Origin of the sequence: Nitrosopumilus sp. b2 (assembly GCF_014078535.1) — an archaeon.
GTDB classification, from domain to species: Archaea; Thermoproteota; Nitrososphaeria; order Nitrososphaerales; family Nitrosopumilaceae; genus Nitrosopumilus; species Nitrosopumilus piranensis.
Genome location: NZ_MU078705.1, coordinates 168,483 through 224,058, shown reverse-complemented (window position 1 = coordinate 224,058; position 55,576 = coordinate 168,483). Strand labels below are relative to the sequence as shown.

Annotated in this window: 73 protein-coding genes (2 of these 73 only partly in view); 32 read left to right on the top strand and 41 right to left on the bottom strand. The window is 33.7% G+C overall.

Annotated features, from left to right (window positions below):
• Together C6989_RS09115 and C6989_RS09110 are read right to left on the bottom strand one after the other, a co-directional pair.
• A protein-coding gene (locus tag C6989_RS09115; RefSeq protein WP_182126955.1) for a PD-(D/E)XK nuclease family protein crosses the window boundary here: on the bottom strand, positions 1-434 show its 5' portion. It extends 238 nt beyond the left edge of the window; only the first 434 of its 672 coding nucleotides appear in the window; the start codon lies at positions 432-434; its stop codon lies off the left edge, out of view.
• A 35-nt stretch (positions 435-469) separates the two neighbouring features.
• Positions 470-871: a hypothetical protein gene (locus C6989_RS09110; RefSeq protein WP_182126954.1), complete on the bottom strand. Its 402-nt coding sequence runs from the start codon at positions 869-871 to the stop codon at positions 470-472.
• A 53-nt stretch (positions 872-924) separates the two neighbouring features.
• Here C6989_RS09110 and C6989_RS09105 point away from each other — a divergent pair, with 53 nt between their 5' ends.
• The 3 genes from C6989_RS09105 to C6989_RS09095 all read left to right on the top strand — a co-directional run bounded on the left by C6989_RS09105 (position 925) and on the right by C6989_RS09095 (position 1,947).
• On the top strand, positions 925-1,122 hold the full coding sequence (locus tag C6989_RS09105; RefSeq protein WP_182126953.1) for a hypothetical protein: 198 nt from the start codon (positions 925-927) through the stop codon (positions 1,120-1,122).
• 218 nt (positions 1,123-1,340) lie between these two features.
• The gene (locus C6989_RS09100) at positions 1,341-1,550 is read left to right on the top strand and encodes a hypothetical protein (RefSeq protein ID WP_182126952.1); all 210 of its coding nucleotides are present in this window, start codon (positions 1,341-1,343) and stop codon (positions 1,548-1,550) included.
• A 64-nt stretch (positions 1,551-1,614) separates the two neighbouring features.
• Positions 1,615-1,947: a hypothetical protein gene (locus C6989_RS09095; protein ID WP_182126951.1), complete on the top strand. Its 333-nt coding sequence runs from the start codon at positions 1,615-1,617 to the stop codon at positions 1,945-1,947.
• A gap of 37 nt (positions 1,948-1,984) precedes the next feature.
• Here C6989_RS09095 and C6989_RS09090 read toward each other — a convergent pair whose 3' ends face one another.
• Positions 1,985-2,173, bottom strand: a complete 189-nt coding sequence (locus C6989_RS09090) for a hypothetical protein (protein WP_182126950.1) — start codon at positions 2,171-2,173, stop codon at positions 1,985-1,987.
• A 151-nt stretch (positions 2,174-2,324) separates the two neighbouring features.
• Here C6989_RS09090 and C6989_RS09085 point away from each other — a divergent pair, with 151 nt between their 5' ends.
• From C6989_RS09085 to trpA, 6 genes are read left to right on the top strand one after another with little or no spacing between them, the layout of a single operon-like run.
• On the top strand, positions 2,325-3,674 hold the full coding sequence (locus tag C6989_RS09085) for an anthranilate synthase component I family protein (RefSeq protein WP_182127050.1): 1,350 nt from the start codon (positions 2,325-2,327) through the stop codon (positions 3,672-3,674).
• Complete coding sequence (locus tag C6989_RS09080) at positions 3,671-4,267, top strand: anthranilate synthase component II (protein WP_182126949.1); 597 nt, start codon at positions 3,671-3,673, stop codon at positions 4,265-4,267. The genes C6989_RS09085 and C6989_RS09080 overlap by 4 nt, the downstream gene beginning before the upstream one ends.
• Positions 4,264-5,310, top strand: a complete 1,047-nt coding sequence (gene trpD, locus C6989_RS09075) for an anthranilate phosphoribosyltransferase (protein ID WP_182126948.1) — start codon at positions 4,264-4,266, stop codon at positions 5,308-5,310. Before C6989_RS09080 ends, trpD begins: the two co-directional genes overlap by 4 nt.
• On the top strand, positions 5,303-6,079 hold the full coding sequence (locus tag C6989_RS09070) for an indole-3-glycerol phosphate synthase TrpC (RefSeq protein WP_148703312.1): 777 nt from the start codon (positions 5,303-5,305) through the stop codon (positions 6,077-6,079). Before trpD ends, C6989_RS09070 begins: the two co-directional genes overlap by 8 nt.
• A complete protein-coding gene (trpB, locus tag C6989_RS09065; RefSeq protein ID WP_148703311.1) occupies positions 6,076-7,263 on the top strand; it encodes a tryptophan synthase subunit beta in 1,188 nt (395 codons plus the stop codon). Before C6989_RS09070 ends, trpB begins: the two co-directional genes overlap by 4 nt.
• On the top strand, positions 7,250-8,056 hold the full coding sequence (trpA, locus tag C6989_RS09060) for a tryptophan synthase subunit alpha (protein ID WP_182126947.1): 807 nt from the start codon (positions 7,250-7,252) through the stop codon (positions 8,054-8,056). Before trpB ends, trpA begins: the two co-directional genes overlap by 14 nt.
• A 191-nt stretch (positions 8,057-8,247) precedes the next feature.
• Here trpA and C6989_RS10285 read toward each other — a convergent pair whose 3' ends face one another.
• From C6989_RS10285 to C6989_RS09045, 4 genes are read right to left on the bottom strand one after another with little or no spacing between them, the layout of a single operon-like run.
• Complete coding sequence (locus tag C6989_RS10285) at positions 8,248-8,370, bottom strand: hypothetical protein (protein WP_255464688.1); 123 nt, start codon at positions 8,368-8,370, stop codon at positions 8,248-8,250.
• Between the two features lie 34 nt (positions 8,371-8,404).
• Complete coding sequence (locus tag C6989_RS09055) at positions 8,405-9,091, bottom strand: hypothetical protein (protein WP_182126946.1); 687 nt, start codon at positions 9,089-9,091, stop codon at positions 8,405-8,407.
• A 37-nt stretch (positions 9,092-9,128) separates the two neighbouring features.
• A complete protein-coding gene (locus C6989_RS09050) occupies positions 9,129-9,293 on the bottom strand; it encodes a hypothetical protein (RefSeq protein WP_237087620.1) in 165 nt (54 codons plus the stop codon).
• A gap of 53 nt (positions 9,294-9,346) precedes the next feature.
• Positions 9,347-10,189 (bottom strand): cupredoxin domain-containing protein, encoded by an 843-nt coding sequence (locus C6989_RS09045; protein WP_148703307.1) that lies wholly within the window; start codon positions 10,187-10,189, stop codon positions 9,347-9,349.
• A gap of 118 nt (positions 10,190-10,307) precedes the next feature.
• Here C6989_RS09045 and pyrG point away from each other — a divergent pair, with 118 nt between their 5' ends.
• Positions 10,308-11,870 carry a glutamine hydrolyzing CTP synthase gene (pyrG, locus tag C6989_RS09040; protein WP_342751997.1) on the top strand — a complete coding sequence of 521 codons (1,563 nt, stop codon included), beginning with the start codon at positions 10,308-10,310 and terminating at the stop codon, positions 11,868-11,870.
• Between the two features lie 4 nt (positions 11,871-11,874).
• Here the strand turns inward: pyrG and C6989_RS09035 are convergent, their stop codons facing one another.
• From C6989_RS09035 to C6989_RS09025, 3 genes are all read right to left on the bottom strand, one after another.
• Entirely contained in the window at positions 11,875-12,873 is a 999-nt protein-coding gene (locus tag C6989_RS09035; RefSeq protein ID WP_148703305.1) for an NAD(+)/NADH kinase, read from the bottom strand.
• A 39-nt stretch (positions 12,874-12,912) separates the two neighbouring features.
• Positions 12,913-13,782: a PfkB family carbohydrate kinase gene (locus C6989_RS09030; RefSeq protein WP_148703304.1), complete on the bottom strand. Its 870-nt coding sequence runs from the start codon at positions 13,780-13,782 to the stop codon at positions 12,913-12,915.
• A gap of 229 nt (positions 13,783-14,011) precedes the next feature.
• On the bottom strand, positions 14,012-14,158 hold the full coding sequence (locus tag C6989_RS09025) for a hypothetical protein (protein ID WP_160272882.1): 147 nt from the start codon (positions 14,156-14,158) through the stop codon (positions 14,012-14,014).
• A gap of 33 nt (positions 14,159-14,191) precedes the next feature.
• On the opposite strand from C6989_RS09025, the gene C6989_RS09020 reads away from it, so the two are divergent.
• On the top strand, positions 14,192-14,479 hold the full coding sequence (locus tag C6989_RS09020) for a 30S ribosomal protein S26e (RefSeq protein WP_012215306.1): 288 nt from the start codon (positions 14,192-14,194) through the stop codon (positions 14,477-14,479).
• A 2-nt stretch (positions 14,480-14,481) separates the two neighbouring features.
• On the opposite strand, the gene C6989_RS09015 is transcribed toward C6989_RS09020, so the two are convergent.
• The 4 genes from C6989_RS09015 to C6989_RS09000 all read right to left on the bottom strand — a co-directional run bounded on the left by C6989_RS09015 (position 14,482) and on the right by C6989_RS09000 (position 18,270).
• The gene (locus tag C6989_RS09015) at positions 14,482-15,054 is read right to left on the bottom strand and encodes a CDP-alcohol phosphatidyltransferase family protein (RefSeq protein ID WP_148703303.1); all 573 of its coding nucleotides are present in this window, start codon (positions 15,052-15,054) and stop codon (positions 14,482-14,484) included.
• Between the two features lie 78 nt (positions 15,055-15,132).
• Entirely contained in the window at positions 15,133-16,008 is an 876-nt protein-coding gene (gene speB / locus C6989_RS09010; protein WP_148703302.1) for an agmatinase, read from the bottom strand.
• A gap of 3 nt (positions 16,009-16,011) precedes the next feature.
• Complete coding sequence (locus C6989_RS09005) at positions 16,012-17,877, bottom strand: threonine--tRNA ligase (protein WP_182126945.1); 1,866 nt, start codon at positions 17,875-17,877, stop codon at positions 16,012-16,014.
• A gap of 57 nt (positions 17,878-17,934) precedes the next feature.
• Positions 17,935-18,270, bottom strand: coding sequence for a hypothetical protein (locus tag C6989_RS09000; protein WP_148703300.1), 336 nt, complete (start codon positions 18,268-18,270; stop codon positions 17,935-17,937).
• A gap of 87 nt (positions 18,271-18,357) precedes the next feature.
• Between C6989_RS09000 and speY the strand changes: the two genes are divergently transcribed.
• Entirely contained in the window at positions 18,358-19,449 is a 1,092-nt protein-coding gene (gene speY / locus C6989_RS08995) for a homospermidine biosynthesis protein (RefSeq protein WP_148703299.1), read from the top strand.
• Here the strand turns inward: speY and C6989_RS08990 are convergent.
• On the bottom strand, positions 19,446-19,658 hold the full coding sequence (locus C6989_RS08990; protein ID WP_148703298.1) for a hypothetical protein: 213 nt from the start codon (positions 19,656-19,658) through the stop codon (positions 19,446-19,448). The two genes, speY and C6989_RS08990, sit on opposite strands and share 4 nt — an antisense overlap.
• 101 nt (positions 19,659-19,759) lie before the next feature.
• Here C6989_RS08990 and C6989_RS08985 point away from each other — a divergent pair, with 101 nt between their 5' ends.
• Positions 19,760-20,071, top strand: coding sequence for a MarR family transcriptional regulator (locus C6989_RS08985; protein WP_148703297.1), 312 nt, complete (start codon positions 19,760-19,762; stop codon positions 20,069-20,071).
• Here the strand turns inward: C6989_RS08985 and C6989_RS08980 are convergent.
• The gene (locus C6989_RS08980; protein WP_148704156.1) at positions 20,053-20,403 is read right to left on the bottom strand and encodes a cyclophilin-like fold protein; all 351 of its coding nucleotides are present in this window, start codon (positions 20,401-20,403) and stop codon (positions 20,053-20,055) included. The two genes, C6989_RS08985 and C6989_RS08980, sit on opposite strands and share 19 nt — an antisense overlap.
• A gap of 88 nt (positions 20,404-20,491) precedes the next feature.
• Between C6989_RS08980 and C6989_RS08975 the strand changes: the two genes are divergently transcribed.
• Together C6989_RS08975 and C6989_RS08970 are read left to right on the top strand one after the other, a co-directional pair.
• Positions 20,492-21,001, top strand: a complete 510-nt coding sequence (locus C6989_RS08975) for a DNA-directed RNA polymerase subunit K (protein WP_148703296.1) — start codon at positions 20,492-20,494, stop codon at positions 20,999-21,001.
• A gap of 51 nt (positions 21,002-21,052) precedes the next feature.
• Complete coding sequence (locus C6989_RS08970; RefSeq protein WP_148703295.1) at positions 21,053-21,367, top strand: AlbA family DNA/RNA-binding protein; 315 nt, start codon at positions 21,053-21,055, stop codon at positions 21,365-21,367.
• Here the strand turns inward: C6989_RS08970 and C6989_RS08965 are convergent.
• Positions 21,364-21,780: a transcriptional regulator gene (locus C6989_RS08965; protein ID WP_148703294.1), complete on the bottom strand. Its 417-nt coding sequence runs from the start codon at positions 21,778-21,780 to the stop codon at positions 21,364-21,366. The genes C6989_RS08970 and C6989_RS08965 overlap by 4 nt on opposite strands.
• A 109-nt stretch (positions 21,781-21,889) precedes the next feature.
• Between C6989_RS08965 and C6989_RS08960 the strand changes: the two genes are divergently transcribed.
• Positions 21,890-22,834: an asparagine synthase C-terminal domain-containing protein gene (locus C6989_RS08960; RefSeq protein WP_182126944.1), complete on the top strand. Its 945-nt coding sequence runs from the start codon at positions 21,890-21,892 to the stop codon at positions 22,832-22,834.
• Positions 22,835-22,836: 2 nt separating this feature from the next.
• Here the strand turns inward: C6989_RS08960 and C6989_RS08955 are convergent, their stop codons facing one another.
• The 4 genes from C6989_RS08955 to C6989_RS08940 form a co-directional block, all read right to left on the bottom strand.
• Positions 22,837-22,974, bottom strand: a complete 138-nt coding sequence (locus C6989_RS08955) for a YHS domain-containing protein (RefSeq protein WP_014963322.1) — start codon at positions 22,972-22,974, stop codon at positions 22,837-22,839.
• A gap of 46 nt (positions 22,975-23,020) precedes the next feature.
• Positions 23,021-23,386 (bottom strand): DUF6659 family protein, encoded by a 366-nt coding sequence (locus C6989_RS08950; RefSeq protein ID WP_148703292.1) that lies wholly within the window; start codon positions 23,384-23,386, stop codon positions 23,021-23,023.
• A gap of 71 nt (positions 23,387-23,457) precedes the next feature.
• On the bottom strand, positions 23,458-24,558 hold the full coding sequence (locus C6989_RS08945; protein WP_182126943.1) for an aldo/keto reductase: 1,101 nt from the start codon (positions 24,556-24,558) through the stop codon (positions 23,458-23,460).
• Between the two features lie 30 nt (positions 24,559-24,588).
• Positions 24,589-25,479, bottom strand: a complete 891-nt coding sequence (locus C6989_RS08940) for a prenyltransferase (protein ID WP_148703290.1) — start codon at positions 25,477-25,479, stop codon at positions 24,589-24,591.
• An 86-nt stretch (positions 25,480-25,565) separates the two neighbouring features.
• On the opposite strand from C6989_RS08940, the gene C6989_RS08935 reads away from it, so the two are divergent.
• Positions 25,566-25,769, top strand: coding sequence for a hypothetical protein (locus tag C6989_RS08935; RefSeq protein WP_148703289.1), 204 nt, complete (start codon positions 25,566-25,568; stop codon positions 25,767-25,769).
• On the opposite strand, the gene C6989_RS08930 is transcribed toward C6989_RS08935, so the two are convergent.
• Positions 25,766-26,059 (bottom strand): hypothetical protein, encoded by a 294-nt coding sequence (locus C6989_RS08930; RefSeq protein ID WP_255464687.1) that lies wholly within the window; start codon positions 26,057-26,059, stop codon positions 25,766-25,768. The genes C6989_RS08935 and C6989_RS08930 overlap by 4 nt on opposite strands.
• Positions 26,060-26,125: 66 nt before the next feature.
• Positions 26,126-26,527: a DUF2203 domain-containing protein gene (locus C6989_RS08925; RefSeq protein WP_148703288.1), complete on the bottom strand. Its 402-nt coding sequence runs from the start codon at positions 26,525-26,527 to the stop codon at positions 26,126-26,128.
• A gap of 72 nt (positions 26,528-26,599) precedes the next feature.
• On the opposite strand from C6989_RS08925, the gene C6989_RS08920 reads away from it, so the two are divergent.
• Together C6989_RS08920 and C6989_RS08915 are read left to right on the top strand one after the other, a co-directional pair.
• Positions 26,600-26,878 (top strand): hypothetical protein, encoded by a 279-nt coding sequence (locus tag C6989_RS08920; protein ID WP_182126942.1) that lies wholly within the window; start codon positions 26,600-26,602, stop codon positions 26,876-26,878.
• On the top strand, positions 26,875-27,279 hold the full coding sequence (locus C6989_RS08915; protein ID WP_148703286.1) for a pyridoxamine 5'-phosphate oxidase family protein: 405 nt from the start codon (positions 26,875-26,877) through the stop codon (positions 27,277-27,279). The genes C6989_RS08920 and C6989_RS08915 overlap by 4 nt, the downstream gene beginning before the upstream one ends.
• A gap of 341 nt (positions 27,280-27,620) precedes the next feature.
• On the opposite strand, the gene C6989_RS08910 is transcribed toward C6989_RS08915, so the two are convergent.
• Together C6989_RS08910 and C6989_RS08905 are read right to left on the bottom strand one after the other, a co-directional pair.
• Complete coding sequence (locus tag C6989_RS08910; protein WP_148703285.1) at positions 27,621-27,818, bottom strand: hypothetical protein; 198 nt, start codon at positions 27,816-27,818, stop codon at positions 27,621-27,623.
• Positions 27,819-27,968: 150 nt separating this feature from the next.
• On the bottom strand, positions 27,969-29,258 hold the full coding sequence (locus tag C6989_RS08905) for a coiled-coil domain-containing protein (protein WP_255464686.1): 1,290 nt from the start codon (positions 29,256-29,258) through the stop codon (positions 27,969-27,971).
• A 107-nt stretch (positions 29,259-29,365) separates the two neighbouring features.
• On the opposite strand from C6989_RS08905, the gene C6989_RS08900 reads away from it, so the two are divergent.
• The gene (locus C6989_RS08900) at positions 29,366-29,644 is read left to right on the top strand and encodes a peptidylprolyl isomerase (RefSeq protein WP_182126941.1); all 279 of its coding nucleotides are present in this window, start codon (positions 29,366-29,368) and stop codon (positions 29,642-29,644) included.
• 120 nt (positions 29,645-29,764) lie between these two features.
• Positions 29,765-30,040 carry a hypothetical protein gene (locus C6989_RS08895; RefSeq protein WP_148703283.1) on the top strand — a complete coding sequence of 92 codons (276 nt, stop codon included), beginning with the start codon at positions 29,765-29,767 and terminating at the stop codon, positions 30,038-30,040.
• Here C6989_RS08895 and C6989_RS08890 read toward each other — a convergent pair.
• The gene (locus C6989_RS08890; protein ID WP_182126940.1) at positions 30,037-31,545 is read right to left on the bottom strand and encodes a DEAD/DEAH box helicase; all 1,509 of its coding nucleotides are present in this window, start codon (positions 31,543-31,545) and stop codon (positions 30,037-30,039) included. The genes C6989_RS08895 and C6989_RS08890 overlap by 4 nt on opposite strands.
• A gap of 172 nt (positions 31,546-31,717) precedes the next feature.
• On the opposite strand from C6989_RS08890, the gene C6989_RS08885 reads away from it, so the two are divergent.
• Positions 31,718-31,963: a hypothetical protein gene (locus C6989_RS08885; RefSeq protein ID WP_148704154.1), complete on the top strand. Its 246-nt coding sequence runs from the start codon at positions 31,718-31,720 to the stop codon at positions 31,961-31,963.
• 50 nt (positions 31,964-32,013) lie between these two features.
• Here the strand turns inward: C6989_RS08885 and C6989_RS08880 are convergent, their stop codons facing one another.
• Entirely contained in the window at positions 32,014-32,202 is a 189-nt protein-coding gene (locus C6989_RS08880) for a hypothetical protein (RefSeq protein WP_182126939.1), read from the bottom strand.
• Between the two features lie 120 nt (positions 32,203-32,322).
• Here C6989_RS08880 and C6989_RS08875 point away from each other — a divergent pair, with 120 nt between their 5' ends.
• From C6989_RS08875 to C6989_RS08850, 6 genes are read left to right on the top strand one after another with little or no spacing between them, the layout of a single operon-like run.
• Positions 32,323-32,844 carry a deoxycytidylate deaminase gene (locus C6989_RS08875; RefSeq protein WP_148703280.1) on the top strand — a complete coding sequence of 174 codons (522 nt, stop codon included), beginning with the start codon at positions 32,323-32,325 and terminating at the stop codon, positions 32,842-32,844.
• Positions 32,845-32,848: 4 nt separating this feature from the next.
• On the top strand, positions 32,849-35,407 hold the full coding sequence (locus C6989_RS08870; RefSeq protein ID WP_182126938.1) for a DNA-directed DNA polymerase I: 2,559 nt from the start codon (positions 32,849-32,851) through the stop codon (positions 35,405-35,407).
• Positions 35,408-35,417: 10 nt separating this feature from the next.
• On the top strand, positions 35,418-35,699 hold the full coding sequence (locus tag C6989_RS08865) for a SemiSWEET family sugar transporter (protein ID WP_182126937.1): 282 nt from the start codon (positions 35,418-35,420) through the stop codon (positions 35,697-35,699).
• A gap of 38 nt (positions 35,700-35,737) precedes the next feature.
• Positions 35,738-36,394 carry a triose-phosphate isomerase gene (gene tpiA, locus C6989_RS08860; RefSeq protein WP_148703272.1) on the top strand — a complete coding sequence of 219 codons (657 nt, stop codon included), beginning with the start codon at positions 35,738-35,740 and terminating at the stop codon, positions 36,392-36,394.
• Positions 36,395-36,421: 27 nt separating this feature from the next.
• Positions 36,422-39,085, top strand: a complete 2,664-nt coding sequence (gene ppdK, locus C6989_RS08855) for a pyruvate, phosphate dikinase (RefSeq protein WP_148703271.1) — start codon at positions 36,422-36,424, stop codon at positions 39,083-39,085.
• A gap of 42 nt (positions 39,086-39,127) precedes the next feature.
• Complete coding sequence (locus C6989_RS08850; protein ID WP_148703270.1) at positions 39,128-39,685, top strand: CBS domain-containing protein; 558 nt, start codon at positions 39,128-39,130, stop codon at positions 39,683-39,685.
• Positions 39,686-39,703: 18 nt separating this feature from the next.
• On the opposite strand, the gene mce is transcribed toward C6989_RS08850, so the two are convergent.
• The 7 genes from mce to C6989_RS08815 all read right to left on the bottom strand — a co-directional run bounded on the left by mce (position 39,704) and on the right by C6989_RS08815 (position 46,594).
• Complete coding sequence (mce, locus tag C6989_RS08845) at positions 39,704-40,099, bottom strand: methylmalonyl-CoA epimerase (RefSeq protein WP_148703269.1); 396 nt, start codon at positions 40,097-40,099, stop codon at positions 39,704-39,706.
• Positions 40,100-41,698, bottom strand: coding sequence for an acyl-CoA mutase large subunit family protein (locus C6989_RS08840; protein ID WP_148703268.1), 1,599 nt, complete (start codon positions 41,696-41,698; stop codon positions 40,100-40,102).
• Positions 41,699-41,702: 4 nt separating this feature from the next.
• A complete protein-coding gene (meaB, locus tag C6989_RS08835) occupies positions 41,703-42,620 on the bottom strand; it encodes a methylmalonyl Co-A mutase-associated GTPase MeaB (protein ID WP_148703267.1) in 918 nt (305 codons plus the stop codon).
• A gap of 43 nt (positions 42,621-42,663) precedes the next feature.
• Positions 42,664-43,071: a hypothetical protein gene (locus tag C6989_RS08830; protein WP_182126936.1), complete on the bottom strand. Its 408-nt coding sequence runs from the start codon at positions 43,069-43,071 to the stop codon at positions 42,664-42,666.
• Position 43,072: 1 nt separating this feature from the next.
• A complete protein-coding gene (locus C6989_RS08825; RefSeq protein WP_182126935.1) occupies positions 43,073-45,565 on the bottom strand; it encodes a M1 family metallopeptidase in 2,493 nt (830 codons plus the stop codon).
• A gap of 150 nt (positions 45,566-45,715) precedes the next feature.
• Entirely contained in the window at positions 45,716-46,135 is a 420-nt protein-coding gene (locus C6989_RS08820) for a hypothetical protein (RefSeq protein ID WP_182126934.1), read from the bottom strand.
• Positions 46,136-46,594 (bottom strand): hypothetical protein, encoded by a 459-nt coding sequence (locus C6989_RS08815; protein ID WP_182126933.1) that lies wholly within the window; start codon positions 46,592-46,594, stop codon positions 46,136-46,138. It lies immediately after the preceding gene.
• A 120-nt stretch (positions 46,595-46,714) separates the two neighbouring features.
• On the opposite strand from C6989_RS08815, the gene C6989_RS08810 reads away from it, so the two are divergent.
• Positions 46,715-47,284 (top strand): hypothetical protein, encoded by a 570-nt coding sequence (locus C6989_RS08810; protein WP_182126932.1) that lies wholly within the window; start codon positions 46,715-46,717, stop codon positions 47,282-47,284.
• Between the two features lie 121 nt (positions 47,285-47,405).
• Here the strand turns inward: C6989_RS08810 and C6989_RS08805 are convergent, their stop codons facing one another.
• Positions 47,406-47,615, bottom strand: a complete 210-nt coding sequence (locus C6989_RS08805) for a hypothetical protein (RefSeq protein WP_182126931.1) — start codon at positions 47,613-47,615, stop codon at positions 47,406-47,408.
• 246 nt (positions 47,616-47,861) lie between these two features.
• On the opposite strand from C6989_RS08805, the gene C6989_RS08800 reads away from it, so the two are divergent.
• Positions 47,862-48,284: a cobalamin B12-binding domain-containing protein gene (locus tag C6989_RS08800; RefSeq protein ID WP_148703264.1), complete on the top strand. Its 423-nt coding sequence runs from the start codon at positions 47,862-47,864 to the stop codon at positions 48,282-48,284.
• A gap of 10 nt (positions 48,285-48,294) precedes the next feature.
• Here C6989_RS08800 and ilvC read toward each other — a convergent pair whose 3' ends face one another.
• From ilvC to C6989_RS08770, 6 genes are all read right to left on the bottom strand, one after another.
• Entirely contained in the window at positions 48,295-49,293 is a 999-nt protein-coding gene (ilvC, locus tag C6989_RS08795) for a ketol-acid reductoisomerase (RefSeq protein WP_182126930.1), read from the bottom strand.
• 158 nt (positions 49,294-49,451) lie between these two features.
• Positions 49,452-49,982 carry a nicotinamide-nucleotide adenylyltransferase gene (locus C6989_RS08790; RefSeq protein ID WP_148703262.1) on the bottom strand — a complete coding sequence of 177 codons (531 nt, stop codon included), beginning with the start codon at positions 49,980-49,982 and terminating at the stop codon, positions 49,452-49,454.
• Between the two features lie 34 nt (positions 49,983-50,016).
• Entirely contained in the window at positions 50,017-50,937 is a 921-nt protein-coding gene (locus tag C6989_RS08785; RefSeq protein ID WP_182126929.1) for an EF-Tu/IF-2/RF-3 family GTPase, read from the bottom strand.
• A 40-nt stretch (positions 50,938-50,977) separates the two neighbouring features.
• Complete coding sequence (locus C6989_RS08780; protein WP_182126928.1) at positions 50,978-51,730, bottom strand: DUF726 domain-containing protein; 753 nt, start codon at positions 51,728-51,730, stop codon at positions 50,978-50,980.
• Between the two features lies 1 nt (position 51,731).
• The gene (metG, locus tag C6989_RS08775) at positions 51,732-53,387 is read right to left on the bottom strand and encodes a methionine--tRNA ligase (protein WP_182126927.1); all 1,656 of its coding nucleotides are present in this window, start codon (positions 53,385-53,387) and stop codon (positions 51,732-51,734) included.
• 37 nt (positions 53,388-53,424) lie between these two features.
• Positions 53,425-54,666, bottom strand: coding sequence for an adenosylhomocysteinase (locus tag C6989_RS08770; protein WP_182126926.1), 1,242 nt, complete (start codon positions 54,664-54,666; stop codon positions 53,425-53,427).
• A 75-nt stretch (positions 54,667-54,741) separates the two neighbouring features.
• Here C6989_RS08770 and C6989_RS08765 point away from each other — a divergent pair, with 75 nt between their 5' ends.
• On the top strand, positions 54,742-55,044 hold the full coding sequence (locus C6989_RS08765) for a Rieske (2Fe-2S) protein (protein WP_148703257.1): 303 nt from the start codon (positions 54,742-54,744) through the stop codon (positions 55,042-55,044).
• Positions 55,045-55,090: 46 nt separating this feature from the next.
• Positions 55,091-55,576, top strand: the 5' portion of a protein-coding gene (locus C6989_RS08760; RefSeq protein ID WP_148703256.1) for an NAD+ synthase. Its footprint extends 306 nt past the window's final position; 486 of the gene's 792 nt are visible here — the first part of the coding sequence; it begins with the start codon at positions 55,091-55,093; its stop codon lies beyond the right edge, outside the window.

Sequence of the window (55,576 nt, the reverse complement as noted above, 5' to 3'; positions counted from 1 at the left end):
TCAATAATAGATAATTTTCCATTGTATCTTGCTATTAGATCACTTGTTCCTGCAACCTTTAGCTTGTCAGAATACATTCGTTGTTCAATACATATTACATCTGAAATATTTTCTAAGAAGGGCTTCAAATTATTAAAATGAGCAATTGGAAGTAAATCAAATTCTTCTAAATTCAAATTTCTGCTCAAATAATCTTCAATAATTTTATGAGATTGAGTTCCAATGTGTTGAGACTGTGCGGTGATGTATTCATGAGCAGGTTCATTTTCCCTCCAGGCAGACAAGCCATTTTTCTTTTCGTCAGATGCAGTTGAAGATAAAATTGTACTTATCGAAGGATAGATTTTATCAAATTTTGTTTGATACCAGTGTCCATCTTCTCTATCAAGCAATGTAGGCTCTCGCATTTTTAGCATCTGAGCAAAATTGGGCATGAATAAATTTAGAATACTAGTAATTTAATGCTAAGTCATTTAATCATTTTTTGAAATTTGTCAAATTCAGATTTTGTCTTTACGAATTGATCTGTATTAATTTTCAGAGCAAATAAAAGATCCATTTTTTTATTAATTATGAAAATTTGTTCATCAAGGATTAGCGTTTCAATAAATTCCTCATTAGGATATACTGTGAATTGAAGGAATTGCTCAGCAGTTTTAATTTTTAATTGAAATCCCATAAAAAGACCTAATTCGTCATCTTTGTTTAAAAATCCCACAAGACTAGATCTAAGGGAAGGATCATTTTTGATCACATCATAATTATTTTGAGTATCAATTAGGCATGCAACCGGTTTTCCTTTAACATGTAAAATGACCGATTTGTGGGTTGGTACAAAATCTTCAGTGTTGGTCATTTTGTCTAAGGGCATATTTTTACAAAGGGTTTTAGTATTGTTAAGTATCACGATTTATCATTCAAATTATGAGCGACCTAGATGAGTCAATTGGAAAAATATTACTGGAGTTACAAAAAGATGATCCAGAGACATTTGCAAAATTAATGAAAAAAGCACAACAAGATAATCCAGAGTTGTTTGAAGATGGAGATTCAGAAAACAAGGAGATTGAAGAATATAACAAAAAAGTAGATGAATATAACAAAAAAATTGACAATGAATAGATTTTCATAATAACCGTGGGTTTTAAACAAAAATTACCATAGGTTATCTTCTTGGGATACAGATGTCTTATTTGCAACGTGATTTTAGGAACTCCTAGAAAATTAGAGGATCATCTTCAAATCGAATACAAATGGGGTCAAAAACGGAAATTATAGGCTCAAACTTTGATTGTTTTGAAATATCTAATTTTTTATTGAATGAGTAAGAACTATTCTTGTTGAATTTTCTTTCAAAAAAAGTGGTAGACTTTCAAAAAAAGAAACTAGACTCGGCTGAAGGGACATTGAAAAAGTACATTCAAGAAATGAAAGAGTTTGAAAATACAGGTGATTCAAAAGGAGTTGAAAACCATAAAAAAATGATAAAAATTTGGACAGAAAATATTGAAAAAATTAAAAAAGAGATCAAAAAGATAGAGTCAAGATAATGGATGTTAAAATTTATCACATATTTGATTGCTGTAGTAAATTAGCAAATGGAATCAAAAGGTTATGAAGTTTAAGAGAGATTCAAAATCATTAGAAAATACCTCAGAGTTGAGAATACTTGCAGAGTATAACAGAAGATTCAAACAAATGAAAATTACTCAGAAAAAAGCAAACAGGCTACGTGATCAAGAGATGCACAAAGAATCAAAAAAATTTCAAGAGTTGGTAGAACTATTACTAAAAGAGATTGAAGTATATTATAGGAAATACCGAACAGTTTTGATAAGATATGGTGTTTTGCCAGAGTCCCCTTTAATTATTGATGATATTACAAAAGAGGAAAAAGAAATCGCCAATACATGGCAAACTAATCATCAAAGGAAATACGGAGTATAAGAAATAATTTTAAAATAAAAAGAAGAAATTTAGGAGTTTACTGTAATGAATAATGAACATCACAAAACAGAACAGTTCCGTTTGGCAATGTTTTTGCAATAATAGAATGACCATCTTCTAATCCCTTACCACAAACATAGCACTCAACTTTACTTACCGAAGTCTGAACATTTTGTTTTTTGAGAATTTGCATGTCGTGCATAATTGCTCGATTTACCCCCTGCATGGTAACTATACTACGATCAACTAGCCTATAAAGGTACCGTACTATACGGTAATTTGGTTGAGCCTGGGAGATGAGTCAATTTAGACAAAAATTGTTTCATCAAAGCCTACTTTACAATTTAAATAATAAACCACTAGAATTTTGTCTATGGGTGGATACCTTTGGAAAGACTCAGGCAAAAGTAGTACCCCTAGATTTATCTGAAAACCAATTTCAAATTTACAATAAAATTTCAAGAAATTATTCTCATTCATTTCTCTTTGAATCACTAACGGGTCCAGAGGTTTTGGCTGAAACTTCGGTAATGGGTTTTGATCCTAAAATAATTCTAAAAGGCTATTCAGATAAAGTTGAAGTCATACAAAATGATAAAACCAGCACAATTCAAACTAGAAATCCATTTGAAGAGTTGAAAAAACTTCTTGGAAAATCAGAGGATCAGAGCTATAGATATCTTGGAGGAGCAGTAGGAGTTGTAAATTATGATGCAATTAGAATGGTCGAAGACATTCCAGATAGTCACAATTCACCACAACCGTTAATGGAGTTTGGAGTATATGATGATGGGTTATTATATGATAATGTACACAAAAAACTATTTTATTTTTATCACGATGAAAATCGATTTGATAAATTAGTAATGAGTGATGATAAGTTTGGTGAATTTCATTCAAGTGATGTTAAACCAAACATGGGCGAATCAAAATTTTCTGAAATTGTAAACAAAGCAAAAAAATACATTCATGATGGAGATATTTTTCAAGTAGTATTATCACGTAAATTCGCATTTGATACAGACGGAGATAATCTTACACTTTACAAAACATTAAGAAAACTAAATCCATCACCATACATGTACCATCTAAAGCAAGATAAAAAAACAATAATCGGAGCTTCACCTGAAATGTTAGTTAGAATTACAGAGGACAAAGTAGAAACATTTCCAATTGCAGGAACTAGAAAAATTACATCTGATGAAGAGAAGAATAAACAGTTAGCTGATGAATTAATTCATGATGAAAAAGAGTTGGCAGAACACACCATGCTTGTGGATTTGGGAAGAAATGATATTGGAAGAGTATGCAAATACGGAACAGTTCATCCAGAGTCATTAATGGAGATAAAACGGTTCAGTCATGTTCAGCATATTGTTAGCCATGTGGTAGGCAATTTAGCACCTGAAAATGACATGTTTGATGCTTTTCAGGCAGTGTTTCCAGCAGGAACAGTATCAGGTGCGCCCAAAGTCAGGGCTATGGAGATCATAGACGAGCTTGAGACTGAAGCTAGAGGACCTTATGCAGGGGCAGTAGGATATTTCTCATATAATGGATGCTGTGATTTCGCAATTGCCATTAGAAGCATATTCATCGAAGACGGAAAAGGATTTGTCCAGTCAGGGGCAGGAATTGTTTCAGATTCGATTCCAGAAAATGAGTTCAAAGAAACAGAACACAAAGCTGGAGCGATGCTGCAAGCACTAAAGGAGGCATCATCATGAAATTTTTAATCATAGATAATTATGATTCATTTGTATACAATATTGCACAATATCTAGGAGAATTAGGAGTAGACTGTGATGTAATTAGAAATGATAAGATTACTCTAAATGAGATTCAAGAAAAAAGATATGATGCAATAATTATTTCACCAGGTCCAGGAACACCTGAAGACAAAAAATATTTTGGAGTGTGCAGTGATGTGATCAAAGAAATGGGTTCAAGTACACCCATACTCGGAGTGTGTCTTGGACACCAAGGAATAATTGATGCATTTGGAGGAAAGGTAACTAATGCAGGATGTATAAGACATGGAAAAACAAGTCCCGTCAAACATATAGATTCAAAATTATTCAGAGATGTAAAAAATCCATTTAAAGCAACAAGATATCATAGTTTAGTTGGAGACAAGACAGTTATTCCAGATATTCTAAAAGTTACTGCAACTGCATCAGATGACGGCGAAGTTATGGCAATAGAACACAAAAACTATCTGATTCAAGGAGTACAATTTCATCCAGAATCAATAATGACAGAAGATGGAAAGAAGATTCTTTTGAATTTCATTAATCAAGTAAAGGAGAAAAAGAAATGATTTCAAGACTAATTTCAAAAATACAAGAAAAAACAGATCTAACATACGAGGAAATGAATCAAGTTATGACAGACATTCTTTCTGGCAAGACAACTGATATGGAGAATGCAGATTTTCTCTCAAATCTGGCAGATAAGGGTGAGACAGATGATGAGTTGCTAGGAATGCTTGATAAAATGCAAGAGTTTTCACTCAAAATTGAGCCTAAAAACACTGGAACCATTATTGACATGTGTGGGACAGGTGGAGACAAACTTCAGACATTTAACATATCAACTACAGCGTCATTTGTTGTGGCAGCAGCTGGAGGAATTGTTGCCAAACATGGAAATCGCTCAAGTTCAGGGATTTCAGGAAGTGCAGATATTTTTGAATACTTTGGTTACGACCTAAACTTAGAGCCAATACAGATTGCAGAAATTTTAGAAAAACACAATATCTGCTTTATGTTTGCACAGAAATTTCACCCTGCAATGAAACATGTTTCTGCAGCAAGAAAACAATTGGGAAAAAGAACAGCATTTAATTTACTTGGACCACTCTCAAATCCTGCAGGGGTAAAAAACCAACTAGTTGGTGTGTTTTCAGCAGAATATTTGGACAGATTGCCACTGATACTAAAGAGAAAAGGTGCTCAAAACGTTATGACGGTTCGCTCAGATGATGGAATGGATGAGTTTTCCACAAGTTCAATAAACAGAGTATGTGTTTTAAGAGATGACAAAGTTTTGATGAATGCAATTGATCCTGAAGTTGTAGGATTACACAAATCATCATTAAAAGACATTCAAATTAAGACAAAAGAAGATGCAGTAAAATCATTTGTTCATGTTTTAGACAATACTGCAAACCAAGCAATGATTGAAACGACAGTTCTTAATGCAGCTGGTGGATTAATTGTTGCAAACATCTCAAATAATTTTGAAGAGGCAGTAGAGTTAGCATCAAACACAATTAAAGATGGCAAAGCTATGTCATTATTAGAGAAATTTATTCAAGACACAGGAGACATTTCAAGGTTAAAGGAGATAACAGATGGCTGAAAACATTCTTCGAAAACTAGTCAATAATTCACAAATGGCAATTGATGATGGTGTGTACGAAATTGAAGCTAACTTAGAAAAATCAACCAAAGATTTCATTCAAATTATTAAGACAAGTGGTCATGCACCACTACTCACAGAAATAAAATTTGCATCCCCATCGTTGGGCAAAATACGTACACTAACTGACCCAGCAAGTGTTGCATCCCAGATGATAGCAGGAGGCTCAAAAGCACTATCAGTCCTAACACAGCCACATCTGTTTCATGGCTCACCAGAATATTTTATGAAGGTAAGGCATGCAGTAGACGTCCCAATGCTGATGAAAGATATCATGATAGACAAAGTACAGATAGATGCAGCAAAAAGAATTGGTGCAGATTTTATGTTAGTAATTCAATCATTGTTTGATAAAAATTACCTAAAAGATATTGATGATTTTATTGCATATGGACACAAGCAAGGATTGCAGATTCTCCTAGAAGTACATACAAAAGAGGAGTTTGAAAATGCACTAAAGACTGAAGCTGATTTGATTGGAATCAATAACAGAAATCTTGACACGTTAGAAATCAATCTTAAAACGACTGAAACAATTTTGTCAGGAACAGAAAAGACAAGACTGATACTTTCTGAAAGTGGTATTGAAACACCTGAAGACATTCAATATCTAAAAAAGTGCGGCGCAGATGCATTTCTAATAGGTTCAAGTATAATGAAAAGTGACAACATTGAAGAGCAGGTAAGAAATTTGGTGAATGCATATTGAAATATCCAAAAAATGGTAAATTTGGCGAATTTGGTGGAAAGTACATTCCAGAAACACTAGTTCCAGCAATAGAAGAATTAGAAGAAAACTATCTGAAATTCAAAAATGATAAAAATTTCAAAAAAGAATTAGACTATTATCTCAAAGTCTATGCAGGGCGTCCAACACCACTATACTATGCAAAAAACTTATCAGAAAAATTAGGAGGGGCAAAAATCTATCTAAAAAGAGAAGACCTGCTGCATGGCGGAGCTCATAAAATAAACAACACACTTGGGCAAGCACTTCTTGCAAAAAAAATGAAGAAGAAGAGAATCATTGCAGAAACAGGTGCAGGACAACACGGGGTTGCAACTGCCATGGCATGTGCAGCACTGGGAATGAAAGCCGAAGTGTACATGGGATACAAAGACACCATTAGGCAAAAGCTAAATGTATTTAGAATGAATTTACTTGGTTCAAAGGTTCATCCAGTCAAATCAGGCTCAAAAACACTCAAAGATGCAATTAATGAAGCAATTAGGGATTGGATCACAAATGTTGAGACTACATATTATTTACTTGGGTCAGCAGTAGGGCCTCATCCATATCCTGTAATGGTCAGAGACTTTCAAAGTGTGATTGGTAATGAGATAAAATCACAGATGAAAAAACTAAACAAAACACCAGATAGTGTAATTGCATGTGTTGGCGGAGGATCAAATGCCATTGGTACATTTTATCCGCTAGTAGACTCTAATGCAGAAATCATTGGAGTAGAAGCTGCAGGTCACGGTTTAAAATCAAAAAAACATTCTGCCACACTATCAGCTGGAAGCAAAGGTGTTCTTCATGGAATGATGACATATTTACTTCAAGATAAAGAAGGACAAATTACAGAGACACACAGTATTTCAGCTGGTCTTGACTATCCAGGAGTAGGGCCTGAGCATTCTTATTTCAAAGACAATAAACGTGTAAAATACCACTCAGCTACAGACACAGAAGTAATTGAAGCATTTTTGATGCTAACTAGAACAGAGGGAATCATTCCAGCTTTAGAATCAGCTCATGCAATTGCCGAAGCAATCAAAGTTGCAAAAAAGAGTAAAAAGTCTGAATCAATTGTAGTGACACTTTCTGGAAGAGGTGACAAAGACGTAGAAGAAGTACAAAACTATTTGAGTAAAAATGTCAAAGATTAGTGAAAAATTTGCAGAGTTGCAAGAAAAAAATCAAAAAGCTCTGATTTCATACATTATGGCAGGATTTCCAAATGAGAAATCAACCATATCAGTTGTAAGAGGTTTAGTAAAAGGAGGGGTAGACATTATAGAACTAGGATTTCCTTTCTCAGATCCTCTGGCAGATGGTCCTGTTATTCAAAATGCGAGCACAATTTCACTTAAAAAAGGCATAAAAATAGACAAATTTTTTGCGCTAGTAAAAAAAATCAGAAAAGAGACAGATATTCCACTAGTACTGATGACATATACCAATATTCTATATCATAAGGGATATCAAAAATTCATCAAAGATGCAAAAAATGCAGGAATTGATGGATTCATTCTTCCAGACATGTCAGTTGAAGAATCAAAAGAATATCTCCAAGCTGCAAAAAATATTGCGGACACTATTTTTCTAATATCTCCTAACACCAGTAAAACTAGAATTCAAAAAATCGCAAAAGCATCATCAGGCTTCTTGTATCTTGTTGCAATTTATGGAATCACCGGAGTTAAAACAGGAATTAAAAATTATACCATAAAGGCAATCAAGAATGTAAAGAAACAAACCGATGGAAAGATTCCAATTGGAGTAGGATTTGGAGTGTCAACCCCAGATGACGTAAAAAAATACATCAAGGCAGGAGCAGATGGAGTAATTGTAGGAAGTGCTTTTTTGAAATTAATTGAGAAAACTCCTCAAAGTAAATTAGAATCAAAAATAGAATCGTTTACTAAATCTCTCAAAAAACAGACATTGCAGAAAAAATAAGAACCGTCTAAGTTAGGTGGCCAAGTTTACAAACTGGCATAGAGGGGAAACTCAATTTCAGTTATGACCACCTACTAGATGTTCTCAGTGTATAATAGTAAAAGAAAAATAAAAAATTCACCTTATCAAAAACTAATACATGTTCAAAAATCAAGATTTTTTTTTACAATTGTATGATTTTGAAGATTAAGTTATTTTTCATCAGATTCGTCTGGCTCATTTGCCTTGTCTCTTACTTTTTTCATAACACAGAATTTTGCAAGAGTTTTCATAAATCCCATAACACCAAATGAGCATTCAAGTAACTTAAGCATATTGATAGAATATAGTCAAAAACTTAATCAAAAACTAGTGTGAGATTTGACCTAGTTTTTTATCCAAAGAATCAACCTGGCTAACCAATTTTTTTACAATATCACTAATTTCCTCTGCTTTAGGCTCTTTTGGCTTATCTGTGGTATCTGCCCAATCAAGCATTGCACAAAATATGGTTCGTACCTGCAAGGAATTATCATATAGTTCATCTAGTGTAATCTGTTTTTTCTTTGTTTCATCATTTGGATAGATTATCAAATATCCATCATTTTGAATCAGATATTGTTGGTATGCAACAGCATCTGCAAAATCAACTAAAAACAAACCTCTAATTGCATTTTTTAATTTTGGGTTGTATTGCATCTTGTTGCAAGTTTTTTTAAGAATTTGATTTAATGTAGTGTTTTCATCAAACCCACCTTTGAGTTTGGTAGGATCAATTATTATTTTTAGAAATTTTTCAAATACTTTTAGATGTGAATTAATATATGACATCATCGAATAAATTGCAAAAAGTATTACATCATCACGCTTTTCAAAATTATCTAATTTTTTAATAATCTCAGAAAATGAATGAGAAAATCCTTTTTCAAAACCAATAAAATTTAGAAAAAACTTTTCGTCATGGTATTGACGATTAAAATGGTATAATCCATTTTTTTCAATGTCATTTAGAATTACTATAATTGCCTTGTAGTTTGAATCAACATTATTTGTCATAAAATGTTTGGATTTTGTACAAACTTAAGTTTTTGAACTACATCAAGTGCTCATTTTTTAATTTCTGCTTGTTTCGATAAACGATCAGATGATAGTTAATAATTTGTTTTAATTTCTCTTCAACTGTCAAGTTATCCTCAGTTGCAACACTTAGAAATCCAAAATAGTCTTGGTCATTTAGTTTAAGGTGAATCTCTCTCACCAGATAATTTAGAGGAATTGAGCCTAAAAGAGGAGGTTATTGTAAAAATCAGTTTATTTTAGAGCAATCAAACTGGTTCTTTTTGAAAAGATTACAATTGTAATGATTGAAATTGTAAGAATTAGGAAAGATAGTCCTCCAAATTCAGGAATTACATAAGACCCCATAATTTTGATTTCTCGGGAATTAGATTCAAGTGGAATGATTAATTGAATAACATCTCCATCGCTTAAGCTTGAATCAGATTGAAACTCAGTCATTTTTCCATCAACCCATACAGATGTGGGATTTTCAATAAGGTCATTAGGCAGAGTCAACACAATTTGTTCATTATTTGTGTTGCCAGAAATTGTAAATGTGATGGCTTTTTCATCAGGATCAACATGTACAGCATCTGCCAAATAGACATCTAAAAAGTATTTTACTTCAAAACCTAATCCATCTTCACTAAAACCGGAGGCAACCCGATCAATTGATTTGACACTTCCAGGATTATTAATCACATGAACCACACCGTTCATCCAAGGATGAATGGTACAATAATAGTAAAAATCACCAAGTTCATTAAATTCTTGGGTAAATGACTTTCCAGGGGAGAAAAATCCACTATCAAACAAACCGTCTTCTTCAAAATCACCAACTTCAATACTTGAGGCAGAGACAGAAGTTACAGTATGAAATGCAGTATCAGCGTTTGACCAAGTTACAGAGTCTCCTGGAAAAACAGTGATTTCACCAGTGGTTATGCCTGTGTTTTGTTGAGACCAAAAGTAAGGGAAATTCTCATCAGATGCGCCTGAAGGGATTTTTATTTCGTAATTTTCAGCAAAAGCAATCCCCGTAAATCCCATCACCAATATTGCAAGCAAGGGTAAAACAGTTAGTGCAGATTTCATGAATGTATAATGTAATTAACAGTATTTCAACCACACCATTGATCGACAAAACATACAAAAACCAGATATTCGTTTCATTAATGTGCAGACGAAGTTTATTTTTGTCACAGGTGGTGTGATGTCTGGCCTTGGAAAAGGCGTAACAACTTCCTCAATTGCAAAATTATTACAGCTAGCAGATCAAAAGGTCTCTTGCATTAAGATAGATCCATACCTGAATTATGATGCAGGGACTATGAATCCAGTAGCGCATGGAGAGGTGTTTGTGACAGATGATGGAGGGGAGTGTGATATGGATATTGGAAACTATGAGAGATTCCTAAACCAGAATATTCCAAAAAGTCACAACATTACGACTGCCCAAGTCTATTCCTCAGTAATAGAGGCAGAAAGAAAAGGAGAATATTTAGGAGCATGTGTTCAGATCATTCCCCACATAACAGATGAAATCAAAAATAGAATTAAGAGAATTGCCGAAGATGAAAAACTAGATTTCTTAATTGTAGAGTGTGGCGGGACAGTAGGAGATATTGAATCATTGCCATTTCTAGAAGCATTAAGACAAATGAGAGTGGAGGAAGGTCCTCAAGGAGTAATCTTTGTTCATGTAACATTAGCACCATCACTTGATGTAGTAGGAGAACAAAAAACAAAACCAACACAACATAGTGCACAGGAGTTAAGAAGAATTGGTATTCAACCAGACTTTTTGGCAGTAAGATGTACTTTGCCATTAGAGGAAAAAACAAAAAAGAAAATTGCAATGTTTACTAATGTAACTGCAAAAGATGTTCTATCATGTCATGATGCAAAATCAATCTTTGAAGTACCACAAATGCTCTATGATCAAGGAATTATGGATGCAATATTTACAAAATTTGGAATTGTTGGAATGGTCAATGCGTCAGCTAATTGGGACAAGTGGAATAAAATTGCACAAAATATGGTAAATCATGAAGACCAAAAAGTAAAGATTGCAATGGTGGGAAAATACGTTACACTACCAGATAGTTATGTAAGCGTAAATCATGCACTAAAGCATGCAGGAGCACAACTAGGAAAATCAGTGGATATAGATTGGATTGACTCAGAATCAATTACGGATTATTCTATATTATCAAACTATGATGGAATTTTAGTGCCAGGAGGGTTTGGAACTAGAGGTTCTGAAGGAATTATAGAAACTGCAAATTATGCACGTGAAAAAAATATACCATATCTTGGAATTTGTTTTGGATTTCAATTGGCTGCAATAGCATTTGGAAGAAGTGTTCTAAAATTAGAAGATGCAAACTCTACAGAAATTAAATCTGACACAAAAAATCCAATTGTCGATTTACTTCCAGAGCAAAAAGAGATTTCAGACATGGGAGGATCACTGAGATTAGGAGCTAATGATGTAATAATCAAAGAAAAAACAAATGCTCAGAAAATATACGGTAAAGCAACAATTAGTAAACGTCATAGACATAGATATGAAATCAACAAGGATTACATTTCAGAATTTGAGAAAAACGGATTGATATTTTCAGCAGATAGCGACAATGGTAAAAGAATGGAGATATTAGAGATTCCCAATCACAAATTCTACTTTGGAGTGCAATTTCACCCAGAGTTTAACAGCAGACCAGGATTTCCAGAAGAAGCATTTGCAGCTTTTATCAAAGCAGCATCTGAATAATCAATTACTCTATCTTAGAGATCTCATAGATTTTCTGTCTTGCATCACGAATTGATACCTTCTTTTTGACATATCCTTTTTTGAGTAAATGACTCAATGCTAACCTTACAGTCCTATCTGGAAGTAATGTCTTGTTGGCCAAGTCTTTTTGAGTCAATGCCCCCTCATACTCTAAAGTTTTCAATAATAATTTTGAGCTAGGAGGCATGCTAAGTAGTTCTTCTGCCAAGTGAACCTTTTTTGCAAGAGCCGAAATTGCAGTAGAGTCTTTTTTGAGACGGATTATTTTCGCAGGAGGAAAGAATTGAGTACACTCCACAGTTTTGTTAACTTTGTATCTGTCTAAACCATCAAGTACGACTTCACAGTGGAGTCTTGCAGAAATATCATCAATTTCTATCGAACTGTCATTAGATACTATGATAGGTCGTCTTGTGACATCAAGGGAATTTACTGAAATAATTTCAAACACTGAAGAATCTTGAAACAGAACCGGCCCTCCAGCAGACATGGAGTAAGCTGAAGAACCGATAGGAGTTGATACTATTATTCCATCACTGTTATCGTGCCAAACTTCTTCCCCATTAACACGCAAAGTATGTTCCATCAACATTGCGCTTCTAGAGGAAAATACTGCAACATCATTGAGAACTGGATAAACATTTTTTCCATCAATTTTAACTCCAAGTCGTGGAACTTCTTCTACAGTATACTTTTGTTTTTTTAAGACATTAACATAAGATGAAAATTCCTTAAGATCAATTTGTGCTAAAAATCCACTTGTTTCACCCTCGCTGATTCCTAAAATAGGCAATGTTGAATCAAATGTTCTATGAAAGTAATTTCTAACACCCTTGTCACCACCTAAAACAATAACACAGTCAGCTTGTTTGTTCTTGGATTTTGATATTGTAAATGATTTGATTCCAGCATCATCTAGTATTTTCTTTACAGTTTTGGCAGAATTACTAGTAGTACCAGAGCCATAGATTCCTATTTGCACAGACTAAAGATTTGATTGACTTTAATAAAAGAATAATGCCTACAAGTCACGAAATTTTACTAAATTGTAAAAATAAGAAGCATTATTTTGAATTGTTCCTTTACGAGGGATTTTTTGTAATCCAATATTTTTAGAATCAAGTGCAGCCTGTGCGGCTCCACCAGCAAAGCATAATGCCCACAAAAAGTCCTTTTCTTTTAACATAGTACAACAAAACGCAGAACAAAAAATATCCCCTATTCCAGTAGTGTCATGAATTTCTTTGTTAGGTAAAGTAATAGAATATACTTTGTCTTTGACCAACATTGATACTTGTGTTTTATTTGTAAGTATGATATACTCTGCACCTTTTTTCTGTAGTGCAACCATCATCTCATCATGAGTCCCGTTAACGAGTTGTTGTGCCTCTTCAGGATTGACTTTGATTGCATCAACTCCTGTTAAATCAATATTATTTTTCTGTAAGAAAATATTGTTTTGAGAATCCTTTTCTCTAAGAAACCCTTGAGGATCAACAAATAAGAAATTTGAATCATCTTTAATTTTTTTTAATGTATCATCAGAGATTTCATGAAAAATAGGACTAACAAGATGACCATCCGCATCAATACTAGAATATTCAATCGGATCACATTCATTTTCAAGTTTTAAAGTTCTATCAGCACCAGTAATTGAAATTGCAAATTTTGTGGTTTTGTTTGCAGAATCAGGATTTACAAAATTAATTTTTTGTTCAGAAAGATATTGTTTTGGAAAGTCATTACCAAATTTTGTAAACAAATCTACATCAAATTTAAATTCTCTTGCAGTAAGCCCACAATAACATGCAGAACCACCAATTTGTTCATAATTTGAGTCATCAATCGTAATTGTGTCAATTGCACAGTGAGCAAATATAGCTAATTTCATTTCTCTTTGTCAAATAATAAGAGATTTAGTTTTTTGCATTATTTTTATCAAAACACTCTTTACACAAAATATTGCCTTTTAGCAGAAAAAGCTCAACACCAGATGTAAAACAACCATGACACAAACCCCGCATAATTTATCAATAAAAATTACTAGTTATCACATTAAAACATGAACCATATTTTGCAAAATTTTAGGGAAAATATTCCATTTTTTGATAGGATGTTGGCTAATGTTGCAGAACTGTTTTCATATGGAATTGGCCATCATGCCATTCTACAATATTTTTACTAATTCCAAACCCTAAACCAGGATCACATCCAAGAAATAATCGTGATTCTTGTAAGCCATACTCAAAAAATGATCGTATCTCCATCAAGAATATAAAGAGGCAAATCAGCTTACGTGCATGCCACTTAAACGTGCAAGTAGAGGCCGTACAAAAGGAGGAAAAGGATCTTCAGGTGTTGTACAATGTACAAACTGTGGACAAACAGTTCCAAAAGACAAGGCAAAGAAAGTTACATCCAGATTAAATTTGGTCGAACATACATTAGCTAAAGAACTACGTGCGCAAGGAGCATACATTGCATCACCTACAGTTCTAAAATGGTATTGTATTTCATGTGCAATTCACTTTAAAATTCTAAAAATTAGATCTGCAGACAATAGAAGAAAACGCGGAAAATTACGATAGTATTATTCTTTAATGTTTTTTGCAGTAACAACCATTCTTTGAATTAGTGTAATTGCAGCAATTATTACTACAATGATTAATGCAATCTCCATATATCCAATAATCCCAATTATTGCAATTACAAGTAATCTTTCTGCACGCTCACCAATTCCAACACCTTGGAGTTTGACATTTATTGCATCTGACTTTGCTCTAGCATAGCTTACCAACAGAGACAGAGTAATTGCAAGTAATACCAAATATGGTTCAGCATATCCTCCAATTAAGATTCCCAAAAATATTGCAGTCTCTGCAATTTTATCAAACATCGAATCAAGATACGAGCCCTTTTGTGAAGTTTTTCCAGTAACTCTTGCTACTTGGCCATCCACCATATCAAAGAATCCAGATACAAGTAACAAAAATCCACCAATAATTAATCCAAATTCCATTCCAAGTCCATAAACTATTGCAGAAAGTAACGCAATACCCAATCCTACAGCAGTCCAAAAGTTTGGAGACAATCCTGTTGCAGCAAATCCTTTACCAATTTTCTCAAGTGTAGGCTTGAGGGAATCTCTTAGATTATTTAACACGTGATAATCCCAACAGTACTATCTAATAAAGTGAACAGAAATAAAATCAAGGCAAATCAGAGTCAATTTTTTTAAAATCTATGAATTCTGAGATAGATTAATTGCAATAAGTGTAGACATTATCTTTGCTGCAAGAGAAGCTGTAGCACCATTATCATGATAGGGATTTAATTCAACAATATCAACACCAGTTACTTTGGTATTCTGGAAGGAGTAAATCATATCAAACAATTCTCGAGTAGTTATTCCAACTGCTTCTGGATTACCAACACCAGGTGCAAATGCAGGATCAAGTACATCAAGATCAAAACTAGAATAAACATCATCAAAAGTTGAGACAAATTCCTTTAGTAGTTGAGGGCCTTTTCCATCACGAATTTCTTTATCAGAGATAGTCTTGATTTTATGTTCAGTTAGAAATTCTAATTCTTCTCTGACAAATGCACGTGCCCCAACATGCAAAATGTTTTCACCACCTCTTTCTTCAACAATTCGTCTAAGATATGATGCATGGCTCAGTTTAATGTCTGCAAACTCATCTCTCAAGTCATAATGTGCATCAAATACAACATAACCAGTTTCTTTAGGAAAACTAGTGTAAGTACCATAAGTAATAGAATGTTCTCCACCCAAAATAAACAACTGTCTTTTTTTTGCAACAAGTTCAGAGGTAATTTTCTTTACCATCTCAATCATTTCAGAGGCTACAACTGTATGACGTGCATTACCCAAATCCTCAATGTTTACAGTCTCTAAATCTACAGAAAGTTCAGGATGAAAAATTTCAATATTGTTAAATGAATCCCTTATTGCATCAGGTCCAAATCTGCAACCAGGTTTGTAAGAATGTGTAGAATCAAATGGGATTCCAAATACAGTTGCTACTGGTTCAGAGTCATCATCTGAAGCAGTTATCATAGGATTTTTGTTCATGTATAAATCAAGAAAACTCATAATCTACACCATTAGTTGAGGTCTCTTTGAAAGATGCATGGCCTGATTTAGCCCAGTAAAGGGCTTTCCTGAAGTTTGTTCATTAATTTCATTCATAAAATCACCAAAAGATACCTCTCGGACATTTCCTGTTTGTCGGTCACGAATACTAAGATTTTCAGAACCTGCCTCCTTTTCCCCTATTACCAAAATATATTGAATCCATTCTTTTTCTGCTTCACGAATTCTTTTTCCTATACTTTCATTTCTATCATCAATATCAACACGTACATTTTGAGCAGATATTTTTTCACATAAATTTTCACAAAACTCATAAAATTCTTCTTTAAGAGGTATGATCCTCACTTGAGTAGGTGCAAGCCACAATGGAAATTGAGGCTTCTTACCTTTTTTTGAATCAGCAGCAGCTTTTTCCAATAATGCATAAATTATTCTTTCAATTGCACCGCTTGGAGAGTTATGTAAAATAATTGGATGTTGTGCAGTGTTGTTCTCATCAACAAATTCTATGCCATATCTGCTACCATTTTCAACATCTATTTGATCAGTAGATAGAGCAGAAGCTTTGCCTAAATTATCTATAAAGTTAAATTCCCATTTTAAAACAAAATAGAAAAATTTCTCTTTCCACATCTCAACTAAAACAGGCCTACCATGTTTTTTGACTAATTCTTCAATGGCAGATTTATTTTCATTGTAAAAGTCTTCGGTAAATCTTATTGCCATATCATAATCGGATTCATCAATTCCTAATTCCTTTAGAACATTTTGTGATAAATCAAATCTTACTTTGATCTCATCTATTGCCTGAGGAATATCTTTGCAGAATGCATGACAATCAGGCATTGTAAATGCACGTAATCTCCTTAATCCGACCAATTCGCCTGATTGTTCGCGTCTAAAGCTATATCTGGTAAGTTCATAGAGTTTGTAAGGTAAATTTTTGTAAGACATTTGGAATTGGTTAGCCATCAAAAACTGTCCAAAACATGCTGCAAATCTCAAAAAGAGTTTTTTACCTTCTGAATCAATATTGTATTGTCGCGCAGGGAATCGATTAAAGTAACTAACCATACTTGGATGCTCTGAATCATACATAATTGGAGTTTCAACCTCATAACCTCCATACTCTTTTACTCTGTCAGTAACATGTCTCTCAATTAGGGATTTAATCAAACGTCCATTTGGAAAAAACCGCATATTTCCCGAATCAGAAGCAGGTTCATAATCTGCAATCGCTAGTTTTTTCATCAATGCAACATGTGGAGGAGGTTCGTCAACTTGGCGTTGTTTAGCAGACTCGTATTTTGCCAAGACCTCTAATTTTTTATGATTTGAAAAATCAAAATCTCCAATGTTTACCATTGTTCCATCAGGAGACATTATTTTCCAAAAAGACCGAATAGTAGATTCGCCTTTTAGAGCATCAGAAGTAATCTCTTCATCCTTAGAATCTGCAGAATCCTTTGTAACAACTTTGGAACTCTCAGCTAAAGGATGTCCCTTTACTTGTATCTTGTATGATTTTGTCCAGCCAAATGGAGAATGAGAAACCTCAAGTTCAGATGCACCTTCTTCCATTTCTTTTAACAAAGATATTGCAACAGAAGGTTTTGCAAGATTTGAGCTAAGATGAGCATATGGATACAATAATAATTTCTTGCAACCAATTTTCTCCATAGAATTTTTTATCTGAGATATGGCATCTTTTGCAACAGATGAGTCATCACCATCTTCAATTGCAACAAATGCAACTACAATTTCATCTAATTTTTGAGTTTGAGGATTTTCAATGTCTTCAGCTGATTTGATCTCCTTTTTTGTAGGAGTGTATTCTATACTATCACAATGTAATTGCAATATTCGCATAATTTCAAACAGAAAAGACAATTGAAATAAGTGTTTGCTGAGAAGTTTACAATTTTTTTAGGAGGTTTTGCCACGTAATGAAATTACTGAGCGTAAAATTAGCCCAGAAATACCCAGATTTGATGTAAGAAATTCTGATGCCCTTGTTAAAGAATCATCTCCTCTATACCCTTCATCATAAATCATCTCCACACTACCTTTGTCAGTTTCTACAAAAGAGGTTATCAGAGAATAATCTCCTAAATTTTCATCAGTTTTTTCAAGATATAGACGCAGTTCTACTTTTAAAATTTTAAACTCATCTTGCACAAAATTCCCTAATGAAAATAAAACCTTAGTTTTATCAGGAATTCTATTTACTCTTTGAGGATCATGTAAATCAACAATATCCATCAAGACTAATTTTAGTTCATTCCTAATTAAGTAATATTTTGATTATGTTACGTAAGTATTATTTAGAGTGGAGATAGTTTTTTGGTTGTGGATCCACACAAATTTCATGGCAAAGATATTCCTCACATTAAACTAGATCCAAAAATGACCATTGAAGACTTGGTCAATGTTTTTGCAAGTTCTGGATTTAATGGAAGACAACTTGGCGAAGCAGCAAAACTTTATGCAAAAATGATCAAAGAAAATGCAACAATATGTCTCACTGTTTCAGGAGCAATGACACCAGTTGGATTTGGTGGAATTATTAAAACACTAATTGAAAGAGGGTTCATAGATTGGATAGTTACTACAGGTGCAAATGTATATCATGAAGATCATTTTGCATGGGGCTTACCAGTAAAACAAGGCAGTTTTGATGTAGATGATATGAAATTGTATGAAAATGAAATTGTTAGGATTAGAGATGTTTACATCAAGTTCTATGAGACATTAGAAACAGAAGATCAAATTATTCAAAAAATGTTTGAAGACAAATTTATTGACAAGCCATTTACCACAGCTGAATTTTGTAACTTAATGGGTAAAATAAGCAAAGAAAAATCAAAGTATCCTGAAAAAAGTTTCATTACAACAGCATATGATTATGATGTCCCAGTATACATTTCAACAATGAAAGACTCGTCCCTTGCCCTAAATCTTGCAGTGCACAGACTAGAAAACAAGACATACAGTCTAGATTTTGTTAGAGAGATAATAGAGCAGGCAGCAATTTTGTATGATTCAAAAAAATCGGGAATTTTAGAATTAGGAGGAGGAGTTCCAAAAAACACAGCTCAGCAAACAGGTCCGTTACTAGACCAAATTTTAAGAAGAAACGATGGAGGGCAAGATTACGTCATACAAATAACAGATGCAAGACCAGATACTGGAGGACTATCGGGTGCAACATTACAAGAAGGAAAAAGCTGGGGCAAAGTACAAGATGCACACCACGGAATGATTACAGTTTATGCAGACGCTACAATTGCATTTCCAATTCTTGCATTATATGTTCTAAGTAATCAAAAAACAAGAAAACCAAAGAGGTTATACAAAAAATTAGATAAACTCTATGAAAAGTTAAGCAAAGATTATTTCAAAAATCCTGTAAAGAAGAAAAGAGTAAAAAAGAAAAACTAAAACCTGTCGTATCTTGCCCGTTCAAGTTCTCGGTCATCTTTAGATTCCTTTTTGTATTCTTTGTAATGTTCTTTGCAGAGAACTGTTTTTTTGCCTGCAGAATTTACCCGTAAACCGGCATTTTCAACTTTGGTAGTATTTAGTGAACGTGCACCATCTTTGTCACATCCATCAACATTACATTTTGCACCTTTTGATACTACACCCATACAATCTCATAACTAGGATGTTATTTATATTTGAAAATTCTAAAAAAGAAAATTAATTCACAGGTTCATCGTTTATAAGAGGATTATTTTTTTCTCAAGATATGGGTGGAGCAAAAAAACCAACTGCAGCAAAGAAAGATACATCATCCAATACTAAAGACTCTAAAAAAAGTAAGAAAGACAAGGGTGAAGGAGGTCCAAAGAAAGCAGAGATCACAGTAATGGTTAATGAGCAACAAGCAATGAAGATCATCCAAAATGCCAAAGTAATTACTGTTCAAGATATGGCAAGACAGACAGGAGTAAAAATTTCGGCAGCAAACAAATTCCTAAAAGAATCAGCAGAAAAAGGAATTGTGAAAAAAGTTGGCGGTTACTCAGGACATCACTTGTATCAAGCAGTTTCTTCATAGATACACAATACATCACCAGATTTAACATCCTTTAATGCATCAATATTTTCAGATAATTTTCCAATAGGAGTCATTGTTTTGCCAGATACAACATCATTGGTAAAAAAACAAAAACTTCCCGATGAAGGTAAAAATGCAACATCACCCTTTTTGAATTCTGATCTTGCACGCTCAATACCAGAATCAACTGAAGTTTCAAAGTAAACAATGTTTTTTCCTAGAAGATGGGCATGTCCCTCTAATGGTAAAGATCTCATAATAGTTCCAACAGTTCTAGGAGACAAATGCCGTTTTAGATCACATGAAATTTTTGCCTTACCCTTAATTTCCAAAATTAGTTGTTTTCTAGATACAGAAGCAGTACTCAATTCGTAGTTTAAAATGATTAGATTATATAACGTTTTAAGAAAAAATCGGTACTTGTCTGATGCCAATAAAACTAAAGTCGTAGAAGTCGCCGAAGATGAAATTCCTGCAACCGATGAAATCGCAGAAACTGAAGTTGAAACTAATGCAGGACTAAACAAAGCACTTGATACTTATCGAAAATTAATTGAGAAAAAAGTTGATGCAGAACCATTAACTGAAAAAGAACAAGATGACCTAGAAAAAAGAATCAAAGAAATTGAAACTAGAGAAGTTGTTGAAAATATTGAAGAACATGAACCAGCTGAAATTCCTTGTGAAAAAGGAAAAATCACTATAGGACCACCAACATTAACTAGATTTGAGAAGGCAAGAATCATGGGCGCTAGAGCATTGCAGTTGTCGTTAGGAGCACCACCATTTATCCCAATTCCAAAAACTGCAAGAATCTCATTGGATATTTCAATGGAAGAATTAGAACAAAGAGTAATACCAATTACAATTAGAAGAGTTCTTCCAAATGGTGATTACCAAAATATTCCAATCGACTATTTTGAGAAATGAATCATTGGTCGATAAAACTTAAAAGAAGACAAAATTGCTGATTGTTGAATAATGCTCATGGAAGAGACAAGTGAACCGTATGGTCAAGAGCAGACCAAAAAGTCTGATGAAGCCATAATACATATTGGAAATGACCCAGTAATGCAATCTGCAGTTGATGTGTTATCGACTCTTGGAAATAAGAAAAAAGTAATAATCAGGTCAAAAGGAAATTCAATTCCAAACGCCGTAGCAGTTGCAAACATCATCACAGAAAAAATGTTAAAGGATAATTCTAAAGTTGAAAAAATAAAATTAGATACAGAGAATGCAGCAGGTATTGGTAGAATGACATCAACTATAGAAATAATTTTAATTAAAAATTAGTAAACACTGCCAGGGCCTTTTAGAAGCATGTTTTCACATTCTTTACAAACTTGCTCATCAATGTCAGATTCCAAGTTATGGTGTATTTCACAAATCAACAAGCTTGATTTGATATAATTGCACAATCCAATAAATTTGGACAAGCTAGATGGGGTGTATGCCATATCAGATGAAAGATTGTCACTAAGTTCATTAATCATGTCTAAAACTTGTTTCTCTGCTAAGAGTTTTGCAATCAAAGATGGGTCACCTCGTGTGCCACGAATGTAATTACTGACTGCAGCTTGTGTGACACCAAGCATTTTAGAAATTTCATCTTCCCTAATGTTGTGATCTTCTGCAAGTTTTTTTGCTAAAATTGCACGTAACGCAGGAATTAGAGTTTTAGATTCAATCTCAGCAGGAAGTAGCATTAATTCTCAAGAATTCTATAAAGAATTTAAAGTTTGCAATTATAATGTTGGATATTCTACTCATTAAATTAGGCATAGCTATTTTAATTTCAAAATAATTTGTTTTGCATTGAATAAGACTTCTAAGGAACTTTATGATGTTTTAGAAGAATCTTGTAATTTGTGCAAATCTAATTTAATTTCGTTATCTGGTGGATTGGATAGCTCAATCATTGCATATTTTCTAAAAGACAGAAAACCAAAAACATTAGCAATAATTGCAGAAGACTTTGTTTCAACAGATCTCACATATTGCCAATTAGTTTCAAAAGAGATGAATCTACCTTTAACAATTTACAATGTAAAGACAGCAGAAATTTTAGATGCAGTTGAGCAGACAATAAAAATTTTGAAAAATTTCAACGACATTGAGATCAGGAATAATGTTGTGATGTATCTTGCCATAAAATGGGCAAAAAATAACGGGGCAAAATCAATCATCACAGGAGATGGTGCAGATGAACTATTTGCAGGATACAATTTTCTTGTTCACAAATCTGAAGATGAGTTGGAATCAGAAATTAATAGAGTGTGTTCAATTATGCATTTCCCAACACAAGAAATTGGAAAGGCACTAGGAATAGAGGTAGAGTCACCATTTCTAAATGAAAAAGTCATTAATCTGGCCAAAAAAATTCCTGCAAATATGAAGGTAAAAGCAGAGAATAAAAAGAAACATGGAAAGTGGATATTACGTAAAACTTTTGAAAATTATCTTCCTGAACAAATTGTTTGGAGAGAAAAATCCCCCATGCAAGAAGGATCAGGAACATCTGGTCTGACAGATTTATTTGAATCAATCATAGAGGAAGAAAAATATGTTGAAAAAAAATTAACTGTGGAAAAAGAAGATGACGTAATAATTAGAAGTAGAGAGTCAATGCATTATTATGAAATTTTCAAGAAATTGTATGGCTTGCCTATAAGCAAAAACGCAAAAACTACATGCCCATATTGTAAACACAAAGTTGAGAATTCAAAATTCTGTAGGATGTGCGGGGCTTTCCCCATATGAGATTATTTGTATTTACGAGGTTTTTTGATGAATATTCTTCTACAGCCATTGCAGCAAAAATAGAATTTTTTTCCATCATGTTCATGAAGTAAAGCTAATTCTTCATCAAGTTCAATTCCACAAACAGGATCTACTGGCACAAGGTTTTCTTCTGTAAATTCTATTTATAGATTGACTAAAGATCGTTTAAGAATTAACAATTTCAAGGATTTTTTTTGGTAGTGCACAATAATCAGAATCGGGTTCAGACACCACATACAAAATATCTTCATTAAGAAGAACACTAATTGCTATTGCTCGCTCACGAGAAGCCATTGCAAAATTGACTACTCCGAGTTGTTTATCAAATTCTTTTCTCATTTTAACACGTAATGCAAGTTCCATGAATATCATTTCGTCGTCTTTTTCACTTTCTAGAGGTTCAACATTTGGTTTCATACCACCTGCAACTAATCTTCCTCTATCATTAATTACACCAGCAAATCGTATTTTAGGATCAATTAACAGTACAGAATCACAAATTTTTGAATAATCATAAATTTTGGCAGACATGCATCACTATTCAAAAATGCCATTTATTATATTTTTATAAAATTTTTCAGTAAAATTATGAGAAGGTTATCTTAAGAAGTAAGTTTTTTGACAAGATTAAGAAATTCATCTTCTCCTAAAGGAGGAATTTGCATAATTTCAAGATTTTCAGAAACATGCTCAGAGGACTTTTGTCCAACCAAAGGAGCCAAAACCCCAGGAGAAGAACGAATAAACTGCAATGCTCTCAGAGATGGCTTAAGGTCACTGAATTCAGGCATCGCTCCAGATGCAAGTAATCTTCCTTGCATGAATGGAACACTTGTAAAAACTCCAATATTCAATCTAGTTGCAGATTCTAAAGCAGAGATATTTTTTTCTCCAATCATTTGATTTTTTCCAAGAAGTGCTTGATCATAATACATGTTATAAGGTAATTGAATAAAACGGAAGCCATGATTTTCTCCACCTACCTTTTGAGCCATGTTTACAGTGTCTTCTAAGGAAAGATATTGCGGGTCATCATTTGAAACTCTAAAGCATTCCCATGTGGCCATTCCATAAAATTTAATTTTTCCTTCACTACGTTTTTGTTCATATAATTCAAAGACAGCCTGAAGATTTTGTAGGAATTGCTCTTTTGAAACATCCTTAATTTGGCCTTCCACTGCATTATGAAGATACATTAAATCAACACATTCCAAGTCAAGATTTTTTAGACTGCGATCCAATTGATCTGAAAGATATCTAGGAGTCATACAATGATATCCAGAGGTAATATCACCTTCTTTGACAACACCTTTTTTAGTATATTCTTCTTTTACATATTCCCAAAATCCAAGTTGAACATCAGCATCATTTGTGACATAGCCATTTTTAGTTGATACAAATATTTGATCACGTGAAATTTTATTTTCTTGAATTAATTCCGAAATTGCTTTTCCAACAGAGCGTTCTGCCTTTTGAGAGCGGTAATTAATAGCAGTATCAACTACATTAACACCAGACAAGATAGACTGCTTTACTGCATTAGTTACTAACTCATCAGTTTTTGAATCAGGATCACCAAGATATGTTCCAATACCAACGTTTGAGAGGACAAGATGCTGGAATTCTTTAAAATTTTCTTGATTTACACCTGAATTTTGGGCAAATTTTTTGGTTCCTTCAGGAGTGGCACATCCAGAAATCATGTATGGTCTTAATTTTAACTAAATTTATGTTTAAACTGTAAATCCAATTAAGAAACTGATGACAAATAATGCACCAGTAATTCGACTAAACATCAAAGTTGAAGACATAAAGGGGACTAGTTCATGAACTGAATCATAATTTTTCTTCAACCCAAATCCAGATTTAATCATTAATGGAATACTAAGAAAGCTTATCAAAGAAATCAATGGAAATAGATTCAAAGACACACCTACAATTATTGCGCCATAAGAAACAAGTGGAAATATCCAAAACAGTCTTGCTGCTTTTTGTTTTCCAATTGCAATAACCAATGTCTTTCTACCCTTTGATTTGTCTGCATCATGATCTGGAAAAGATGCAATGAACAAAACCAATGCCGACAAAGAACCAACAACCACACCTGCAAGAATGGATTCTGCAGTTATGTATCCAGATTGAATAAAGTACGTGCCAAGAACAATCATGCAACCTTTTACTGCAACAAAGAATTCCCCCAATCCAGAGTCTACAATTTTTGTAGAGTAGAAATAAATTGAAAGTATTGCAAATCCCAAAATAATTGCAATAATTATTCCATCAACAATTACAAAGTAAGCTCCAATGACTGAACCAATTATCAAAAAAGCAATACCAGCACGATAAACGCTAGATGGTTTGAGCAATCCTTCTGGAAGAACACCTGTTCCCCCGCTCATCTTTGTTTTTGGAGTCTTTGTATCAATTCCACGTTTAAAATCCCAAAAATCATTTAGCAGATCAACACTGGCATGAAGCGCCATAACTCCTGCAAATGTCAAAAAGGCATCAATGGGTTGAATTGTTGAGTTTTGCCACCAATTAAGTGCCAAACCAACAGATACTGCAATTACAGATGCCAGAAGGAAACGAATTCTAATAACCCTAAACCATACAGAGAGCATTAAAAATAATATAATTTTTTCATTATAATATTCATGACATTGAATTTTAGGCTATTGTTTATTAAAAAATTCAATCAAATACAATTATGATAATTGGCAGAGTTTTAGAAAATGAAAAAAAGGTAAAATTTGAACTAGATATTTTCTGTACAAACTGTGGAAAAAAGGTTCCAGGTAGACTTCAAACTGGAGAATCATACTATCAAACACAAGAATTTCATGCAGAATTAGAGGATTTTAAGAAAAACTATCTTTGTGGAGTATGCAGAGATAAGAAAAGAAGGGATTAAAGTTCCTCTTCCCATTCTTCTTCAATATTGGCTTTTGATTTCTTCAGGAATATGAACACGGTAGCACCGACCATGAAAATTCCTATAATTACAATGTAAATTATCCATTCAGGTAATTCCAAATCAATGACATCAAATGTTTTTTGTGGGACAGATACATTTACAGTAAAAGAATCCTGCCCTTCAGCGCATCCTTCAATAGTAGATATAATGTCAAATGAGATAGAATGTCCTTCAATTGCAATCAATCCGTTTGTAGGAGTGATCAAGTATTTTTCATCATCTTTCATCACTTTTGGACGTTACCTACCATCTAGTCCACTTAAAACAATAAATGTAAAGAATTTTGTTAGAAATTAAACCAGAGATTCATCATTTACTTCAATAGGTTTTCTTCCCATAAACCCAGAATCTTTTTCATGCCAAAATTTGATTTCAGTTTCACCATATTTCCAGCATAACCATACCTCATCATCAAATCTTTTGGAAGGAAAGTCTAGTAATCCTTGCTCAATACTTTTGACTACAACACCAGTACTTTCAAGAATTTCAACCGCTTCATAAAATTTTGTGATTGCAGAGTTTAGTTGTTGTTTTAGGGTAACATATTCTTCAAAAGAGTTGGTAGAAGAGAGGCTCATTTGCAATTGCTGCTCAAGTTTTGTCACTTCATTCTTTTTTGCCAAAGCATATTCAAATTTTTTAATAACGTCAGGAAGGGCATTATTTGCTTCATTTGTAGTGAAAAATGAGAACATGTACCACCTCAATATTTCTTGATTAAAAATCTTAGGCGCAAATTTATTAACAAATCTCTTTGAAGAACAGATATGAGTGAAGACCAATTAGAGGCATTAATAGTTCAAACAATAAATGGAGCAGTAGCAACAATTCCAGCATATCTGGATGAGATTAAGGAAAACAAAGAAGTGCTAAAAGTTGAAGACCCAAAAGAATTTGTGTATGGGATTGTTATGGGCATGGCATTGGGGATGAGCGGAGCAATACTTAGTGCACAAAAAGAGATGCCAACACCAGAAGATCAAATCAAAGTAAGAGACATTGTCTACAAACACATACCTGAGATACGAGAACGGATTTTCACTTGATTAAATTCAATCAAAGAGAAAAAGAGTTTCTTAATTCACTAGAAGAAGCAAGAATAGCTACATCACATAACGATATTCCACATGTAAAACCAGTTTCGTTTGTGTTAAGTGAAAATGAAATAATTATTGCAACAGACTATGATACAAGAACATACATGAATCTAAAAACAAATCCAAATGCAAGTGTAGTGATCGACATCTACAAATCTGGAGGTCATAAGGCAGTATTAATTCAAGGCATAACAGAGATAATAGAAAACGGGTCAGAATTTAACAAATTTTACAACATGTTTTTTGAGAAATTTGAATGGGTTAGAAGAGAACCCTGGAAAGAAAATGAGGCGCCATTTCTAAAAATCATTCCTAAAAACAAAGTTAGTTGGGGTTTAGATATTAGATAGCAAGCACTGTTGAGTCACACCAATTTTTTCAATTGTTGAAGTTGAAACTAAAACCTGCTTGTTCATCACAAATGCCATCATTATCAAAATCAACAGAGACATAGACTTTGCTTTCAGGTGCCAGAGTCTAATACTATCTTAATTAGGTGGGATTCAGCCATTGCTAGAAAAACCATACCCATACCAAACAACATTGCAATACTAGTAATACCCAATATAGGCAAAACTCTATTTCCCATGAATTACAATATTGGCATTTCATCTTAAAATCGATGGAAATTTTTGTTGTTTAGGCGTTCCAAAAAGGATTCAACAAGTGAAGAAATTGAAAATACGCAAAATTACTTTTTACGACGATTTTTTAATTTTTTAGCTCTAGGTTTTGTTCTAAGTAAACGACCACAACAAGGACACCACAATCCTTCCCAATTAATGAATAATTCACATTCAGGACATCTCTTTTGTCCTAATTCATATCGACCCCCATCAAGACTTGTACTTGTTGCTTTGTAATTTTTACAGGAGCCAATACAATGCATGACTAATTATAAAGATAGATGTAGAAAAATCATAGCTTAATTTTCAAATGTTTGATTTTATGTTTATCTCTTAATTAGATAGTATCAAAATAAAGTAAATCATTAGATGAATAAATCATTCCAAGAATACAGTACAAAAAGAATCTTTTACTAATTATATGTCAAATATAGAATTTTACTAAACTCTGCTTTTGCCACAGATATTTGGTTTCTTAGTTCTGTGATTTTAACTACATGTGCATCAAATAATTCTGCAAAATCTTCAGGCCTATCAGGATTATGAATTAATGATTTTAGGGTTTGTCTCTCTTTTACTAATGAGTTCTGCAAACTGCTGATTTGAACTTCAAGGTCAGATGCTTTGTTTGATGAATCACTATTTCCTGCAGGTTTAACTGATATGGAAGTTTTGTCATCTGCCTCTATTTTTACATAAGTCATTTGACAAGAGTTTGCAGTGATTTTATCGCCCAACCTTAGGGTTAGAGACTGTTTATCAGAAGTAACTTTGATTACGGGCAGTTTAATTGTTGTAGGCCCTGCACACACTTCAAAGACTGTATGATAAAGCCCAGGAGTTGAATCTAAGACAGACAAGATACTAGCAGAGTTACCTTCAATTATTTTTCCTGAAAAAGTCATCTCATTGAGTTTATCTTTTACCGTAGATGGTGTATGGATAGCAAATAGGGTTCTATGTAATTGCTCACGTTTGTCATTGATTTGCATTCGAAGTTCAGCAATCTTAGTTCCTTGTTTTTGAGTTTCAGGGTTATCTCGAGTAATAGATTGTCTGATTTTTGCTAATTGTTCTTTTAATGAATCAAGTTCAGTTTGAAGAGTTACAATTTTTTCAGAGATGTCACCTTTGTTTAATAATGTAATTTTGATTGATTTTGCATCAGATGCTTTTATTTTTGTTGCACTAAGAGTACAAGAACCAGCTTCAACTAATCCAGGTAATTCATAGTGCTTTGTTTCACTATCTGAAGAAATATGGACATCTGGGGCATAGATTGGAACAGAAGGACAAATCTCAAAGGCAACATCATAGTTTGCAATTGATTTTCCAGGTGCAGAAGTACCTGTTTTAGATTTTATTGGAACGGTTTCAAGAATATTGATTGTAGCAAGATCAATGCTTTTTCTATTGATAATTTTGTTTAAGAGTTCTTCATCAACTTGTTTATCATTAACGGTTTTTGCCCACCCATTTTCAATAAGTTTCAAGACACTTTTTGCTTTTACACATGCTACAGAGTCACTTGTAGTTCGAATTACCTTGAATAAACCAGAATCACAAACAATATCTTCAGATGATATTCCAATTTTTGTTTGATGTTTTGGTGGGATAATGTCTGCATGAGAAAATGGTAATGCTGGAGCAACCATACCAGTTGCCAAAATTGCCATTATAGAAAATACTAGTAAGGAATTCACAAAAATATAGAGTTTCTGTTGTATATAATCATATATCAAAGATATCCAGTGTGAACCTGTAAAACCATTCCTAAACAATTAAGATGTAGAATAATTTAGAAATGTAAATGAGTAATAAGATCAAATGTTCACACATTCTTGTTTCAAAACAAAGTGAAGCACTAGCAATAATGGAGAAACTAAAAAATGGAGAAAAGTTTGGAAAATTAGCAAAAGAGTTATCCATGGATTCAGGAAGTGCCAAAAAAGATGGGAACTTGGGATATTTCACAAGAGGTATGATGGTAAAGCCTTTTGAAGATGCAGCCTTTAAACTCCAAATTGGCGAGACATCTGAACCTGTAAAATCAGAATTTGGATATCATATTATCAAAAGACTTGGCTAAGTTCATTTAGATTTTAATTAATAATATTTTCAAACAGATGATTAGTTTTTGATCTGTTTTAGCAACATAGAGTATTAAAAACCAAAACAAAATAAACGCTAATTTTACACTTACAATGCAGTGACAATACTAACACAAGAAACAATAGATGAAATTTTGACATATTTAGAAAAATCAATTAATAATTTAGCAAAAGATGTATTTGGAAATTTAGAATTAGATGGAGGGTTTGACGAAGCTATAAATTTTTTAAAAAGTCAGTTTGACATTAGACTAGAAAACCTACTTGTAGCAAAAGGTAGCAGTACACATCATTTAGAATCAGGAATGAAAAATAAAATCATTCAAAGAAAGCAAGAAGTTTTTCAAAACATTTCAAAACAATATCAAAATTAGATAAAGGCATCAAGGCCTGTTTTTTTAGAAGTTACTTCTTGATTTTTTTCTAAAACTTTGGTCATTTTATCACCCATTGATTTTGAGGCAGTCATCTTTCGTTTTCCTATCCAATAATATGTTTCATCAATAGTATTTTTTGCAATTAATACTACTAATTTTCCAGTGTCCTTTCTGCCAGTTCTGCCTCTTCTTTGAATAAATCTGACAGAACTAGGGACATTGTCATAAAAAATTACTTGGTTTACCTCTGCAATATCTAGTCCTTCCTCACCGACACGTGTTGCAATTAAAACATCAAAAACTCCATCACGAAATTTCTGTACAGTTTCAATTTGCTTTTTTTGTTTTAACCCTGTTTCACCTGCTTTGCCAATCAGAATACCTGCAGAAATTCCAAGTTCAGTCAATTTGTTAAAAATTAAATCAACAGAATCACGGTAACTAGTAAAGATCAAAGCCTTTCCGGGGACAGATTCTATGATATCTTTTAGTTTTGGGATTTTAGAATGCTCGATTCCTCGAGATTGAGCTTCTTTTGCAAGATGTATTGCACGAGTAAAGTTTGGATCAACCTCAAAGAGTTCCTTTACACCTGCACCTTTTTTTGCTTGAGCACGTTCACAAAACTTCAAAAAAGGAGTGATTCCATGGGCCTCTAAAATATTTAGTGCGTAATGAATTCGGATTGCAGTGAATAATGGTTTTGCAGAATGTCGGTTTTGATTTAAAACAAATTGTCTAATTCTCAACAATGCAGAAAGAGATTGTTGTTCAGCAAGTTTGATTCCATTGTTACGTAATGTTTCATATCTTTGATCAAGTGCTAATTTCAACAATGTTTGAATAGATGTTAGTTCAGGAGGGAGTTCAACATTTATCCATTCAGTATTAGTTTCTTGGGTATAGGGTCTTACATCAGGACTATTTTCAGTTCTTTCAGCAACACTTGCAATTTTGAGTTTGGTGAGAATCTCAGTTGCCTTATCCTTTTCACTTGGCAAAGTAGCAGTCATTCCAACAATTCTGGCAGTTGAATTTACAAAGCGTTCTGCAATTCCAGAATATGCATAATCTCCAATTGTTCGATGGACTTCGTCAAAAATTACAAGACTGAATTGATTAGATGATACTATGCCCCTGTCTAAATCATTTTTAGCAATTTCAGGAGTTGCACAAATTACACTATTGTTCCATAGCTTAGTTCTTTTTTGAATAGTATCTTCGCCAGTAATTAGTGAGATATCATCTAGGACTAGATTTTTTTTTAAGAATTCGTAATGTTGATTGACGAGAACTCTAGTAGGGGCTAAAAATAATGCACCTCCAGTTCCTTGAGATAGAAATTCAGCAATGACTTGTAATGCAATTGCAGTTTTTCCAAGACCAGTAGGCAAAACAACAATACAGTTTTCATCAATAGCCTGATTTGCAAGGTTTACCTGATAATCTCGTTTTTCAATAGAGCCTTTTTTTACATATTTTTTTTCAATAAATTCAGTCAAAGTATAAAGAAAATTTGTAATTTGTTGATTTTATGCTTTCGTGTAGTTGACCATTGACAAACATATACCATTCAATTTAGATTAATGAAAATCTGTGCCTGAGACCGGCAATTCAACTAGAAAATTAGACAAAAAGAGTCCATTTTTATTTCAATATTACCTGATGGGTGTGTTGAGTGATAAAAATTCCAATGAAGAATATTTTCAATCATTACTTGAATCTTTGAATCAAGATCCTAACTGGAGAGTTGTCGAAGAGTATTTGGAAAAATATGAATCAATCAAAAAGGATCTTACACAAGAACAACAAGTTATAATTTCTGAAATGGGAAGAGCAATGCTTGCATTAGCAGACTCACAACCAAAAATAATCATAGACAAATTCTTAGAATTAGTTCAAAATATGAACAAAAAATAAAATGCTTAAACATTAAGGTAGTAAACAAAAATAAAAAAAGTCAGGAAAAACTAGTCTAGTTTTTTCTTGGCTTTGTTAATCATTGCAGTCTCCTCACGGAGGTGTTTCTTCAATAAACGCTCATGTGCTTTTTTATGAGCACTATATGCTTGGTTAAGAGATTTTTTTGTTTTTGCTCTCTTGACAGCATTATTGAATTTTTTATGAATTGCGTTTACTTCAGATGTATAGCTTGCCATCAAATCAACAGTTTCAAAGATGCTAAAGTAGTTTGTGTACAACTTATCTAAAGAGAATTGATCGCAAAAACACTTACACATAACGCGATCCATATATTGAACAGACAAACAGAAAATGTGTTGAGTACTTTTGAGAGACCAAATTGGGATGAATACTTTATGCTTCAAGCAGAACTTGCTAAACTGCGTTCAAATTGTGTAACAAGACAAGTAGGAGCAGTTATTGTCAGAAATCACAGACAGTTGGCAACAGGGTATAATGGAACACCCCCAGGAATCAAAAATTGTTTTGAAGGAGGATGTAAAAGATGTCAATTAAGAATGGAGGGAAAAATAGAATCAGGAGCATCACTTGATAGATGTCTATGCAATCATGCAGAGGCTAATGCAATAATGCATTGTGCAATTTTAGGCATAGAAGCAGGAATAGAGGGGGCCATACTATACACAACATTTGTCCCATGCTTAGAATGTACCAAGATGGCAATTACAATTGGCATTAGAAAATTTGTATGTCTTGACTCTTATCCAGAAACAGACTTTGACTTGCTAAAAGAAGCAGGTGTAGAAGTCATACAATTAGATAAAGCAAAAATTGCAAAATGGGCTCAAGAACTAGTTAACAAATACAATTCTGGATGATAAAATGCAAGTCAATATGGAAGAATCAAAAAGAATTGAATCAATGCCACCAGCTATGTTAGTATCAGCTACGTATGATAACAATTCAAAATCAGCAGTTCTAAAATTCTACGAACCAGAGTCTCAAAAATTGTTTTTGTGGAAAGATGAGATTGGCCATAAACCATATTGCTACTCAAGACTTGCACCAGAGGAATTAGAATTTCTTCAAGAAAGAGACGATGTTTTAGAAATTAAAACAGTTCAGAGATATGATTTGATGAAAGACAAAGAAATAGACATGTCAAAGATCACTGTAGCAGATCCGCTAGCAATTGGAGGAACATCAGGAGACAAAAGCATAAGAAATGTAATTGAAACATGGGAATCAGATATCAAGTATTATGAGAATTATCTGTATGATAGAAAGCTAATAGTTGGAAAATATTACGAAGTAATTGGTGGGAAGATAAAGCCACATGATTTAGAAATTTCTGACGAGGTGAAGATTGCACTAAAGAGTTTGCTATGGGATAAGGTCGATAGTGAAAGCATGGTAGATGCTGAGGGATTCAAAAAATTTGTTTCTGAATGGGCAGATTTACTTAACCAACCAATTCCAAAGATCAAAAGACTAAGTGTAGATATAGAAGTTGAAGCCGAAATTGGCAGAATACCAGACCCAAAGATTGCAGAAAAAAAAGTTACAGCAATAGGTATGAAGGGAACAGATGGATTTGACCAAATTTTTGTGCTCAAAACAGAAGGAACAGAACAAGGTACAAATGAATTAGATCAAAACATCAAAGTGACATTTTATGATTTAGATAAAGAAAAAGATATGATTTATGATGCATTCAAGATAATCAAAGAATTTCCATTTGTTGTAACATACAACGGAGATGAATTTGATTTGCCATATCTATACAACAGAGCAGAGAGACTAGGGATTAAAAATTCAGAGAATCCATTTTATATGATGAGGGATTCTGCAACACTCAAAGAAGGGGTTCATCTTGATTTGTATAGAACATTTTCAAACAGATCATTTCAAATCTATGCCTTTAGTCAAAAATATACAAATTTCTCATTAAACGAAGTTTCAAAAGCGTTACTAGGGAAAGAAAAGATAGACTATGGATTAGAGTTTGATCAATTATCACTCTACCAGACTGCAAATTATTGTTACAATGATGCCCTGCTGACGTACGAGCTTACCAGTTTTAACAGTGAATTGTTGATGCAGTTACTAGTCATTATTTCAAGAATTGCAAGAATGCCAATTGACGATATTGCAAGAATGGGAGTATCTCAATGGATTCGTAGTCTTTTGTATTACGAGCATAGAAAAAGAAATTGCCTAATTCCAAAAAGGCAGGAACTTGAAAGAAGATCAGAAGGAGTGATGTCAGATGCAGTAATCAAAGATAAAAAATACAGAGGAGGGCTAGTGGTCGAACCAAAAGAAGGAATTCATTTTGATGTAGTTGTAATGGATTTTGCAAGTCTGTATCCAAGCATAATCAAAGTCAGAAACCTTTCGTATGAAACAGTAAGATGCCCACATGAAGAATGCAAAAAAAATTCAATCCCAGGAACAAATCACTGGACATGCTCAAAGAGAAATGGCTTGACATCAATGATTATTGGCTCATTAAGAGATCTGAGGGTAAATTACTACAAGAGTTTATCAAAAAAAGAGACACTAACTGAAGAACAAAGGCAGCAATACACAGTAGTAAGTCAAGCACTTAAGGTAATTCTAAATGCGAGTTATGGGGTAATGGGAGCTGAAATATTTCCATTATATTTTCTACCTGCAGCTGAAGCCACTACTGCAATTGGAAGACATACAATTTTAGAGACAATCAAAAAATGTGAATCTGCAGGTATTGAAGTACTTTATGGAGATACAGATTCGTTATTTATAAAAAATCCAACTAAAGAACAAATTCAAACAGTAATTGAACAAGCAAAAAAAGATCACAGTGTTGATTTAGAGATTGATAAAACATACAGATATTGTGTGCTAAGTAACAGAAAGAAAAACTATCTGGGAGTTACTAAAGAAGGTAAAGTAGACGTTAAAGGACTGACAGGAAAAAAGTCTCACACCCCTCCATTTATCAAAAAATTATTTTATGAATTACTTGACGTGTTATCTGAAGTTCAAACAGTGGAGGGTTTTGAAAAAGCAAAAAAGGAGATTTCTGAAAAGATTGCAACATGTGGAAAAAAAGTCGAATCAAAAGAAATTCCTCTTGAAGATTTAACATTTAATGTAATGCTTAGTAAGGCTCCATCGGAATATACCAAGACAATCCCACAGCATATCCGTGCAGCAAAACAATTAGAGTCGATAAGAGAAATAAAAAAAGGAGATAGGATATCATACATCAAAATTCTAAACAAACCCGGAGTAAAGCCTGTAGAAATGGCAAAAAAAGAAGAGATTGATTCTAAAAAATACATGGAATTTATGGAATCAACACTTGAGCAAATTACATCATCAATGGACTTGGATTTTGACACAATTTTGGGAAAACCAAAGCAAACAGGATTAGACGAGTTTTTCTGGAATTAGTGAAAATAGAATGGAAGTTGACAGTACATTACTTACCATTCTAGGAGTGGCTGCAGGGATTCTTATTCTAACAGGATGGGTAGAACAAATCTACAAGGGGTATAAAACAAAAAGTCTCAAAGATGTTTCAAAATTTTTGATGATATTCATATCAGCTGGTGCAATTTTATGGCTGATTTATGGGATAATAGTAGAAGACGTGTTTATCATCGGAACAAATGTAGCTGCAATTGCCTTGATGATGATAGTATTAGGAATGAAGAAAATATACGATAGAAAATTAAGAGGTTAAATTAAAGATTAAATACAATACAAGAAGGCTCAAAGAAGATGTTTGTAATCAATTGTAAAAATTATGAAGAAATTTCAGGGGACAAAATTATAAAATTTGTAAAAACTGCTGAAAAAATTTCAAAAAAATTTAAAATAAAAATTGCAATCTGTCCACCTCAACATCTAATTGGAGTGGTAGCTACCAGTTCAATTCCAATTTTTGCACAACATGTAGATAATTCCAAAGTGGGAAGCACAACAGGTTTTGTAATTCCAGAACTGTTAAAAAAATCAAAAGTGAATGGATCGTTAATCAATCACAGTGAACACAGAATTACATCAAAGGAAATTCAAAAATTAGTATTGAAATTAAAAGATCTCAAGATGACATCAATTGTTTGTGTTAAAGATGTGGCAGAGGCAAAAAAATATGCCAAACTAAATCCAGATTATATTGCAATAGAGCCACCAGAACTCATAGGATCAGGCAAAGCTGTATCAACTGAAAGACCAGAATTGATAACAGAAGCAACAATTGCTGTAAAAAGTGCACAAAACAATACAAAACTTCTTTGTGGAGCAGGAATTGTTTCTGGAAAAGATGTTTCAAAGGCAGTGGAATTAGGTTCCAAAGGAATCCTAGTTGCAAGTGGTATAATCAAAGCAAAAAATTGGGATAAAATAATTTCGGAATTTGCCAAGGCATTAGTTTAAAAAGCCAAAAAATTTACGCATTTTTGCATGGCAAAAACAAAACCAGTTTATGCATTTGAGGAGGCAGATAGCGAAAACAGGATGCTTCTAGGCGGGAAAGGCGCAGGATTAAGCGAAATGACTCGACTAAAGCTTCCGGTACCACCAGGATTTACAATTACGACTGAGGTTTGTAACAAATACTATGATAATAACAGAAAACTTCCAAAAGATGTAATGCCATTAGTTATGAAAAATATTGAAAAAATTGAAAAGAAGACAGGAAAACAATGGAACTCAACTAAAAACCCATTACTAGTATCAGTTCGCTCAGGAGCAGCCATATCAATGCCAGGAATGATGGACACAATTTTGAATTTAGGGTTAAATGAAAAAACCGTAGGAGGCCTAGCAAAGCAAACAAAGAATCCACGTTTTGCATGGGATTCCTATAGGAGGTTTATTCAATTATTTGGTAAAGTAGTATTTGGAGTAAATGATGAAAAATTTGATCATGTGCTTGAATCTGCAAAAACTAAACAAAAAGTAAAAGATGATAGTCAGTTAAGTGTTGAATCACTAAAGAAAATTGTATCAGAGTATAAAAAAATCTGCGAATCACACACAAAAAGAAAATTTCCAGATTCACCTAATGAGCAGTTAGGATTAGCAATTGAGGCCGTATTCAAAAGTTGGATGGGTGAGAGAGCAATTGTTTATCGTGAAAAAAACAACATAACAAAAGACATTGCAAATGGAACTGCAGTCAATGTTGTTACCATGGTATTTGGAAACATGGGAGATGACAGTGCAACTGGAGTAGTATTTACAAGAAATGGACATAATGGTAAAAAAGAGATTGAGGGAGAATATCTTATCAACGCACAAGGAGAAGATGTGGTTGCAGGAGTTAGAACTGGAAAAAATGTTTCTCTATTAAAAAAAGAAATGCCAAAATCTTACAAGGAATTAAGTAACGCATGCTCAAAATTAGAAAAACATTTCAGAGAACCACAAGATATTGAATTTACCATAGAGCAAGGAAAATTTTACCTGTTGCAAACAAGAACTGCAAAGATGAGTGCAATGGCATTAATTAAAACATCAGTAGACATGGTAAAAGAAAAACTAATTGATAAAAACAAAGCACTGACAAGAATTCCTGCACAACAGCTAGAGGCATTACTTCATAGAACTATGGATGAATCAAAAGTTAAAAATCACAAGCAATTAGCTAAAGGAATTGCAGCGTCTCCAGGAGCTGCAAGTGGAATTGCAGTATTTGATGTAAAAAAGGCAATAGAGTTAGGAGAGGCAGGAAAAAAAATTATCTTAATTAGAAAAGAAACAAAACCCGAAGATGTGCCGGCATTCTTTTCATCAGAAGGAGTTTTGACTAGTTTAGGTGGAAAATCATCTCATGCTGCAATCGTATCAAGAGGAATGGGCAAACCATGCATTGTAGGATGCTCAGAATTAAAAATCAATTATGACAACAACACATGTGCTGCAAACGGCACCACAGTAAAAGAAGGTGAAACTATTACCATTGATGGTAGTGCAGGTACAGTCCTAATTGGAGAAGTTCCAACTGTAGAGCCAAAAGTAACAAAGGACTTTGAGCAGATTTTAAGTTGGGCACAAAAAACAAAATCATTAGGCATTCGTGCCAATGCAGATACTCCAGAAGCTGCAAAACTTGCAAGACAATTTGGTGCTCAAGGTATTGGTCTTTGTAGAACGGAGAGGATGTTTAATGCAAGTGACAGGATTGGCCTATTTGTCGATATGATCATGGCTGAAAATATTGAAGAACGAGGAAAAGTTCTCAAAAAATTAGGGCAATTACAAAAAAGCGACTTTATTCAAATTCTAAAAGCAATGGAAGGATACGAAGTAACAATCAGATTACTAGATCCACCATTACATGAATTCTTGCCAAATCCTGAAGAACTAGCTGAAAAAATCCACAAGTTAGAGAAGAAAAAGGCAACAAAAGAACTCAAGGAGGCCAAAATTATTTTAAAGCGAGCAAGGGAGTTGGCAGAAGTCAATCCAATGATGGGACACAGGGGAGTAAGAGTGGGAATTACGTATCCTGAAATTTATGAGATGCAGATTCGTGCAGTGTTTGAGGCATTAGTGGAATTGACAAAGAAAAAAGTAAAAGCACATCCACAAATTATGATTCCACAAATTAGCAGTATTGCAGAATTAAACCACATAAAGAAGATTTATGATAAAATAAAAAAAGAAGTTGAGACAAAAAACAAAATGAAATTAACAATTAACTTTGGTACAATGATTGAGGTAGTAAGAGCTGCATTAACAGCCAATGAACTTGCAACAACTGCAGAATTCTTTAGTTTTGGTACTAATGACTTGACACAAGGAACGTTTAGTTTCAGTAGAGAAGATGTAGAAGGAAAATTCCTTCCAGAATACATGGAAAAAGAACTGTTAGAAAGAAGTCCATTTCAATCAATTGATGTTAACGGTGTAGGTAGTTTAATCAAAATTGGAATTGCCAATGGTCGAGGAATAAGAAAGAATATGGAAGTTGGGATTTGTGGAGAACACGGAGGAGACCCAAGTTCTATCAAATTCTGCCATAAAGCAGGATTAAGCTATGTTAGTGCATCACCTCATAGAATTCCTATTGCAATTGTTGCAGCAGCACAAGCATCAATTGAGTATTCAAAGAAAAAATAATCCAGTATAATTTAATAGAGATTAAGCCTTACTAAATCTCAAATGCTACCAAATATCGAATCAATAAAGCAGATGAGGCAAAAATTAGGCATCACCCAAAAAAAGCTTGCAGGAATGACTGGGGTAAGTACATCCATGATTAATCAAATAGAATCAGGGCGAAGTCAGCCAAGTTATGAAACTGCAAAAAAAATTTTTGAGAATTTATCTAACCTAGAAGGAAGATCATCATCTCACAAAGCAGGAGATTTTTGCAGCCAAGATATTGTAAAGATGAAACCATCAAATACACTTCATGATGCAATAAAGAAGATGCATCAATTATCAATCAGTCAAATTCCAGTATTTGATGAAAAAGAGATAGTAGGAGTAGTCTCAGAGGATGGAATTGTAAAGCATCTGGCAGATATTGGAGAAGCTGAATTAAAGAATGCAAAACTTGCAGATACAATGGATCCTGTTCCACCAATTGTTGATTTTGAGACACCAGCAAATGTACTTGTTCCATTAATTCGATATTCAAAATGCATACTTGTTACAAAAAAATCTAAAATTGTTGGAATCATTACTGCATCAGACACATTAAAGATGATGGAATAAATTATTTTTAAAATATTATTATTTTGGATGAGCACAAAGTTCTGCCAAAACACCATGAAGGGACTTTGGATGAATAAAAGTAACTTTAGTGCCTGCAGAACCAGGTCTAATCTTACCTAGGAATTGCACACCGCATCCTTCCATTCTTTCCACCTCACCTTCAATGTTGTCAGTTTCTAATGCCATGTGATGAAGTCCTTGTCCTTTTTTCTCCAAGAATTTTTTAATTGGACTAGAATCATTTGTTGGCTGCATAAGCTCAACACGCCCATTTTCTAAATGAATAATTGCAACTTTGACACCCTCAGATTCTACGGTTTCAAACTCTACAGAATCAACACCTAAGGCCTGTTGATACACTTTGGCAGACTCTTCAACGTCATTTACTGCAATTGCAATATGATCAATTTTCATCTAAAATACCTCCTTTGGACGGTATTCACCAAATACTTCACGGAATGTATTGCTAATTTCACCAGTAGTAGCATATGCCTTTGCAGCAGTAATTATGTAAGGCATCAGATTCTCATCAGTATCAGCTGCACTCTGCATTGCAGATAGTGCCTTTTCCCATTTCTTTTTGTCTCTGGATGCACGCAATTTTTTTAATGCCTTTTTCTGCTGAATCTCAACTTTACCGCCAATTCTTAGCAATTCTGGCTGTTCTTCTTCTTCGACATATTTGTTAACACCAACTAGGATTCTCTCACCGTTATCTGCTTCTTTCTTTAATCGATATGCATTTTGTCTAATTTCTGATTGGAAGAATCCTTTCTCAATTGCCTTTACTGAACCACCCATCTTTTGGATTTTCTTGAGATATTTCCAAACGCCTTCCTCAATCTGGTCAGATAACTCTTCAAGATAATAGGAGCCACCAAGAGGATCAGCAGTCTTTGTAATTCCACTCTCATGTGCAACAATTTGTTGGGTTCTCAAGGCTATTTTTGCAGATTCTTGTGTTGGGAGTGCTAGTGCCTCATCTCTTGAATTTGTGTGAAGTGATTGAGTACCACCGGCAACTGCGGCCATAGTTTGAATTGCTACACGAATAATGTTGTTGTCAGGTTGTTGGGCAGTTAATGATTCGCCACTTGTCTGTGTATGGAATTTTAATTGTAATGACTTTGGGTTTTTTGCATGGAACATATCTTTGAGAATTTTTGCATAGACTTTACGTGCAACTCTAAACTTTGCAACTTCTTCAAAGAATTCTATTGTACAACAAAAAAAGAACGATAAACGAGGTGCAAAGTCATCAATTTTTAGTCCCTTATCCAAACAAGTTTGAATGTACGCTATGGCATTTGCCAAAGTAAAGGCAACTTCTTGTGTTGCAGTACATCCCGCTTCTCTCATATGATATCCAGAAATAGATACAGGGTACCATGAAGGAACTTTTTCTGCACAATACCCAATCATGTCACCAATTAATCTCATAGATGGTTGTGGCGGATAGATGTAGGTGTTTCTTGCAATGTATTCTTTGAGGATGTCATTTTGAGTTGTGCCACGCAATTCCTGACTTTTGAATCCCTGAGATTCTCCAACTGCAATATAATATGCAAGTAGTGTTGACGCTGTAGAATTAATGGTCATAGATGAACTAACTTTGCCAAGAGGTATCCCATCAAAGGCAGTCATCATGTCTTTAATTGATGTAATGGAAACGCCAACTTTGCCAACTTCACCTTCTGCTTGTGGGGCATCTGAATCATAACCAATTTGCGTTGGAAGATCAAAGGCCATTGAAAGCCCAGTTTGTCCTTTCTCAAGCATGAACTTGAATCTCTCATTAGTAAGCTTGGCATCACCAAATCCAGAATATTGTCTCATGGTCCAAAATCTATCACGGAACATTCCAGGATGAATGCCTCTAGTAAATGGATATTTACCAGCATCTTCTACAGGTTTCTTCTTTGAGGATTTTTGATAGATACGTTTTACCGGAAAATTAGAATCAGTAAAGACCTTCTTCTCGGGTTGTTTTTGTTTTGATTTTTTTGTGGCCATATTATCACTTTAACATTGATTTTGTAATTTTTTCTCCTGCGTCAAATGGGTCCATATCCCTTGATTGTAATTTTTTTAGGTATTTTGAAAATGTTTTATCAGAATCCAACATGACATCAATCTTTTCACGTATGTTATTTAAAACAATATCTTTTAGTTCTGCCTCTAATCGTTCTTGGTCCTTTTGCTTCTTTAATTTCTTTTTTAATGCCATCATATCTTTGAGAGTTTTTGCAAATTCGGTAATTCCAGTATTCTTTTTTACAGATGTTTTAAGGATTGTTGGATTTCGTTCAGAGTCTCCAATAAAATCACGTACTGCATCAAACAATTGATTTGTTCCACTAAGATCACTCTTGTTTACAAGATAAATGTCTCCGATTTCAGTTAGACCTGCCTTGATTGTTTGTATGCTGTCTCCAGTGTTTGGATTAAAGACTACAACTGTGATATCGGCAATATTTGAAATTTCAACTTCAGTTTGTCCTGCGCCCACACTTTCAATAATAATTGGATTGAATCCTGCATATTCTAAAACACGTATACTGTTTCGTAAAGAGCGAGATACTGCACCAGTGGCACCACGAGATGCAATACTTCGAATATAAGTTCCAGAGTCAGTTGATTCAGTCATCCTAACTCTGTCACCTAAAATTGCACCGCCAGTAACATGACTGGTAGGATCAACTGCCAAAACAGCAGGTTTTGTGCCCAGTTTTTTCATTGCCACAGCAGTCTTGTTAATCAACGAGCTTTTTCCAGCACCAGCAGGTCCCGTAATTCCAATAATAATAGAAGTGCCAGTATTTTTGAAAATTTTCTTTAAGAGTTTTTTTGATTCTTTTTGATCATTTTCTACCATAGTTATGGCTTTAGCAATTGCACCACGTCTTCCTTTCTTCAAGTCAACAAGCAAATCCAATACAGAATAATCTTTTGAGGTGCAATAAAATCTTGTATCCGATCTAAGGCCTTGAATAAATCACAGGAGGAATAGAATCTCCTAGCGGATGAATCTCAGTCTTTAGTTGAATATGACCCAATTCTAAATGCTCTATCTCCAGTACAATTGGATGAACCGCCCATCCATATTTTGGTTCATTTGGGAATGGAACTATCTCAATGAACTGAGAATCATAAAATGTTTTTTGAAATGTTTCATCCATTCCAAGAATCTCCATTACCACAGAATTAGTTTTTTCTGACTTGTCTACAAAAGCAATCTCAACATGACCAGTATCATAATACACAGCATCTACTTGAAAGGTCTGACGGAGTACATCTTTGTCATCAGTTCCCCCTCCAGTTAAAAAGACTAATGCAATAATGGTCAGCACCCCAAGAGATATTGCGGGAAGGATTTTTTTTGCCATATTATTTGAATTCTTTTCTCATTTGATGTAAGAATTTAGAGTAAATTCTAATTTTTTCAATTGTCTGGGCTTGTGTTCTTTCAGTTCCAGGTGTTGGGTGGGATTTGAAAAATGACTTGATATCATTTTCCATAGAGTCATCAACTACTAGTGCAATACTTGCTACAATTCTATTAAACAAAGGATTTCCATGTCCAACTTTTTTACTTAATTTTCCCCAGTTCTTCTTTAGCCAAGGCCAAAGAATTTTTTTGCCATAAGGATTGGCTGCAATCTTCATTATTGGCAATTGCATGTTTTGAGAACGGACCTCAGAGGTTTGAGAGAATTGTAATGTTTTGACAAGCAATTTTTCATTTTGAAAGCTGCACATTGCACCCAAAAATCGTAATTTTTCTTCAGTAGTTTTTGCTTTTTTGTACAATGTTACTAATTGGGAATGAGTTTTTGCATTACCAGTCCATGCAACAAGTGAGAAAACGGGTTCACGTATATCAGGATGTAGTGATGAGGGGTTTTTCAAAAACTCTTTGAATTTAATTTGTGCTTGTTCAAGTACATGTTCATCTCCAAGTTTACCTAATGCAAAAATTGAAAAACCTCTCAAGAATGCATCAGTATGTTTGTCTGATTTTTGAGGAACCCATCCAAGATTAGATAAAATCTTTCGAAAGTAATTAATTGCATAGTTTCTAATTTGCTCGGTATAATCTTCAAAGAAAGTCAATAGTGATAAAAAGTTGAGATTATTTGCAACATTTGTTTGTGGTAGATACGAATCTTCTTCAAAATATGCATCAGAGAAATCAAGATAGTTTTCAACTTCCTCTTTTCCTGCAACACACAATGCAAACAAGTCATTTTGGATAGCCCATCTATCCACATGAGGAATTTGCTTTTGATCAACTAGCATTTTAAGATCAAGTAAAATTCCATCATCATATTTTACACGATAAAATCCAGTGCGGCCTATGTTTGCAACAAATCCAGGTCCCTTGGGGGCTTTTAGAGTAGTTGATTTTTTTGTTAATAGTTTGGTTTGAGTATCTTTTCCCAAACCATAAGTAAATGGAACATGCCACAATCCTTTTTGAGTTTTCTTTGTAGGCTCCATCAAAAAGCGATTTTGCTTTATGACCAAATCATTATTCTTTTGAGATATGTCAATTTGAGGAAATCCAGGCTGCTTTAGCCACGAATTTACCATTGCACTTACAGGCATTTTTGATGCCTTGCCAATTGCACCCCATAAATCTTGGCCTTTAGCATTTCCATACTTGAATGTAGAGAGATATTTCTTGAGACCTGCTCTGAAATTAGTCTCACCAACATAATTTTCAAGCATTCTCAAAATGCATCCACCCTTATCATAAGAGATAGCATCAAATATTTCTCTGATTTCAGCAGGAGAATTTACTTTGACATCAATTGGGTGAGTTGTCTTTAATGCATCTAATCCCATTGCATTATTCATTGCATCTTCAATAAATTGATCCCAAAGATTCCACTCCGGATAAAATTTGTCAACAAATTTTGTTGCCATAAATGTTGCAAAACTTTCATTGAGCCACAAGTCATTCCACCATTTCATTGTAACAAGGTTTCCAAACCATTGGTGTGCTATTTCATGTGAAATTACTTCAGCAATGAACTGTTTTGTTCTTGTCGAAGATGTTTTAGGATCATAAAGCAAGATTGTTTCTCTAAATGTGATTGCACCCCAATTCTCCATTGCTCCTGCAGCAAAATCAGGAATTGCAATTAAATCTAGTTTAGGTAATGGGTATTTTATTCCAAAATATTTTTCATAAGAGGAAAGAAGTTTTTTTCCAAGTTCTAAAGAATACTTTCCTTTTGATTTGTTTCCTTTTGTAGTGACTACTCTAATCTGGACTTTGCCAGTTTTTCCGGTTAGATATTCAAATTCACCAACACCAAGATAGATCAAGTAAGTTGAAACAACAGGTGTTTTTTCAAATTTATACTGAGTCTTGTTTTTAATTTTTTTCGTTGATTTTACAGGCATGTTAGAGATTGCAGTAAACTTGTTATCAGCAATGATTGAAATCTCAAATGTTGCCTTTGCTTCAGGCTCATCCCAGCAAGGAAATGCACGTCTAGCATCAGCTGCTTCAAATTGAGTAGTTGCAAGATACTTTGTTTTTCCACCTTGTTTGTATTGGCTTCGATAAAATCCCAATAATCTATCATTGAGAATCCCTTGAAATTGCAGATGTATTGTTGCCTTGCCTTTGATTTTTTCGGTCAGCCTAATTGTTAATTCTTCTTTTTTCTCGTTTGTTTTAGGAACAGATTTGATGATTTTGGAACCTTGTTTTACTTGACAAGATTTTATCTTTAATTCTGCACAATGCAGGGTTAAAATATTTGTAGATTTTGTACATGAAACAATAATTGATTCTAAACCGTCAAATGTGAAGTTTTTGAGATCGGGTTCAAAAGTTAACTCATAATTTATTGGAAATACGTTCACATGTGAATTACTTTAGTTATGCTTTAAGTAGATTATCCATTAAAATCTAAAATAAAAAATAACCGAAAAAATTATCCAAACACTGGTTTTAATAAAAATATTTCTTTAATTTTTTAAAAAATAGAATAAAAATAACAGGTTAAACAAAATCTAAGGGTAAAAATCAACCCATGTATTTACCAATGAGCCAGTTTTTCTAACAACAATACCTTGATTGCCAGACGAGTCTGAAAAACTAATCATCTTTTCATCGATTGTGCGGTGTACTACAGAAAACATTTTTTTGGAATTGGAGTCAAAATGCAGACAATCAAATGAACCCGTATGAGTAAAGGTAGATGTTTTTACGATTTTATCACAAACACGTCCTTGAATCTTTAATGCTTTTAAAATATCATTTTTTGATTTGATTCCTTTTTTTAAAGGTACAAAATCAGTCAGGGTGACAAAACCAAAGTGGGGATGATAGTCTAAAGTATGAGTATGAATTTGTAAAACAATTTGAGGTATTTTGAAATATGAAGAAGGTCTACTAGGAGATGTAGTGTTAATAGAGTAAGTAGGAGACATTTACCCGTAATACTGTAACCAAAGACGCATCGTATTGCCACATGCTAACACTACCTCACCATCATTATCACTTTGATCTACATAGCGAATGATTTTTTCATCTTTGACGCTATGCATGACTTCAAAAAGTTCTCCAGTGTTTGAATTTAGGTGAGTCGACAAAACAAAACCAGTATAATCGAAAGTGCTTTTTGATTTTATTTTTTTCACCAGTCTACCTTGTGTTGTTAATACTTTGATTAGATCTGTATCAGTTTTAACAGATTTAGTTGAGACAGGGAAATCCTCGATTCCAACATGACCATATTTTGTATGATAATCTAATGTATGAACACGTGTTTCTATTACAGTTTCTGGAAGTTTTAAGAAGACAGACTCTGGAGGAGTTACAGTTTTAGAGATTTTTTTTGATGGAGTAATGATTTTTCTTTTGGGAGTGTTTAATGATTTTTTTACCATAATATGAAACTAGTATAATATTAATTAAATATGATCCAGAAAGATTTTATGTTTTTTACTAAAATGCCTACTTTTCATCAAATAATAAAATGTTTTAATAATATAATATTAAGAATCAGTATGCCAATTCTAGATACAATTAATGCAGTGAAAGAAATTGCAGGGTGGATAAAAAATATCAATCAACACTCTTGCGGTGGTGGAATCTATACGGATAGTGACAATATTGCTTTAAAGGTAGATCTCGTTATTCCATTTACAAGTACGCCCGCAGGAAGTAATTACGAAGATACATTTGATGTAAAAAAAATAATTGAAAATGGTAAAACAGATGCCTTTGCTGCTACACCAAGAGGTAATGGAACGGGTTTGGTTGGTGGAGTAGTAGTGAATGCCATGTGTAAAAAAGATAATAATGTAAATTATGATGCACTACTTTTTTGGTCTACATGGCAAGATGGCGGAACTGGTTTTTACATTGATATGAAGAAGCATGGCGGATTTGATCATTGGTCAGAAAATCAATTTTATGCCATATGTCTGGACAAACCGAATCCAAGTTCATACACAGGGGTTAATAATTTAGATATAGAAATGCCCTATGTTTCATTACATGCTACAAAGACAGTAGTTGATCCAGATGCTGCTGATCAAATACATGATTTTCAATTTCGTTTCTCTGATAAATAAAAAGTTAACAATTATACAAAATGAGAACTAATTTAAAAGTTTCAAAATTACATTAAATTCATTTTAATTCTTCTTCTAATAATGATGGTTTTCTATATTTCTTTTCAGATTTTTTGATCATTTACTTTATTCCAAGTACAATGCTTACAAGTTCAATTTTACTTGATGTAAGATAGCAAATTGAATTACAATATTTGATTATGATTTCAGGATCAGTTGTTTTCTTTAGTTTTCTATCTAACATTCGCAAGTGTCTTTCAATACATCTGCCATCTTTGTTCAAATCGGCCCAATTTTGATTCATTTCTTCATCTTTTTTGGTCCTGATCATTCATGACGTATGTCCTTTTCATTTTGAAATTAATTCAGCGATAAACTGAGAATAGCTTTTACTTCCTTTAATATCTCGGAGTAAATCTCGAACCTCTTGTTTGATTGCAATATCAACAAACCCATAGTGTATTGTCATGGGGTAATGTAAGGAATAAAGTCTATTTTAGGAGCGGTTTTCTGCTTTGTTTTACGGGGTCGAAAATCAAATAAAGCCTTTAAAATATACAAAATAACGAATAACATCATGAAACAAAAAACACAAACAAGAAACATCAAGATTTTAGTAGCAAAATTAGGTCTTGATGGGCATGATAGAGGAGCACTTGTTTTGTGTAGAGCATTCAGAGATGCAGGAATGGAGGTAATTTACTCTGGACTTTTTGCAACACCAGAAAGAGTAGCACAGATTGCAGAAGACGAAGATGTTGATGCAATTGCTATGAGTTTACTTAATGGTGCGCACGGGACATTATTTCCAAGAGTAGTAAAGGCTCTAAAAAAGAAAAAGATCAACGATGTCCTAGTTGTTGGCGGAGGAGTAATTCCTGAAATTGATCATAAAGAATTGATTAAAGCTGGAGTTGACCATGTATTTGGTCCTGGAACACCACTGCCTACAATAATTAACCATATCAATACGGGCGTAGCAAAATTAAGAAAAATATAAGAAAAAAGAATTATTCTGTGGAATCAGGCCACATCATTTTACGCATTTGTTTTCCAACTTTTTCAATTTGGTGTTCGTCATATTGTTTCATGTATTTGTCAAATGCATCTTTACCACTTTTCTGATATTCAGAAATCCACTCTTTGTTGAATGTTCCATCTTGAATCATTGTTAGAACTTTTTTCATATTCTCTTTGTTTGCAGCATCCATTACCATTGGTCCACGAGTCAAACCACCATATCTTGCAGTCTCACTTACACGTCTCCACATTCCATTAATACCATATCTTTGAATCATATCTACGATGAGTTTGAGTTCATGTAAGACTTCAAAGTATGCAATTTCTGGTTGGTATCCTGCTTCAACTAAAGTTTCAAATGCATTTGTTACCATAGAAGCTGCACCACCACATAGGTCTGCCTGTTCACCAAACCAATCAGTTTCTACCTCTTCTTTGAAAGTAGTTTTGATCAATCCAGCTCTGGCACTTCCAATGGCTTTTGCAATTCCCAATGTTTTATCCCAAGATTTTCCTGTAAAGTCTTGTTCAACTGCAACAATGGCAGGAGTTCCAAAATTATCAAGAAATGTTTCTCTTACTTTAGAACCAGGTCCCTTTGGTGCAATCATGATTAAATCAACATTGTTTGGGGCTTCAATCCATTTCCAATAGATTGCAGCTGCATGAGAAAATGACAATGCTTTTCCTTCTGAAAGATTGGGTCCGATTTCATCTTTGTATACTTGACCTTGAATCATATCTGGAATCAATATGTGAATAATGTCAGCTTGTTTTGTTGCATCTGCAACAGACATTACTTTGTGACCATCAGCTTCGGCTTTTTTCCAGCTGTTTCCGCCTTCCTTAAGACCGATTATAACATTTAGACCAGAGTCTTTCATGTTGTTTGCTTGTGCATCACCTTGAATTCCATAACCAATCACAGCAATGGTTTGATCTTTAATTGGATCAAGACTGATATCAGTATCTTTCCATGTTTGTGCCATGATTTTGGCAGAATCTTTTGCAAATATTAACTATGAAACTTAGATTTCAATAATTTTATCGCATGAACGGCATTGTACAGTTACTTTATCACCAGGCAATCTAACAAATCTCTTTGATCCACAACTAGGGCAAATAGGGCAAGCACGTATGGGATCCATCAGTGTTTTGTGGGGTTGGTATCAGATTTAGAAATTACGGATAGTCTATTTTTTGCATTAATTTTTGTGAGGAATTCATATACTGCATTTGGAACTGAGTCTTTCCAGTTTTCATCAGATTTTATCATAGAGCGAATTTTTGTAGCATTGAATTGGTTTCTATCTAAAAATTTAGGTTTTGCCACTTTAATTCCAGAATCAGAGAGAAGCATTGAAACATAATCATTTCCGCTGTACACTTTATCAAAGTGAGGTAAAGCAGATTTCAAGTATGATGCCCATGTTGCAACATTAAATTGATTTTCTAATGAAATTACAAAACATTTTTTCAAATCCAAATTTTCATCTTTAAGGGAATTATGAATCATCTCAATTCTTTCACCAGAGGTAAAAGGATCTTTTTCCAAATAATTGAATTGTGCACTAGTTACTGCAATAATTACCTCATCACATTGTTCTAAAATCTGCTTTGCTAAATCTAAATGACCAAGATGAAATGGTTGAAATCTACCCATCATTAATCCACGCATAATAAATTATAAAATTTGATTTTATTAAATTAGACTATTTTATTTTGCCACTACCAAGAATGCGAATTGTAGGGGATTCAGGTTTTAGAATAATTGCAATTTGCCCAGATTTACACACAATGGGTTTTTCAAATGTTAGTTTAAGAGGAGATATTGAAGTAAACTTTGCAGCTTTGATTTGCAATCCAATGTTAACTAAACAACCTTGATTTTCTGCAATTTCACTTTTGTAAAAAGGATTCTTTTGAAAATCAATTTCAATTTCAGTTTTGATATTGACTGCTCCTTCCTCACAAATAACATCACCACGCCCAACCTCATCAGGTTTAGCACCCTTTACTGCCAAACCAACTCTTGCAGGACAGATGGATTCTTCAACAGGATCATCATGCATTTGTATTGATTTTATGAGTACATCAATTCCAGCAGGATATAGTTTCAGATTATCATATTGCTTTACTTTACCATTAGTGACTTTGCCCAAAATTACTGTGCCAACCCCCTTTACATCAAAACAGTGATCAATTACCATTTCAGATGAGCCATCAGTAGAAAGGGGTTCTAGTTTATCCATCTCTTCTTTTATTTTGTCTTGATCAACTTTGATGTATTTTTCAACCACAGTACCGTTAATCAGGGCATCAAGTTTAGATTCATCAACTTCAAATGTATGAGACAGTATTCCTTTCTCTTTTTTTAATAAATCAAGTGCAATGATTTGCTCCCCAGTAAACTTGTCTAGTTTATCAACATGTAATATTACATATTCAGCTAGATTAATCGCTTGAAACAAAGGCTGTATTTTATCAGGAAATCCACTAGGTATGACCCATGTTTTGATTACATCAGATTCTTTTCTATCATAAAGAGTTAGATCAGTTTCAGTGCCTTTTTTACCGAATTCAGATGCAATATCTTGTTTTCCCAACACAACAAAATTAATTGATTTTACCACAATCAAATTTCAAAAATAGGCACTAAAAACTATACGAAACTTAAGGGAATGTATTCAACACTGCAGCATAACTTGCAAATCTATGATTTTTTGGTTTTACAAGTTTTTGATGATACTTAGAAATTGGTTTTCTAATTGCACCATGTAAACCAAGAGGCCCTAAAACATACTTTTTATCATCTGCCCATCTAAGAACCTCATCAGTAGGGGCATAATGATTAACAATTTTTTTATTAACAATATTTTGAAGTAGTTTACCATATTTTTTTGAAGAAGGAACATCTTCTGTGATTGAAGCTCCAAAAAGATAGATGCTTTCTAAAATACCAAAATTTTGTTTCTTTTTTGCAAGATATTCTACAGTACTTAAAATGACTTGAGAGCCCAAAGAATGTCCCATTAAGCGGATCTTTGTTTGAGGACTGGGTTTTTTAAAATCTTCAACAAATCGTCCAAGATTATGCCCATTCTTTTTTGCAATAATCTGTCCCACACGAAGTGCATGTTTTGCATGTTTAATTAAATGAGCACCAGTGGTGTTTGAATCATAACTAAATCCAACAACAGGATAATAGTAATTCAATTTTCTTAATCGATTACGAGCCAAAAGAACTTTTGCAATTGCACCAGCATTATCATTTCGCAACCCGTGAATCATTATGGTTAATTCTTTTGAGCCAATTAATTTCTGAAAATCTTTTTTTGGATAAAGATAATAGTTGTTTTTCTTTAGGGTTTTTCCAGTTTTAAGATCATAGTATCCCCTAGTTGAAATTCTTGGAATATGTTTCATTTCATTCTGAAGGTCCTAATTGTTTTTTGTATTTTTCAATATCAGATTCTTCAACTCTAGCAAATAGTGGCGATGCATTCCCAAGTACATGATCTGAAGAAACTCCTAAAACAGAGATATCATTCCAATTTTGTTCATTAACATTACCATCCAAAGCCAATTGAGTCCAAATGTTTTGGGCAGATTCAGGAATGAAGGGAAATGTTGCAATTGCCAAACTTCTAACGGCATTGGCTGAAAGATATACACAAGTTACAGTACCGGAACCTTTTTTCCAAGGTTCCTTATGCTGGAAATATTGGTTAAAAAACGATGAGAATTCCATAATCTTCTTGAGCGCCCTATCAAGATGATTTTGCTCCATTAAGGCACCAACCTCAGATGCCAAGTTTTTGATTTTTTGCTCTGCCTCAAAATCTTTTTCATCAAATTTTTCAGGCTCGGGTATTTTTCCATCAAATGCCTTTTTTGTAAATCCTAATGCACGATTTACAAAGTTTCCAAGATTTCCAATTAATTCAGAATTAATTCTAGTCGTAAAGTCATCCCAATCAAAATTTAAATCATCTTGAGAATATGGATTGATAGACACTAGGTAGAATCTAAGATAATCTGCAGGGTAATATTCTAAGAATTGTTTTAGTCCAATATACCAATTTCTGCTTTTAGAGATTTTTTTTGCTTGAAGTGTAAGATGACCTCTTGTTGGAATATAATCAGGTAGCTTGTACTCACTGTTGATTCCCAGTCTCATTGCAGGCAAGAACAGATAATGATGATAAACAATATCTTTTCCAATAAAATGATAAATGTCAGCAGAGTTCCAGAATTTTTTTCCATCAATACCTTTGTCATTTAGAAATTTTAGTGCAGTTGAAATGTATGCCAAGTGGTTATCAAACCATCCATAGAATACCTTATCATGTGCACCTTCAAGTGGTACTGGAACACCCCAAGTAATATCTCTTGTAATATCCCAATCAATTAGTCCAGATTTAATCCAGTTTTGGACATATTTTTTAACATCTTTTTGAAGATGCTCATTTTCATCTAGCCATTTAGAAAGTGATTCTCCAAAATTTTTAAGTTTGAAAAAGTAATGTGTTGTTTTTTCCTTTGTTGGCGGTTGACCACATAAAGAACATTTTGGATTTGTTATTTCTTCAGGAACTCTTCCGCAACTCTCACAAAGATCAGAGTATTGATCTTCAGCCTCGCAGTAGGGACATGCTCCTTTGACATATCTGTCAGGCAAGAATTTTTTATCATTATTGCAATAAAATTGTATAATTTCTTGCTCATAGATATGCCCTGCAGCATTTAATTTTTTGAACACATCTTGAACAAATTTAATATTTTCAGGAGAACTAGTTTTGTAAAAATAATCAAAATTGATATTGAATGCACTAAAATCTTCATAATCACGTTTATTCCAATGTGCAACATATTCTGCAGGAGTTTTTCCTTCCTTTTCAGATTGAATTAGAATCGGAGTACCAAAATCATCAGATGCACAAACATAGTATGCTTCTACGCCATTTTGTTTTAGAAATCTAGTTGTGACATCTGCAGGCAAATATGTAGATGCAACATGCCCTAGGTGAATTTCACCATTTGCATAAGGTAATGCACTAGTAATGATAGCTCTCTTGTTCATCAGATATTCTCAAAAGCAGTGATGGGGTTAAGAAGTTTTACCAGCTGTTTGCATATTTTACTTGCTCAGGAGTAAGTTTATCGATTTTTACATCCATGGCCTTTAGTGCATCAACTGCAACTTGGGTATCAATTTCTTGCGGAACATTGATTATTTTGTTTTCCATCTTTTTGTGATTTTTGAGGATGTACATCACAGATAAAATCTGATTTGAAAATGATTGGGCCATTACTTCTGGAGGATGTCCTTCTGCAGCAACCAGGTTTGCAAGACGGCCTTGCCCAATCAGATAGACTTTCTTTCCGTTTTTCAAAACACATTCATCAAGCGAGGGTCTTACTTCTTTAACAGATTTTGATTTCTTTAACAAAAATTCACTATCAATTTCTACATCAAAGTGGCCAACATTTCCCATAATTGCACCATCTTTCATATTTAGAATGTGTTCTTTTCTAATTACACTAGTCATTCCAGTACAGGTGATAAAGATATCACCAATCTTGGCAGCTTGTGACATTGGCATTACCTCAAATCCATCCATATGTGCTTCAAGTGCTTTTATAGGATCAATCTCTGTGACAATTACTTTGGAGCCCATTCCATGGCATCTTGATGCAACACCGCGTCCAACCCAACCATATCCTACAACTACAACACGTTTTGATGCCATAAGTAAATTCATGGCACGAAGGTATCCATCAATTGTACTTTGACCAGTGCCATATCGATTATCAAACATATGTTTTGTATATGCCTCATTTACCAAGATTACAGGGTAACGTAACTTTCCTTGATTCTCAACTGCTCTGATTCTTGTAACACCAGCAGTTGTCTCTTCAGTTGCACCTAAAATTTTCATGTTCTTAAATCGCTTGTCAAAGTGAGCCTTGATGTTCATGTCAGCGCCATCATCAGTAAGAATTGTTGGTTTGTGTTTTAGAACTTGATCAATGCACCAATCATAATCTTTAACAGATTGCCCATTCCATGCATAGACATGAATTCCTTGAGAGGCTAAAAATGCTGCAACGTTATCTTGTGTTGTAAGAGGATTTCCACCACAGCATGCAACGTTTGCACCAAGTTCTTTTGCGCCCATTAAAAGCACCGAAGTCTCTTTTGTAATATGAAGACAGAATCCAAGAGTAATGCCTTTGAGAGGTTTTGATTTTTTTAATCTGTTAATTGTATTATCTAAAATTTGCATATGAGATCTTGCCCATTCATAAGATAGTTTTCCTTCTTTGATCAGTTTTGGACTAGACTTTACTTTACTCATAAGACAATCCCACTTTTGGAGATATAAAATCTTATCATGCGAATGTAAATAAATGACAAAATTATCAGAAAATCATTGACTTGGAAGAAAATTGCAGAAAAAGGAGATATTGATTCAGGAAAAGGCAAAGCCTTCAAAATTGATGGAAAGCAGATTGCAATTTTTAATCAAGATGGATATCATGCAATGGATGATCTATGTGTTCATCAAGATGGTTCAATTGCACCAGGCAAGCTTGAAGGAGACATCGTTGAATGCCCACTTCATTTCTGGCACTACAACATCAAAACAGGAGAACTGACTGACTATCTCAAAGATGTCAAATTAGAGACGTATCCTGTTGAGGCAAGAGACGATGGAATCTACGTAGACATTTAGAAATTTTTAGGCACGATTTTTATTCTCAGTTTTTACAAACGATTCATTGAATCAGGAAATTATTAATGAGATAAAAAATCAGGATTATGCTGCCGTTACCAATACAATTGAAAGTTTTCTAGATGAGCAAATTGAGGAAAATAAAGTAGAAGGACTAATTCTTGGATTAAGTGGTGGAGTAGATTCTGCAGTTTTGGCATACATTTGCAAAAGAAAACTCAAAGAAAAAACACTGGCAATAGTAATGCCAGACACATCAATTACTCCAAAAACTGAAACAGAAGATGCACTAAAGATGATTTCACTTACTGGAATACAATACAAACTAATCGACATTAAACCAATAGTTAACGAATATTCAATGTATTTGGAACCAAATGAAAGGGCAAAGGGCAATCTTCGAGCAAGAATTAGAACAAACATTTTGTACTACTATGCAAACGCCAAAAATTATCTCGTACTTGGGTCAAGTGACAAAAGTGAATACCTAATTGGATATTTCACAAAATTTGGAGATGGGGCATCAGACATT

Excerpts from the sequence above, each read along its gene's own strand:
- C6989_RS09110 (WP_182126954.1), bottom strand. The coding sequence starts at position 871 with ATGCCCTTAGACAAAATGACCAACACTGAAGATTTTGTACCAACCCAC.
- C6989_RS09105 (WP_182126953.1), top strand. The coding sequence starts at position 925 with ATGAGCGACCTAGATGAGTCAATTGGAAAAATATTACTGGAGTTACAA.
- C6989_RS09095 (WP_182126951.1), top strand. The coding sequence starts at position 1,615 with ATGAAGTTTAAGAGAGATTCAAAATCATTAGAAAATACCTCAGAGTTG.
- C6989_RS09090 (WP_182126950.1), bottom strand. The coding sequence starts at position 2,173 with ATGCAGGGGGTAAATCGAGCAATTATGCACGACATGCAAATTCTCAAA.
- C6989_RS09080 (WP_182126949.1), top strand. The coding sequence starts at position 3,671 with ATGAAATTTTTAATCATAGATAATTATGATTCATTTGTATACAATATT.
- trpD (WP_182126948.1), top strand. The coding sequence starts at position 4,264 with ATGATTTCAAGACTAATTTCAAAAATACAAGAAAAAACAGATCTAACA.
- C6989_RS09070 (WP_148703312.1), top strand. The coding sequence starts at position 5,303 with ATGGCTGAAAACATTCTTCGAAAACTAGTCAATAATTCACAAATGGCA.
- trpA (WP_182126947.1), top strand. The coding sequence starts at position 7,250 with ATGTCAAAGATTAGTGAAAAATTTGCAGAGTTGCAAGAAAAAAATCAA.
- C6989_RS10285 (WP_255464688.1), bottom strand. The coding sequence starts at position 8,370 with ATGCTTAAGTTACTTGAATGCTCATTTGGTGTTATGGGATTTATGAAA.
- C6989_RS09055 (WP_182126946.1), bottom strand. The coding sequence starts at position 9,091 with ATGACAAATAATGTTGATTCAAACTACAAGGCAATTATAGTAATTCTA.
- C6989_RS09045 (WP_148703307.1), bottom strand. The coding sequence starts at position 10,189 with ATGAAATCTGCACTAACTGTTTTACCCTTGCTTGCAATATTGGTGATG.
- pyrG (WP_342751997.1), top strand. The coding sequence starts at position 10,308 with ATGTCTGGCCTTGGAAAAGGCGTAACAACTTCCTCAATTGCAAAATTA.
- C6989_RS09030 (WP_148703304.1), bottom strand. The coding sequence starts at position 13,782 with ATGAAATTAGCTATATTTGCTCACTGTGCAATTGACACAATTACGATT.
- C6989_RS09025 (WP_160272882.1), bottom strand. The coding sequence starts at position 14,158 with ATGGAGATACGATCATTTTTTGAGTATGGCTTACAAGAATCACGATTA.
- C6989_RS09020 (WP_012215306.1), top strand. The coding sequence starts at position 14,192 with ATGCCACTTAAACGTGCAAGTAGAGGCCGTACAAAAGGAGGAAAAGGA.
- speB (WP_148703302.1), bottom strand. The coding sequence starts at position 16,008 with ATGAGTTTTCTTGATTTATACATGAACAAAAATCCTATGATAACTGCT.
- C6989_RS09005 (WP_182126945.1), bottom strand. The coding sequence starts at position 17,877 with ATGCGAATATTGCAATTACATTGTGATAGTATAGAATACACTCCTACA.
- C6989_RS09000 (WP_148703300.1), bottom strand. The coding sequence starts at position 18,270 with ATGGATATTGTTGATTTACATGATCCTCAAAGAGTAAATAGAATTCCT.
- C6989_RS08990 (WP_148703298.1), bottom strand. The coding sequence starts at position 19,658 with ATGGGTGTAGTATCAAAAGGTGCAAAATGTAATGTTGATGGATGTGAC.
- C6989_RS08985 (WP_148703297.1), top strand. The coding sequence starts at position 19,760 with ATGGGTGGAGCAAAAAAACCAACTGCAGCAAAGAAAGATACATCATCC.
- C6989_RS08970 (WP_148703295.1), top strand. The coding sequence starts at position 21,053 with ATGCTCATGGAAGAGACAAGTGAACCGTATGGTCAAGAGCAGACCAAA.
- C6989_RS08965 (WP_148703294.1), bottom strand. The coding sequence starts at position 21,780 with ATGCTACTTCCTGCTGAGATTGAATCTAAAACTCTAATTCCTGCGTTA.
- C6989_RS08950 (WP_148703292.1), bottom strand. The coding sequence starts at position 23,386 with ATGTCTGCCAAAATTTATGATTATTCAAAAATTTGTGATTCTGTACTG.
- C6989_RS08945 (WP_182126943.1), bottom strand. The coding sequence starts at position 24,558 with ATGATTTCTGGATGTGCCACTCCTGAAGGAACCAAAAAATTTGCCCAA.
- C6989_RS08940 (WP_148703290.1), bottom strand. The coding sequence starts at position 25,479 with ATGCTCTCTGTATGGTTTAGGGTTATTAGAATTCGTTTCCTTCTGGCA.
- C6989_RS08935 (WP_148703289.1), top strand. The coding sequence starts at position 25,566 with ATGATAATTGGCAGAGTTTTAGAAAATGAAAAAAAGGTAAAATTTGAA.
- C6989_RS08930 (WP_255464687.1), bottom strand. The coding sequence starts at position 26,059 with ATGAAAGATGATGAAAAATACTTGATCACTCCTACAAACGGATTGATT.
- C6989_RS08925 (WP_148703288.1), bottom strand. The coding sequence starts at position 26,527 with ATGTTCTCATTTTTCACTACAAATGAAGCAAATAATGCCCTTCCTGAC.
- C6989_RS08920 (WP_182126942.1), top strand. The coding sequence starts at position 26,600 with ATGAGTGAAGACCAATTAGAGGCATTAATAGTTCAAACAATAAATGGA.
- C6989_RS08910 (WP_148703285.1), bottom strand. The coding sequence starts at position 27,818 with ATGCATTGTATTGGCTCCTGTAAAAATTACAAAGCAACAAGTACAAGT.
- C6989_RS08900 (WP_182126941.1), top strand. The coding sequence starts at position 29,366 with ATGAGTAATAAGATCAAATGTTCACACATTCTTGTTTCAAAACAAAGT.
- C6989_RS08880 (WP_182126939.1), bottom strand. The coding sequence starts at position 32,202 with ATGGCAAGCTATACATCTGAAGTAAACGCAATTCATAAAAAATTCAAT.
- C6989_RS08870 (WP_182126938.1), top strand. The coding sequence starts at position 32,849 with ATGCAAGTCAATATGGAAGAATCAAAAAGAATTGAATCAATGCCACCA.
- C6989_RS08865 (WP_182126937.1), top strand. The coding sequence starts at position 35,418 with ATGGAAGTTGACAGTACATTACTTACCATTCTAGGAGTGGCTGCAGGG.
- tpiA (WP_148703272.1), top strand. The coding sequence starts at position 35,738 with ATGTTTGTAATCAATTGTAAAAATTATGAAGAAATTTCAGGGGACAAA.
- ppdK (WP_148703271.1), top strand. The coding sequence starts at position 36,422 with ATGGCAAAAACAAAACCAGTTTATGCATTTGAGGAGGCAGATAGCGAA.
- C6989_RS08850 (WP_148703270.1), top strand. The coding sequence starts at position 39,128 with ATGCTACCAAATATCGAATCAATAAAGCAGATGAGGCAAAAATTAGGC.
- mce (WP_148703269.1), bottom strand. The coding sequence starts at position 40,099 with ATGAAAATTGATCATATTGCAATTGCAGTAAATGACGTTGAAGAGTCT.
- C6989_RS08840 (WP_148703268.1), bottom strand. The coding sequence starts at position 41,698 with ATGGCCACAAAAAAATCAAAACAAAAACAACCCGAGAAGAAGGTCTTT.
- C6989_RS08830 (WP_182126936.1), bottom strand. The coding sequence starts at position 43,071 with ATGGCAAAAAAAATCCTTCCCGCAATATCTCTTGGGGTGCTGACCATT.
- C6989_RS08820 (WP_182126934.1), bottom strand. The coding sequence starts at position 46,135 with ATGTCTCCTACTTACTCTATTAACACTACATCTCCTAGTAGACCTTCT.
- C6989_RS08815 (WP_182126933.1), bottom strand. The coding sequence starts at position 46,594 with ATGGTAAAAAAATCATTAAACACTCCCAAAAGAAAAATCATTACTCCA.
- C6989_RS08810 (WP_182126932.1), top strand. The coding sequence starts at position 46,715 with ATGCCAATTCTAGATACAATTAATGCAGTGAAAGAAATTGCAGGGTGG.
- C6989_RS08805 (WP_182126931.1), bottom strand. The coding sequence starts at position 47,615 with ATGATCAGGACCAAAAAAGATGAAGAAATGAATCAAAATTGGGCCGAT.
- C6989_RS08800 (WP_148703264.1), top strand. The coding sequence starts at position 47,862 with ATGAAACAAAAAACACAAACAAGAAACATCAAGATTTTAGTAGCAAAA.
- ilvC (WP_182126930.1), bottom strand. The coding sequence starts at position 49,293 with ATGGCACAAACATGGAAAGATACTGATATCAGTCTTGATCCAATTAAA.
- C6989_RS08790 (WP_148703262.1), bottom strand. The coding sequence starts at position 49,982 with ATGCGTGGATTAATGATGGGTAGATTTCAACCATTTCATCTTGGTCAT.
- C6989_RS08780 (WP_182126928.1), bottom strand. The coding sequence starts at position 51,730 with ATGAAACATATTCCAAGAATTTCAACTAGGGGATACTATGATCTTAAA.
- metG (WP_182126927.1), bottom strand. The coding sequence starts at position 53,387 with ATGAACAAGAGAGCTATCATTACTAGTGCATTACCTTATGCAAATGGT.
- C6989_RS08770 (WP_182126926.1), bottom strand. The coding sequence starts at position 54,666 with ATGAGTAAAGTAAAGTCTAGTCCAAAACTGATCAAAGAAGGAAAACTA.